Here is a 57,671-nt window from a genome sequence, read left to right as displayed (position 1 = left end):
ACTCAGCTTGGAAATTCCCCATATCTAAATCATTGGTTTGAATATAGGATTCTACTATTGGACGAATAGAATTACTGTATGGTAATTGATGCATCTGAACGTCCAGCGAGGTGTTAAATGTAGATATCAAAGGAAAAATGAAATAGATCAGGTTTGCGAAGAAGAAAAGTTGGAGTGGAGTTAGGTATTCCTTTCGAATTCCAATGACGAAACTTTTTGTCAATTCTCCGGGATTCGTAACCAGAAGCTTGATGGTTTTAAAAAATTTGCCATCTGCCACAAACACAGATGAAATAGCTTCTTCTAAAAAATGAATAAAATTTTTGTCTTTCGCTTCAATCCGCTTTTCTCCACAATTGTAACAAAAAGTACCTTTCAATTCTGTATTGCATCTAGCACATCGTAAAGTACCTTTTTCCATTCTTTAGAGGGTAATTCCTTCACCGGTAATTTCCTGAATTATTTGGTTAATTCAAACTGCCTTAAACTAGCTCAACTCACTACTTTTATCCTTCTGGCCAAAGGAATGCAAAGTAAACTAAAGAAGATTGCTAAATAGCCCACCAAATTGAAATTAGTGAGTTCTCCAGCGGTATTCTCCCCTATAATTACCCCTGCAATAAGCGACGCCAACCCAGTTGCCATTTGTTGGACTGCAGAATTAAAACTCAAAAAACTCCCTCTATTCTCAGGTTTTGCCGTTCCAGTAATCAAGGCTGCGGCAGGCACAAATCGACCATTGGAGGTCACAAAAAATAGTGTGGAAACCATTAGGACAAAAAAGATCGGAGTAACTCCTAGGTGGGTTATGATTGCAATAGGCACCACATTCAAAGCCATGAAAATGGTGAAAATCTTCAGTTTACCATACTTGTCAGAAAGTTTACCCACCCAAGGAGAAGTAAAAATAGTAAAAGCTCCTCCTGCCATATAAATGTAAGTTAACTGCATCTCTGTAAAACCAATATTTGATACCGTATAGGGACTTAGGAATGGGATAATCATAAACTGACCAAACATCATCATCACAGACAAGGAAATTGCCCTCATTTGATTGGAGTCCCCAATTACACGGGATATCACCAACATGGGATTGGGTCTCAAATACCCTTGATCTAAATGATCCCTGATCGATGGAATAAACTTAAAAACCATGACAAGGCTCAACAAAGAAGTACCAGTAAGAATAAAAAATGGAGTATGCCAATTGGAAAGACTTGCCAAAAACAGGCCCAATGGAACGCCCAAAACCGAGGCTACGGAAAATGCTGCCATGACCAATCCCATGGCCCTACCCCTTCTTTGATCAGGAATAACATCTCCTATAATAGCCAAGATCAATGCGGAAGTAAGTCCTCCGAAGAGCCCTGATAAAACTCTTGCAAATAATAATATGGAATAACTTGGAGATAAGGCACAAGCCAATGTGGCCAAGGTAAAGCCCATATACACCCATAATAAGATTTTCTTTCTATCGAATCGATCGAGAAAAAACGCACCAAAAAAACTTGAAATCCCAGCGCTGAATGTATAGGAAGAAACCAAAAGGCCAAATTCTCTAGGACTGATTTCAAATATTCTCATCAACTGAGGACCTAATGGCATCAAGATCATAAAATCAACTATGTGGATAAAGTTGATCAATGCTAAAGTCCAAAGAAGAAACTTTTCATTCTTCATAAAAGGGATGTAAGGAGTAGTTTATAGAGAAATGCTATATATCACGATATATCAAGTAGGTTATAAGTCTCCGGAATAGCCTCAATCAAGTCAGAGGCGATTAGTCCCTTTCTCTTTTTTGCTCCAGCAAGTTCTCCTGCCAACCCATGATGATATACCCCACAAATAGCGGCATTCTCTGGTTCATACCCCTGCCCTAAATAGGAAGTAATCATTCCTGTCAACACATCTCCAGAACCACCAGTTGCCATGTATTTGGTACCGGAAGAATTAAAAATCTGTCGTCCATCTGGCAAGGAAATGACTGTATTAGCTCCTTTAAGGACGAGAATTAACTCGTTGGTAACAGAGAATTCTTTTGCCATTTCCAGTCGCTCCAAATGATTCTTTGCAGGACCTACTAGACGGGAAAACTCGCCTATATGCGGGGTTAAAATTGAATTTTTGGGTACAAGTTCAAGCAATTCCTTACTTCTTGCTAAAATATTCAAGCCATCCGCATCAACCACTACGGGGCTTTTAAATTCTTCCAAAATCTGAGTCAATAAATGAACCCTACCATCTTGCCCCCAACCAGGTCCAATTCCTACCGAATCGTAAAATTCTAAATTTGCGATCAGACCCCAAGAAGCCATGGCCTCAGGAACTGCTGTTTGGATGATATCTCTTTCTGAATCTTCTATATGGCAGGTAACAAGTCCAGTCCCTGTTCTTAATGCACTTTTCGCACATAAAATCAATGCTCCCATTTTTCCAGGACTGCCACCAGCAATTAAAATTTTCCCATAGTCACCTTTGTAGGAAAACCGATGGAAAGATTTGTGAAGTGCAGGAATATCCTTTTCCTCTAAATAATAGAAGTTTGAATCAAAGACTTTAGAGGTCTCCTCCTCAATCCCAATATCCACCAATACCAACTCTCCTACGTACTCAGCATTTTCAGGAAGTAGTAAGGACAATTTTGGAAATGCAAAAGTAACGGTATAGTCTGCTCGTACAGCTAAACCCTGGTGGATGGTTTCAGAAGGAAGACCACTTGGGATATCTACCGAAACAACGGGGCCCGAGAACTCATTTATATAATCAATGATTGGAATACTAGATTCCCTTAAAGTCCCTGTAAGTCCGACACCCAAATAACAATCAATCAGTACTAAATCACCTTCATACTTTAACTCATTGAAATCCAATAGTTGAACAGATTTAGGAAGCAATTCCCAATTGGCTGACGCGTCGAGTGATAGTTTATCTGGGTCAGTAAAACAAGGAACCACAGACACTTGAACACCTTGATTTGTCAAAATCCTAGCGATTGCAAGTCCATCTCCCCCATTATTTCCCGCTCCCACAAAAATCAAGACCCCATACTCTTTGAATTGATCTTGTGCAACATACCAATCCACAAACCCCAAAGCAGCCACTTCCATCAATTCTTGGCTCGACTGCCCGGATATTGAAATATGTTTAGCATCTAACTCTTTTACTTGAGCACCTTGAAGGATCTTTTTCATGGGAACAGAGATTAAGAAGCGTTTAATTGACTTTTCGGAATCGTAACCAATAGTAAGAAGCCTAACCCTACTAGGAAAAAGATTCCTAGAGTCAAGGAACTGTTTCGCATACTTCCAGTAAGCTGTTCGATCACGCCATAGGAAAATGTCCCTAATACAATAGCCATTTTCTCGGTAACATCATAAAAGCTGAAATAAGAGGCGTGGTCTGTGGTTGATTCCGGAATCAATTTGGAAAAGGTAGATCTTGATAAGGATTGGATTCCACCCATTACCAAACCTACTACAAAGGCTAGAGCAAAAAACTCATAAACCGTGTACACGTAATAAGCCGCTCCGCAGATAAAAATCCAAATGATGACCATGATGACCAAACTGGATTTATTTCCATACTTCTTGGATAAAAAGGCAAAGAAATAACTTCCTATAATAGCCACAAACTGAATAATCAAAATGGTTAAGATCAATTGATCTCCAGGAAGCCCTAATTCCTTATCCCCAAAACTTGCAGCCAAATACATAACTGTTTGTACGCCCATCGAATAAAAGAAGAAAGAAGCTAGAAATTTGTTCATTACTCCAATTTTCCTCACTTCAAAAAACACTTTGCGGATCTCTTTATACCCTTTGGATAAAATCTCCCTTGTTACATTCTTCCCAAAAGGGTTCTTAGGCAGCACATTGAAAGTAATCTGAGCAAATCCTGCCCACCATACTCCAGTAATTAAAAAGGACAGCCTGGCAGCGATCCCTCCATCAGGAATCATAAAGGCAGAAGGAAACTGTATCATCAATAAATTGAGAATCAGTAAAATCACGGATCCAATGTATCCCAAGGCAAAACCTTTTGCACTCAAAAAGTCATATTCATTCTCCTCGGAAATTTCAGGTAAGTAGGCATTATAAAACACAATACTCCCTGCATACCCTATACTAGCAAGGACACTACATATAATTCCAAATTCAAGATTACTCCCATCAAAAAAGAAAAGTCCTACACAGGAAATTGCGCCTAAATAAGCAAAAAACTTCATAAAGCTTAATTTCTTTCCTGTGGAATCTGCTATTCCTGATAACAAGGGAGAGATCAAAGCAATGATCAGGAAGGAAAAGGAAATGGAATACGAATACAGAACTGTATTAATCATTTCAAAACCAAAGAAATTCACTTTATCACTTCCATCAATTGCTTTGGTGACATTGTTGTAATAAACCGGAAAGATGGTAGACGTAATAACAAGACTATAAACAGAATTTGCCCAGTCATACATGGCCCAACCGTTTTGGACCTTCTTTTTATTTTGTAGTGTTGCTAGCATGGGGTAAACAAAAAAAGCTATCCCGGTATGGGGATAGCTTTAAATATACTGAATTGTTTCTATTTAGTCTTTTACAACTTTACCAACAGAAGCGTAAAGAACTCTTCTTGCATCCGCTTCTCTCAATTCAGTTTGAACGTCAGAGATTGGACCCATTTTAACATCCTTATCCACTTTCATTGAAATTGTAATCCCTCCACGGTCCGCTTCAGGCAATGCATCTCTTTCTTGGTTTACCCACTGAACAATTTCGTCAGTTGACATCAAGGCATCGTTAGCTTGAACTCTTGGTTCGGTTCCATACAATGATGTATTCTTTGGCTTACCAATGAAGATGTAAGAAATCAATGTTTTCTTTTGCAATTTCTGAAGCTGAGTAGCTTGAGGAATTTTTTGCTCAACCAATATCTCCTGATCTCTCAACACGGTAGTTACCATGAAGAAGAAAAGAAGCATGAAGATAATATCCGGCAACGCCGAGGTTGGGATATTCTCAGAGACTTTATTTTTCTTTCCGAACTTTCCCATATTAATTGCTTCCTAGTTTATCTGGTTCTGCGATGGAAATCTGCATTGCAATGCCTTCTTTCCCTTTGTCAATAAGCGCTTGTTCTGCGTCATCTTTACCACTAAGAGCTCTGTACTCGTCAGTTGACAAGTTTGCTCTCGTTGCATAGATATCGAAGTAAGCCTTTTTCACCAAATCCAATACTTCAAGATACTTTTCGTAGCTAGTACCTCTGTTTGTTTTGATGGAAACAACAGCTTCACTTGGATAGTCAGAAGATTCAGGATTTCTAGCTGCTTCTGCTTGAAGAGAAGCTGGCAAAGAATTGTAAAGTGCAACTGCTTCTTCATCCGGCGCACCGAAATTCAATACAAATGCTTTAACATCCTTATCAAGACCATCGGCACTTTCTCTGTATTCTCCTTCTACAAGAAGATCATCGTTCGCGTTGACAAGAATGGTGTAGATGTTACGCTCATTCTTTTGAATGTCTGGTGGCGGAACGTTAGGATCCACTTTTGGAGGGAGTACATTCAAGATACCCTTATCCGATGCAATAGTAGTAGTGACGAGAAAGAAGATCAGGAGCAAGAACGCTATGTCAGCCATAGAACCTGCATTGACCTCCTGAGCCATTCTATTTTTCTTTCTAGCCATATTACTTTATCGCTTTGTTTAATTCAGTTACTACGATTCCAGCCAATGCCGCAATCGCAAGTACGTACGTAGTTATAAGCATTCCTCCCACTAACTTAGATCCATCTGCGGTTAAGTTGAAAGGTTCTGCTTCAAATTTTGGAAGTACTTCGTCGCTAGAAACAGAGTAAGCGATGAAGAACAACACCAAGATGCCAACGATACCCACTACTGTCTTCAACAAACTCTTAGGATCATTCAAAGAGTTGATTAAAGGCATTACAATAGAAGCGAAAGCTCCAATCGCAATTAGTAAGTAACTACCGTATAATAAAATGTCATAAGTATCCATAATGTAGCTTTCTTCGGGGTTAACTTAAATAATTGAAACTCAAATTTTGACGGCTTACTTACCAGTCAATTTGTGCTTCACCAAGATGTCCACCAAAGTGATAGAAGCATCTTCCATATCGTTAACCAAAGAGTCAATTTTAGCGACACAGTAGTTGTAGAACAACTGAAGGATAATCGCTACGATCAAACCCGCTACTGTAGTCAAAAGGGCAATTTTAATACCACCTGCCACAAGAGATGGAGAGATATCACCAGCTGCTTCGATAGAGTCGAATGCACCGATCATACCAATTACAGTACCCATGAAACCCAACATTGGAGCAAGAGAGATGAAAAGAGAGATCCAAACTAGACCTTTTTCCAATCTACCCATTTCAACAGATCCATAAGCAATGATGGACTTCTCAACCATTTCGATACCCTCAGAGTATCTCATAAGTCCTTGAGTAAAGATTGAAGCTACAGGGCCTTTGGTGTTTCTAGTAACATCCTTAGCCGCTTCAACTCCACCTGAAGACAAAGCATCTTCAACCTTTGCCAACAATTTTTTGGTGTTGGTCGTAGAAAGGTTCAAAGTGATGATTCTTTCGATGGCTACAGCAAGACCTAAGATCAAACAGATCAATACTGGAGTCATGTACAAAGGATCACCTTCGATAAACTTGTCTTTAACTACTTGGTGGAAGCTTTGCTCCTCAACGACGATCTCGTCATCAATGATTGTTGGTGATGCAGCAGGTTCTTCTGCTACAGGAGCCATTTCTTCTTGAGCTGCAGAATCAGCTGCTGCTTCTTGTGCGTTTGCGAAAACAGGAACAAACATGATACCTGCAAGCATGAACAAAGCGATTAACTTTCTCATAATTTGATTTTTAAATAGACTTTTGATAAAGGTTAAATGGTTTCTACACTAAAATCGAGTTTTAAAGTTATCATTTTTTAATTTCAAAAAACAATGGACTCTTTTAGATTTTTTGGAAAAATCCTGCTTTTAAAGCGGAATTGGGGCAATTATTACACGAGCGGAAAATATTCCTTTGAACTGTCATAGGCTTCTAATTCGCCATTTAAAGGTCAGAATAGTCCATTTTCAAGTGTTAATTCATTCCAAAACAATCTCTTAAGCCCTTTGCGTCAGTCAGATAGACAAAGAAAAATTTCTTTGAATATTTTTCCCTTACCGACATAACTTAACCGATTTCGCAACTAAGTTACAAAAAATGCAATTCTATCCTTCCCATAATCAGACTTTCCTAAATCTTTTAACGTTAAATATTTTTAAAATACGCTAAGGATTGAAACTTTTCATTGCCATCTCTCTAACAATCCCTTTGAAAAATTAGGCCAATGGCCTTTTCAAAGCATTTAACTATTGAATTAGAAAGATTTGAGATTCCCAGAATAAAAGACTTTAATTCATGGTTATAGAAAGACCAATTTCATTATTATTATTAGATAAGAATGGCTTTAATAATACGTTCGTTTGATTGTTTATTATTTACAACACGCCGCAGCATCTAATGATTATCCTCATAGTCGATTTCGAATCCGGCTATTTCTAACTTCGAGGTTCCATCCCTTCTTTAATTATCTAGTTCAATTTTTCCTGGAAATAAAAAAAGCCAAACTATTGCTAGCTTGGCTTTGCAGATCCAAAGGGATTGCTCATACCCTCTGCCTCACCGCACGGCCTCTCGCGAATCTCCTTGCAGTCGATTTCGAACCCAAATCATTTATAATCGAGGGTTCTCATCCCTTCATTCAATTCGATTTGGTATAAAAAACAAAAGTCAGCCCTATTTCTAGAACTGACTTGTTATGCAGAGAGGAAGGGATTCGAACCCTCGATACCCTTTAGGGGTATACACGCTTTCCAGGCGTGCTCCTTCAACCACTCGGACACCTCTCTAGTTGAATTTGACCTGCTGTTGCAAATCGGAGTGCAAAGAAAAAAATTATTCCTCCGCTTTCCAAATCAAACTCTAAAATATCCTGAATTTCTCTAGGTAGTCATCTCTCCTGCGAGTGGAACCATCAATTGTTTCTTCACTTCATCAGCGGAAGAATACTGTCCTAACAAGAACATTAATTTTGTTACCGCCGCCTCTGTGGTAATATCTGCCCCGCTAATAACTCCAACATTCAACAACTCTTTACTCGTCTCATACCTTCCCTGAATTACTCTACCACCATTGCACTGAGAAACATTTAAAAGGATCAATCCTTTTTTAACAGCCCTAGACAAGGAATTCATAAACCAGGTTTCACTCGGAGAATTTCCAGACCCATAGGTTTCTAAAACCACTCCTCTTAAACCAGGGATATCAAAACAAGCATCCATGATTTGGGAGGTGATCCCCGGGAATAGTTTTAAAATCATGACTCTGTTGTCGAGCAAGTTTTTATATACCAACTCCTTATTGGGTTCATAAGGTCTAATAGAAGCCGTATTATAATCAATCACAATCCCAGCCTCCGCCAAGGAAGGATAATTCTCTGATTCAAATGCGTCAAAGTGGACAGACTGTACCTTTTTGGAACGGTTCCCTCTCAATAATACATGGTTAAAAAATACGCAAACCTCAGGTACTATAGGATTCCCATTGATTTTCGCGGTCGCAATTTCCAATGAAGTCATCAAATTCTCCCGGGCATCTGAACGCATCGCCGAAATTGGCAATTGTGCACCAGTAAAAATCACAGGTTTATTGAGCCCTTGAAGCATATAACTCATCATGGATGCAGAATAGGCCATCGTATCAGTCCCATGTAGCACGACAAACCCATCGTAACTATCATAATTCTCATAGATAATATAGGCCATATCGGTCCAATGCTTCATAGAAACATTAGAAGAGTCAATAGGCTCAGGAAATGAAATCACCGTGATCGCAATATTCATATTGGAAAGAATAGGAATCTTTTCCAGAATCTTTCCAAAGTTAAATGGCACTAAAGACCCTGAATCATCGTAAGCCATACCCAAAGTTCCACCAGTATATATAATCAACACTGATGATGTCTTACTGGTACGAAGGCCTGTATTTAGTCTTACTATTTTATAATTCATAGCTCAAACTCCCTGAATAGGTTGAATGCATTCTCTTTGGTTTTCTTAGCTACCTCTTCTTTAGAAATTGCCAAATAGTCTCCAATTTTCTCTGCTATTATAGGTAAATAAACTGGAGAATTCCTTTTACCTCGATAAGGAACTGGCGCTAGGTAAGGAGAATCAGTCTCTAAAACCAAATTCCCTAATTCTAACTGCGGAATTACTTGATCCAAACCTCCGTTTTTAAAAGTGGAAACTCCACCTATTCCCAAGAGAAATCCCAACTCAATAATTTCCTGTGCTTGTTGCAACGTACCCGTAAAACAATGGAAAACGCCAGTCAAGCTCCCATCTTGCTCTTGTCTAATGAGTTCGATTGTTTCATCCATGGATTCTCTACAATGGATCACTACAGGAAGTTTCTTTTTCTTCGCCCAATCTACCTGTATTTTCAACGCTTCTTTTTGTTGCTCGAAAAATGATTTATCCCAGTACAAGTCCAATCCTATTTCCCCTACCGCAGCAAATGGGCGCTTTTCCAACCATTCTTCCATCACATAAAGTTGTGTCTGAAAATCCTCCTTCACATCACAAGGGTGAAGCCCCATCATCGGAATACAAAGATCAGGGTATTTCTCTTCGCAGGCCAACATGGCATCAATGGTTTCAACATCAACATTGGGCATATATACACGCTCAATTCCGGCTTTACGGATTTGATCCATCACCTCGTCTCGGTCAGAATCGAATTTGGAAGAGTAAATATGTGCGTGGGTTTCAATCAGGTTCATAAGTAATTTCTAGACTTCCAAGTGATTTTGGAAGGCCAAAAATAATAAAGAATAGTAAGGGAGGAGGCAAGCAGGTAATAAAAATCATAGATTGCCAGTACAAACCAAGAAAGTTTTCTGCCCGCTTTATTAGAAACCACCATTATAAAGATGGATTGTAAAAGGATTTTCAATCCCCAAATTCCAAATCCAAAACTTACATTACTTGCTAAGATCCAAGCAATAGCTGGGAAAAAGAGCAGGTGAAAACCTAAGGACACCTTCCATTTCCATGGCAAAGAAACAACCCCTTTGAGCCATCGCTTTCGTTGTTTTAACAAATCCGACCAGCTTCTTTCCGCTTTGGTCTTTAAAAGCATACCCGGACTGACTTGTTGATGTACCTGAAAGCCCAGACGGTTTATAGATCTGGAAATCTCCAAATCTTCGGTCCAAGAAAATTTTGTGTTTTCATAACCTCCAGACTCCAAATAAGCCTTCCGTGAAATCACCATATTGTTTCCCAACCCAGTGGTATGAGCTCCCATATCCGAGACGATTTTGGTGATCCCTAAAATATTCCACCAATCTATTTTTTGAAATTCTGCGAAAAGAGTGTGAGATTCTAATTCAGTTACGCCATTCAATAGCCCTAAATCTTCCGAAAAACTGTTTACCCCTTCTTTAACCCAGTTTTTACCTACCACACAATCTGCATCCGTAAAAAATAAAAAATCTCCTTTTGCCTCTTTAGCCATAATGGCTAAGGCATTTGCCTTTCCATTGATGGGAAACTTCCCCAGTTGCTGTCCCTTAATGGAAAAAACCTTACAATTAGTGGTTCTTTCCTTCCATTCTTCCAATATCCCCAGCGTACCATCTTCACTTTGGTCGTCCGCCATTAAAAATTCAAGTTGCTCGGAAGGATAGTCCAACTCCTGTAGAGAAGCCAGTAAGTTAGGAAGGTCTTTTTCCTCATTTCTAGAAGTCACCAAAACCGATACTTTAGGAAAATAATTGTGATTCGATTTGGAAAAATCAACCCAGAAAAATAATGCCCGAAAGATGAGCACTAAGTACTGGGCAAGCAGAATGCTTACTGCAAAAAACGCCAAATAGAAAATTATAGTGTTGCCGTAGTCCAACCTTTGTCTAGAAGTTTATCTAAGTAAGTTGGTAAAATTTTGGGTAAAACTGAATTGGTCTTTTGCTGATCATGAAATAGCACGATTGATCCAGGCCCTGTATTTTCAATAGACTTTCTCAGGACCACTTTGGCATCGAGTCTTAGATCATAATCTCCACTCAACATATTCCACATCACAATGGAATGCGTTTTCGAAATTTCCTTGGCTTCCGCTGAAGTCATCAGTCCATAAGGAGGGCGAAATAATTTTGTCTGAACGCCCAGTTGATCCTCTATTATTTGATTACAAGCCAGAAAGTCTTGGACGTATTTTTCCCTTTTGGTTTTCCAGCCATTCAGATGATGAAAGGTATGGTTAGCTAATTGGTGTCCTTGAGAAAGCACTTCTTTGGCTAAGGAACTGTGCTTCCGAACATTATCACCAACCATGAAAAAAGTAGCTTTCATGGCTCGTTTAGAAAGCTCCTGAAGGACAAAGTCAGTCACTCCTGGTACAGGACCATCATCAAATGTCAAAAAGACTTGGTTTCCTTCCGAATTCTTTGACCAAATTCTTTGTGGAAATAATCGCTGAATAACCAATGGAACCGTATGAAATACCATGATTAACGGAACCTAAGACTCAATAATGTCAAATCATCTCTCAAAGGCACATCTTTTGAAAAATCATTCATTTCCTTAAAGAACTCTCTGTGAAAATCATCTGGATCTACACACAAATGCTGTAAAACAAAATCTTCCAACCTATCTTCACCATATTCCTCCCCCTCTTCATTGGTAGCTTCAGTTACTCCATCTGTATATAGGTGAATTGTAAAGTCCTTCAGATTCTCTTTTTCATCAATCTCCAAGAAAGGAAGTTCTTCAAAAGCCCCTAGTATGGTGGTTCCAGCATTTAGCAATTCGATCTTCCCTGGAATATTCCCGCATAAGAGAGGGGCATTATGCCCAGCATTTACGTACTGAAACTTATTGGTTTTGAAATTATAATACCCCAGAAAAAAAGTAATGAAGCGCTCGCCTTTTGTATTTTCAAAAAGCGTAAAATTCAACTGGTTCACGATCATTTTCAGATCTGCGTCACTCCTTAATAACGTGCGAAGGGTTGCTTGAAAATTTGACATTAGAAGAGCCGCTGCAAAGCCTTTTCCTGAAACATCCGCAATACAGAAGAATACCTCATCTTTGGATCGCTGAATCAGATCATAGTAATCTCCCCCTACCATACTATGTGGGAAATAAGTCACCTTGGCTTTCAGCTTATCTGTAACAGGTAATTCTGCAGGAAACAACATTTGCTGAACCTGACTTGCAATGGCAATTTCCCTGTTCAAAACCTCCTGTTGCAATTGTTTTCTTGCAAAACGTTTATTTTCTAGGGCTACCACCAAAATATTGGTCAAGGCTTGCGTAAAATCCAGGTCTAAATCCTGAGATAGGTCTTTCCTTTTGAGGAATAAAATCGCAAGCATTTTATCCTTGTGGTAAACCGGCAAATACGTCTCCAAATCCTGAAACGAATACCCATCGGGAAGTTCTATCCTGAGTTGATCCGAATCTTTTTCAGAGATAATATCATCTAAAGGAATTAGTTGAGGTACCTTTGATTTGACTCCATGTGCAATGATTTTTTCAAATGCTCCTTCTTTAGCCACATACAAAACCATTGCTTTAATGTTTAAATGCACCAAGCAAGTAAACTTGAAGATATTTGCTAAAACCGCCTCAGACTGATTTTCATTGATCGCCTGGGTGATTTCGAGCAATGCTTTAAGCTCTAATTCTTTACGTTGATATTTTATTGTCTCTGTAGTCAATGCTAAATCGTATTATGGGCCATGAGACCTTTTTTGGTGGCAAGGAAAAATAATTTCTCTCCTTCTTCCAAAACATTCACAGTATAAAAACACTCTTCATCGGGAGCAGTCAAACATTTGATCAAACCTTGCTTGTATAAAGAGTCCAAGGCTGTCAATATTTCTTTAGTCCCTAATTCAAGTGTCTCTTTTAAGTAATCAAATGACTGCACGAAATACAGTTCATCCATTACATCAAATTCTTCCTCACTCATAACTTATTAAATAGCTAAATTAATCAGATCTTTTGGTTACCCGACCCTTCCAAATGTATTTCCCTCGAATCACTCCCAACACAACCAAAATAACATAAAAAGGATGGATGAAGGAAGTCCCAATCAAAGCGGTTAATTTGAAAGGTTTTCCCAAACTTCTTAAAATTCTTTCAAAGGCTACGATTTCCGCTAGGATTTTGAACAGCCAAATTGAGCAAAAACCCAAAAAACTGATCTTCCCCAAAAAAAGCATCACCAGACTTGAAAGCCAAATCACTTGAAACAGGGCTGGAACAGCTGCCGCCAAGGAATGAAATAGAGAAGAGTGACTTTTCCATTTTCCTGCCCATCTAATTTTTTGATGGATCAACGCACTCCAATTGGACTCTGGGACTGTCTGAATAAGACTTTCCTCAACAGGCAGGTACTTTACTGCATTTTCCCCAAATAAACTCTTGATCTTTTTTAGCAAGAACTCATCATCTCCAGATGGATTATGCTCATTCCCCACAAAGCCTTGTACTTGATGAAAGGCTGATTTCCTAAAAGCCATATTTGCAGCACTGCATGTCAAGGCTTTTCCTATTGCAAAGCTATAATTGGTCACCAGCAAATTGCTCACCCACTCCATCAATTGAAAACCAGAAAAAAAACCTGATTGGCTCTGGGGTAAAATCGGCCCAGTTACTAATTGAATCTGTGGGTTTTCAAAGGTAGCTAAGATTACCTCAGGCCATGTTTCCTCCCATATACAATCAGCATCAGTGGTAAGGATAATCTCTCCGCTAGCTAGCGATATGGCATGATTAATTGCTGCTTTTTTACCAATTCCCGAGCTTTGGATTACCCTCACTCGCTCAGAATTCAAAAATTGCTGCTCAAGTTTCAATAATGTTCCATCCTCGCTATGATCGTCTACCAAAATCACCTCTTTTAATGAAGGTAAACTCCTGTTAATCGACGATATCAAGGAAGGTAGATTCCCTGCCTCATTCCTTAGAGCAACCACCAAAGTCGCAGGTAATAGCTGGTTAGGACATTTCACTTCACCTCTTCCCTTTGGCCAGGTCAAACTCATTCTCCAGAGCAGAAAGAGATAGAAGAGATTACAAATCAGGTAAAAACTTAGCATCTTTTGGGCTAACTTGCGAGGGTGAGTAAAGAAGTGAAAAATACGGCTAAGGAAAAAATCATTTTAGGCATAGATCCAGGGACTACGGTCATGGGTTATGGATTAATAAAAACAGAAGGCAAGAAATATGAACTGCTTCAATATGGAGTCATTCATTTGAAGAAATATGATTCTCACGAATTAAAGCTCAAGAAAATTTTTGAAAGAATCACTGGGATCATTGAAGAGTATTTACCGGATAGTGTTGCACTGGAAGCCCCATTTTATGGAGTTAATGTACAATCTATGTTGAAATTGGGCAGAGCTCAAGGAGTAGCAATGGCCGCAGCTTTGGCAAGAGAAATTCCAATCACGGAGTATTCTCCCAAAAAAGTAAAGCAATCTGTAACCGGAAATGGAAATGCCTCCAAAGAACAAGTAGCAGCCATGCTCCAGACACTTTTCAAATTAACAGAAATCCCGAAAATGCTTGATGCAACCGATGCATTGGCAGTGGCTTTATGCCATCATTTCCACGAAGGAAGAACGCAAACCAGGGGAAGAAGTCAAGGTTGGAAATCCTTTATAGAAGAAAATCCAAATCGAGTGAAAAAATAAAACCCGGCCTAAACCGGGTTTCAAAACTTATTATTAAAGGTCAATTCCTAAAGACAATTTGAGTAGTCTGTTTTTGACGTTGGTATCAAAATAATTTAAACTAGTCAATCCAAAATCATAGCTGGCCTGTACATTAAATCCTAAAGGCAGATTGACTCCTACACCTACTACGCCACCAACATCATAGCCTCTGATCACATCCGTACTTGTAGAGGTATTACCTCCTAAGGAATATTTTCGGGAAGCTAAGATAGAAGCCTGAGGCCCTGCAAACACATTGACAATTGGGAGAAAATCAAACCGTACCAAGACCGGAACATCGATGTAATTTAATTTTTCATTGATCTCATCTCCTGATGAACTTTCTACACCTTCATATCCTCTTTGAGAATATTGGATACCCGGTTCCACTGCAAATATCCCCAAGTCAAATTTATAATACCCTCCGGCATGAAAACCTAGCTTGGCATCATAGTTTGTATTTGAGAAGTTAGCGGAACTTAACCCCGCTCTTAATCCAAATTGAGCCTGTGCTGCACCAATAAACCCTAGGGTCAATATCAAAAACAAGATTTTTTTCATTTGATCAATTAAATAATGATTGGAAATTTTTCTATTTACTAAAGGTCACTTTCTACAAAAATTTGACCAAGGATGTTGAGATCAAAAATTTATAGACTTCTTACTTCAATTAATTAAAAGAAATCAAAGCCCAAAGAAAGCTTCAATCCTTTATTTCTTCTATTTGGATAATATTCTCCTAGATCATTTCTCGCAATATCAAAGCTGGCTTGAACATTCAATCCATAAGGTAAATGAATTCCTATACCGCCCACTCCACCAAACTCAGTCTTTGGGAATGCATCCATATTCGTATCCACGACTCCTTCCAGCTCATATTTTCTGGACATCAACCAAGACATTTGTGGCCCTACGAATAAATGAATATCCGGAAAAAAGTTGATCCTGATCAACAAAGGAGCATCTACATAGTTGAATCGCTCGTAGATAATTTTCCCTGTATTTCTATCATTTCCTCGAAAGCCTTTTTGGGAAAATTGAACACCGGGCTCAATTGCAAAAAAACCTAATTCAAGGCGGTAATATACCCCTCCATGTGCCCCCAACCTAGCATTGACATTTGAGTTGGTAATATTACTGGAGCTTAACCCTGCTCTAATCCCTGCTTGTCCATGTACTAAACTTATTAGACCAAAAGATAAAAGGAGTAGAAAAAGAACCCTCATAAGTCGTTGATTAACTATATTTTTGAACAAAATTTTTGATGGAGAAGAGAGTATTTTCAAATGTTTTCCAAAGAAAAATCGCTCATCTAATCTAGATTTTTTAATTTACTTCCTAAAACTAGCAGAAGCTTTTCATTATAAAATCAATCAATTAGACTTTTTCTACCGAATACATGGAAAAGATTCTTGGCATTTTTGACAAATTCCCATTTTTGAGCGACAGCGCAAAGACCGGTTTTTTGAGCAATCTCGAAGAGGTAGAGTTCAACAAGGGAGATTTGCTGGCCAAAGAAGGCGAAGTGAGCCAATATTTGTATTACTTTTCTGAAGGAGCTGCCAGAAGTTATTATAGTAGAAACAATAGAGACATTACTGTTTCTTTCACCTTGGATGGCGAATTTGTTACTGCCATGCATTCCTTTATCACCAGGAAGCCATCCTATGAAAACATCGAGACCTTAGAAAAAAGTAAGGCTTATCGAATTTCACATAATACACTTGAGAACATGTTTGTGAATTATCCTGAAACAGAGCGTGCCTATCGCTTGATTTTAGAGGAATATTACATCGTACTTGAGGAGCAACAAATATTCTCCAAATTCAAGACTGCAAGAGAGCGATATTTAGAACTCATGGAGTATAGACCCAAGGTTATTCAGAAAGCTTCTGTAGGTCATATTGCTTCCTATTTGGATATGAGCATTGAAACCTTGAGTAGAATCAGAAGTAAAATCTAATTAATTGATTTTTGTCAATAGTATTTTTTGCATAGCATGGCAATCTTTGAAGAAGTATCTTTATTTCAACCCAAATGCCATGAAACATTTTATTCAACTTCCACTTTTCGTTCTTTTTTTGATCCTGGCAGCTTGTAGTAGCCGATCTAATGAACAGACCTTTGACTCTTCCAAATTACCAAGAGCCACGGAAGCACAAGTGGAAAAATTGGTGGAAGATTTCATTATGGTAGAAGATGGAGGGACTATTACTATTGAACCTCTTTTCTACGATCTGAAAACCCAGCTGATCTTAGACAATAAAAAGAACATCAAGATCATTGGAGCAGGAATGGATCAATCCGTTCTTTCATTCAGAAATTTAAAAACCGGAGGGGAAGGAGTCAAAATTGTAGGAGAGAATATCCTGATAGAAAACTTCAGCGTCGAGGATGCTCCGGGAGACGGGATTAAATCCCAGCACACCGATGGGATTACTTTCCGGAAATTGAACGTTACTTGGACGAATGGAGATAAATCCAAAAATGGAACATATGCCATATATCCGGTACAATGTAAAAATGTGGTAATCGATGGATGCATTGCCTCTCATTCAAAAGATGCAGGTATTTATGTAGGACAATCTGAAAATATCATTGTCAAGAATTCACTTGCCTTTGGTAACGTAGCAGGTATAGAAATAGAAAATTGTGACAATGCAGAGGTATTTGACAATGTAGCCAGAGACAATGCCGGTGGCATATTGGTTTTCAATCTTCCGGGACTTCCTAAATCTGACGGAAGGGGAACCAAAATCTACAACAATGAAGTCATTGACAATAACCATGAAAACTTTGCTACTCCACTAGGAGATGGTCCGAATGGAAATACTGTTACCATGATCCCACCGGGGTCGGGTATCATCTTATTGGCAGCCAAAGAAGTAGAGATTTTCAACAATAAAATCCATAGGAATAAAACCACTGGTTTGGCTATTGCCAGCTATCAGATTACTGGTTTCCCAGCAGAAGCTCCAAATTGGTCTCCTTATTCCCATGACATTTATGTGCATGACAATAGCTATGAACGCACGCTTAAAATCCCTGATTTAACACGAGAACTAGGACAATTGATTTCGGTGTATAATGCCCATGGCAAAGCAAAGACCCAGGATATCGTTTACGATGGAATCTGGGACACAGAAATCAGCGATAAAATAGAAACCAATCCCATGCGAATTTGCCTGCAGGAAAAGGGAATGGATAAACTCCATTTTACCATGTTTTATCTGATGGATGGAGAGGACAACATCGAATCTTTCAAAGATTACAACCCATTTCAAGGATGTAATGTGAATGTATCTACTGACGTATCCAACTTGGCTTCTCTTTAATCATGCTAAAAATTACTTCAAGAATCCTCGGATTGGCAGGTATTTGCCTGTTTATCTCTTGCAAAGAGTCTACCCAAGAACCTGAACAACCTCCAAAAGAACCTCTCCAAGAAGAGCTGGCAGATGGGGAATATCCGTATCGAAGGTTATCTACCTATGGTTTTTTTGAAGGAGAAATGAAAAATCTCCAAGCATCCTCTTCTATTTTACCCTATGAACCAGCATCCTCCCTTTTCACGGATTATGCCCTTAAAAGCAGGTTTATTTCAATACCTACCTCCGAAAAAGTGAAGATTCATGAAGGGAACTTTCAGTTTCCTACCGGTACGATCCTGATCAAAAACTTTTACTACCCTGCTGATTTCAATAAGCCAGAAGAGAATTTAAAAATCATTGAAACAAGACTATTGATTCATTCAGAAAAGGGCTGGGAAGCATTTCCTTATATCTGGAATGAGGAACAGACGGATGCAGTCCTAAAAGTTGTAGGAGGAGAACTAGAGGTTAAATTCATTCAAAAGAATGGAGAAGAGCAAGTGATCAATTATTTAATTCCGAATAAAAACCAGTGCAAGACCTGTCATAATAGTTCGGAGGAATTAGCACCAATTGGCGTAAAAATCAAACACCTGAATCATGAGGTAAGTATAGGTCAAAAAATTCAAAACCAATTGACCTATTGGAAGGAGAAGGGAGTCCTTGAAGGATTTGATGGGCCTGATGAGCATCCTTCCTTGGTGAATTACGCAGATGAGACACAAGCTTTATCGGATCGAGCCATGGCCTACTTAGACATCAATTGCTCCCATTGTCATCAATCTGAAGGCCCTGCCAGCACATCTGGGCTTTTTTTACAATTTGATCAAAAAGACCCCATGAAACTTGGGGTAATGAAAACCCCGGTAGCAGCAGGAAATGGAGCAGGGGCTTTTGATTATGACATAGTCCCAGGAAAGGCTGAGGAATCAATCATTACCTACCGAATGAATTCCACGGAAGTGGGAATTGCCATGCCTGAATTGGGCAGGACTACCATCCATCAAGAAGGGGTCGCATTGATCCGGGAATGGATTAATTCTATGGACAAATAGAAAAAGAGGCCATTTCAAAGTACATCAAATGTCAAACTGAGCGGAGTCAAAATATGCTTTAATTCAAGAAATAAAGCTATCAACTCCGCTCAATGTGACAAAATTATTGATAAGACAGCCTTTAGAATGTATACCCTAGAGAAATCTTAAACCCACGATTAAACACATCCGCATCACTGTTTTTAAAGATCGGAGTCATTCCATAATCATAGGATCCCTGCACATTAAAGCCTTTAGGAAGATTATAACCTACACCAAAGACCAGTCCCAAATCAGTTTCTTTGGCGTTATCCCCTTCAAAGGAAATAGTAGAGCCAAAGAAGTCACCTTCATATTTTGAGCTGGCAAGAAATGAAATCTGTGGACCGGCAAAAATATTGAATCCTTCAGATGGATAAAGTCTGAACAATACTGGCACATCCACATAATTAAAGATGGCACGGCTATCTACTGCATCATTATTTTGAGTTCCTTTTACGGAATAATAGATTCCTGGCTCAATAGCAAAACGATCGGTGGCAAACATCATGGTATAAATACCAGCATGAAATCCTACTCGGTTGGTATAGTCATTTTCTTCTACATCAGAACCTCCAAAATTGAATAAATTGGCACCTCCTCTTATACCAAAACCACCTAAATATTTTGTTTGGGCTTGTGTGGCTGAAATCCCAATAAATCCAAGGGCGATTACTAACAATAACTTTTTCATGTGTTTTAATAGTTGGTCTCCCATCTATTATCCCATTGTTATGCCAAAGTAGAAGATCAGAAAAAATGCTACTAGCTGATGACTTTTTTATCTACATAATCGGAGTTCAACAAACCTAGCGCCCCCATGTACTTCAATTCAAAATTCAAGGTGTCTCCTACTTTATATTCTGCAGGGTTTTCTCCCAAATTGATAATGATCATATCCGAACTTGCTCCCAATATTTCAAAGCTCTGATCTTTCGGGATCAGGTATTTTGGATCTACATCCAATAGTCCGATATCCAAAATAGCTCGGAATGAGCTTTTCCCATAGAGTTCAGTATCGATCTCCGCCACCTCTCCTTGAGGGTTAGCTGCCAGATTCCCAACTGGTAACATGGGTTTTTCCTGCATTTCAATAATTTCTGCATGCAGTTCAAACACATCTGCTTTCATCCCCTCAATCAGCTTTTCTTCAAATAGGTCCAGACCAAAATAAAGGGTTTCACCCACTCTAAAATGATTAATTCCCAAAGGCAATTGATGGTTTAAAATCAAGGGAATAGTCACGGAAGTTCCTGCCGAAACCCAAGGTATTTTTTTGTTGAATTTTAATTCGATGATTTGCTTGTAAAGCGAAAGCTGAATCAATTTATCGGTAGAAGGCATGACCCCGTTTAGGCAATTTAAATTGGTGCCTAATCCGATTACTTCAATATTGGGCAATTGAAAAATCTGGGAATAAAATTCCACTAATTGTTCCCCCATTACTCCTTCACGAAGATCTCCGGTCTCAACCATGATGATAATTTTATGCTTCTTTTTTTGAAGCACTGCCTCCTCGCTGATCCAGTGAATTGTATCTAACTCACTGTTCAGACTCACATCGGCAAATTCCACCATTTTTCCCACATTTCGCTTAGAAACAGGTTTGATGTATACGGTTTGAACATCAGGATTAATAGTTTTAACCATGGCTAAATTACTAATCCTACTATCGTGAATTTCACGTACACCCAGATTGATTAACTCCTCAAGAAAAGTTCTGTTTCCACAAAGAAGCTTGGAAACCACTCCCCAGGAAATAGATTTCTCGTCAAAAAGTTTTTTGAGAAACTCAAAATTTGTTTTGAGTTTGGTCTTATTTAAAGTCAGATAAGCCATTTATTTTGTTAATCTCATCTCGAGATATTTGTTGGTAAAGCCAAGTCTTTCATACAGCTTTTTAGCTGGATTATCAGGTTCTACGTGGAGAGCAATAGCTCCATTGGCCATTTTAATAGCCATTTCCATCAACTTTCCTCCGATGCCTTTCCCTCTTTGGGACTCATCTACGGCTATATAAACTAATATATTCTCAGGAATATATCCAGACATTCCGGTTTTGTTCATTACCAGAGCCCCTACAATTTTCCCTTTTTCTCTAGCCATCACAACAAATCCCCCTGCATGGAGCCCTTGGTCCAAAGCATAGTCAAGACATTTCATGATGTCATCTTTAGGATCTCCGTATTTGCCAAGGTGATGGAAAAGGAAATCTGCAATTTCATTTTTTTGCAGGAAAGTAGCGGAATCAATCGCTGAAAGTGTTTCTAGCTTGATCATATAGATTTTAACTTTGAACTATTTAATTTTTGAAAATAAGTTACTGACAAAAATGCCAGTAAAGAGATTAGGAGCCCAAATAAATTGGCATCCAAATCGAAAGGTAGAGCTACTTCTGCAATCGTCAGGCCAGCCGTGACCGCCCCCCCGGCAATCATAGAAACTACTGCAGCAGTCCCATTGTTTTGATTAAAAAACAATCCTCCAATGACCGGGATTAATAGTCCCGATACCATAAATGCATAACTATATAACATCAGGCTAAGCACTTCTGTCATTTGCCATGCAATTAGAATAGCTACTCCACCAATGATTAGCGTAAGGATTTGACTTAAGCGAATTTCTTGCTTGTGTGTCTTTCCTTTCATAAATCTACCCAATAAATCTGTGGTAAGATTACCCGATGCGGCCATCAAACAGGAATCCGCAGTAGAAAGCACCGCTGAGAAATAAGCGGACATCATCAGTCCCAATATCCCTGCCGGCAAGATCTGGCTTAGTAAGACTGGTAATCCCATTTCAGGGTCCATCCCCAGACCAAAGCCTTCCAATACTCCCTGCTCTACCGCCACTCTGGAAAGTAGACCTAATGAAACTCCAAGGAAAGCCATGATCGGCCATTCAAATAGACCTGCAATAAACCAGGCCTTTTTTGCTGATTGAACGTCCCTCGCTGCAAAGATCCGTTGATAGAGCGTCATACCTACAAACCAAATTGGGACAATAGTAATTCCCCAATTGGCTAAATCTTGCCAACTTAGGTTTGAAAAGGAAAAGAAAGATGCTGGAAGTGTGCTTGAAATTCCTTCCCAACCACCGACAAAATGGTAAGCCATGGGTACGCCGATAAACATCAACCCTAGCATCAAGATGATCCATTGAATGGTGTCTGTGTAGATCACCGCTTTCAATCCACCCATCACGGTATAGATCACCGCAATACCACCCATAATAAGTAAGGCATAATGCAAGTCTAATGCTTCAAATGTCCCTGAAGCCAATTTCGCTCCTGCCAACAACTGTGAAGAAGTAAATCCCAGGTAGCCCAAAAAACAAATGACTGCTGCGACTCTTGCTGCATTGGAATTATAGAGATGCCCAATAATTTGTGGGAAAGTGAAAAAATTTGAAAATGCAGGATCAGACTTGACTCTTGGTATCAATAAAACGGCTGCTAACCAAGCTCCCAATAATCCGGTAAAAAGCATCCAGGATCCTGAAATCCCCATGGCAAAACCCAATCCGCCCAAACCTATTGAAAATCCTCCTCCTACATCAGTAGCTACGACGGAAAGTCCAATATGCCAACTACCTATATTCCTCCCTCCTACGTAATAATCCTCCTGATCTGTGTTTTTCTTCATGTAAAAAAATCCCACACCTAGCATTGCCAGCATGTAGGCCAAAAAGATCCCCAGATCTATCCAACTCATACCCTATTTTGATTTGTAATAAATTCATTCTAAATTATAACTTTTCAAAGTTAGGCTTTTATGCTCAATTAATCGAATTTTAAGCTTTTTAATATCGATTTTTTATTATTAGTATAATAATTTCTTGAAATAGTTAAATTTTTTATGATTTTAAGAAATCAGGCTTTTCAATCCAAAAAAACTGCTTGAAGCCATTAACTTTACATTGTTCAGCTAACTTATTAAGGTCAATAAGCACATGAAATTCGATTCAGGTTTTATTACATTTTACCCTATTTATAAAATAAAAAAATGTAATCTTTTGAATCAGCACTATTCTATTTTGTTGAGAGAATAAAGTCCTTGGTTTTTGTAAAATTGGGAGTGGCTATTAATTAGGAAGTTTTGCTATAAATCACCGGCATTTGTCCTTTCCATTTATTCCAAAGTTCCTGATCCTCCATCAATTTTGCCATGAAATGCCCTACGTTAATTCGACTTACAGTTCCAGCGTCAAAAATCGCACTTCGTATAGGTGAAGGGTAAACTTCATACTCGGTGACATGCTCTTCATTTACTAAACCATCTGGACGAACAGCTACCCACTCCATGAAATTAGAGTTTTGACCAACCTGGGTCCGTAAATAATCTGCAGCTTTTTCATTGTCTACATGAGGAGGCAATACTAATCGAAGAAGTGCAATGGCTAATCTTTCACGTTTGGATATGGGCTCGTCTAAATCTCTGTCACGGTTTCCAGAAGTATTCATCAAAACAAATTTCACTGGCTTACCAGCATCATTCTTTTTTATAGCATGACTGAGGAGCTCGACTGTATCCGTAACTAGTCTTCGTGGTTTCCCATAAAGTCCTTTCAAATTCACAGAATGGCCTAAACAAGAAGCGACCGCCTGGCAACCCTGAATGTATTCCGCCATTTCATTAACGGTAAAATCTGATACACTCCCTTGGATGATCGATAGCTGTTCATTCTTTTTCCAATGTTCAGGTAATTTATCAGGGGAACGGACAATCACCCTAACTTTTTGTTGATCCTTTAACAACTGCTCCACTACATGTTTACCGGTGGCTCCACTTGCACCAACTACCAATATTGTCATGCTCTTTAAATCTTAAAAAAATCCCAAAAAATGAATGTTTAATTTTTCATAGAATACTTTAATATCACATTTTTTTGCTTAAGTCATTCCCTTTTTTCTTTCTATAAAGAATAAGGTCAAGATTGCTAGAATAAAAATTAGGGTGCCAAAAAAAGCAATATATTCATTTATAGAGCCAATAAACGCAGTCAAGGTTATCATTTGATTGGTCTCATCAATTAATTGACTTAGGTAGCCATTTAAAAAGAAAAGCCCGCAAACCAAAAGCCATGGCCATCCTGATTTCCATTGAATAAAGAATAAAATCAAGCCGAAAACTACGCTAATATAAGTTGCGATAATTCCTGAAGTTTCAAATCGGTAGAATGTTTCCGGACCTTCAATTTTATACCCCGGAATAAAGCTTATTAATGTAAAAAAAAGAGCTATCCCAAAGAATAAGAGAGATGTACTCATTAAAAAGTGCCCGTGCAACAATCGTTTCTTTCGGAAAAGTAACCCTAACAAAATAAGTATGGCCACCTCGAAAGCTGGAAAGATATTTTGAATGACAAGCATATCAGCTTCACCCCGGGCAGCAGATTTTGAGGCAGAGTGAACAGATAATAACATTAAAGTTGCAATTAGAATGGGTCCTATTACAAAAATTGATTTACCTAATCTTCTATGTAAAGAATTATTTTGGGACGTAATAAAAATCAACTGTACCAAAAGTAATCCTAGCCAACAAAAAGTAGTCAAAACGTGTAAGTTTTGATAAAAAGTCGGGCTTGATTCAGGTCCGAAATAAATATTCCAAAATCCTGCAATACTTACCAAAATAGTGATGAACAAAAAGGCCTTATTGATTTTATTTTTTAAAGAGACCTTCATTTTACTTTAAGGAATTTCATTTATTGGATAATAAGGGTTTTAGTCTAAAATCAGTAGCAGAATTTACGTGCCGATTTTCATTGAGAAGATACTTAAATTAAATGAAAAGAGGGTTACGGATACCCGTAAACCGCCATATAACCAAAAAAAGGCTATCGAGTATGTTAAAGCTCCTTCCATTTGGACAAGGAGTCCATGCAGGGGAAAATCATGTTAACACTGATTATTACGATTACCTGATTTTAGTAAGAAACAGTGAAGGGCTAAGGTTTTAGCTTTAAAAAGATTGAGTACAACAGCTTGGGTAAACTGTGTTGGAATATAGCTCATACATTTTAAACTTTTATTTTATTGACTTCCATATATCAACTCAGTAATATTTCTCATCCAGGGAGAAAAAACGATGCTTACCATTATTGCAAATGACAACAAGGTGAAACCAATGCCAATGATCGTTGCTTTATGAATCTTTCGAATGCTTACTAGGTCATAGGAGATTGGCACAATAATCCATGTCAAAAATACAGCAAATACACCTATTTCTTGAGGCCACTCAAAAATGGAGGTAACTCGGGAAAATGCAGGACCGATTAGATTCATCAATGCAATTAAAAGGAGTCTTTTGTGAGTTTCAGGTTTATTTCTTTTTATAGCCCAAATACTGGCAAAAAACAAAATGGCAAAAGCCAATACGTCCCTTGATTCTCCAATTAATCTTTGGGCATCTCCCCATGCGTAGGTTATATACACAGCAATCAAGGTATTAAAGATCACAAGTATGGTAGCGAGATTTAGGTTTTTTCGATGCTTTTCTATTTTACCTTGTAGCGCAAGTCTGGATTGATGTACAAATAATATTAACCAAGCCATTGAGCCCATGATATGCATTACCACAAAAGGTTTGAAATACCGCTCAATGCGATGTGGCTCTACCATAGCTGCAACTCCAAAAGCCAGAACGACAAAAACTATTTCACTAATTCCTGTATAGTATATGAACTTAGATTTCTGACTCATTTCATAAATATGTTCAGTTCTTAATTGTTCTGGTAAAAGCTACTCTCTAGGTAGTGTGCGTATGCCCACATGTTGCAATTAGTACTAAACTAGCTGATTTAAACCTTAGGTACAACTTTCTCAATCCCCCCATTGTTCTGATGACAAAGGCAGACACTACGGAAATTTCAGAAGGAAACGGCCATCTTCAGTTGGGGCAAAGGAACGGAAGATTGCACTTGAGATGACTAGAAGTAAGTTGGCATATATCACGTTGATACACTTAATATTGAAGTGTTAATGATAAGTTCTCGAACCTAATTTCCTGGTTGGACTTTGCATCATCAAATTCAAGAATTAGATCGACCTCATTAGATTTCAAGAAATTAATAGTTCCCCCAGAAAGCTTTTGAATCGATTCAGTTAACTCGTTGACTATGGGAGTTCGAAAAGTAGTCTTTGTAAGTTTCTTTAGCTTTTTTGGATGGACCAATGGTTCATTAATTTCTATTTTATATCCTTTGTAAGGTAGTCTGAAAATCCAAGGTAATTGAGGTTCTGTGATGTAGTCAATTGCCTTACCATCCAGAAAATATACTGGTTGATAGGTCGATGAGTTGGTGAAAATTAATTCGGAATCCTCATCATTAATCAAGCAAAGTCCAAAAGGAAGGTACTCGTTATTCTTAAAATTTGATCGTTCCCAAAGCTTGGTTGGTTTAGTTCGCTCTTTCTGAATTTCGACTTGATTTTGGACCCAAAGAATCTCTAAAAAGAAATTCTCAAAATAGAATTTTCTATTTGTCGTTCCCTGACCTGGATGAATTCTACTACTTCCTTCAGATAGTCCAAACTTGACCAGTTCATCTGCCTCAACACCTGAGTTGCTCGAAAAGATAAAAATGTGATCGATTTTCACCTACTTGGATTTTTTGTAATTGAGCATAACGTAGAGTATATGCGGATTACGACCGCATAGGGAGCATTACCGCTTATAAATTGTTGTGCTTTCGTTAATTTTGGATATTATTTTTTCTTAATTCCTGTTCTATTTCAGCTACCATTTTTTTGCTATTTGCAATTATTTCTGTGATGTAATTTCGCTGTACTCCATTAACAGCGTCTATTACATGACTATAGAATCTAGCCAAGGATAAATAAGAAGGTGAATTATGATTGCTGATCCAGGCAGTATCAATCCTTGTAATATCGGATGATGGATCTCTATAGTGCCTCTTTAGAAAATCAAAAGAGTCTAAATTGGAGGCTTTATAATAATGCCGTGAATCCTCATTAATCTCTCTAAAATTTTGTTGATACACCTCTATTAAATCATAATGATCACTCAACTCATTTAGCAAATTCTTATTCGTAATAATGTAAATACCACTGGTATTAATCATTTCATCATAGGTCTTTCTACTTACTGTAAAACTTCGCCAACGGAATTGAATAAGAGAATCTACGGTTAAAATGTCATTTACTGATTTTGCTTCAAGAAATAATTTCCACCCTTTTTCTTGATTGGATTGATAAACAGCTAAAATGGAATCTCTCAATATTAAATTCTGAATATCCAAATTGATATCATCTTTCAACTTTTGAAGAAAGGACAATTCCTTTTCACGTTCTTTTCTATCTCCGTTAAAATCATTTAGCTGAATGGCAATTAGAATACCGATTACGACAAGTATGATCTCACCGATAGCATAAATCAGATACTTGCTGAATTTATTTTCAGTAAGTAATTTTTGCCTAATTCTTCTAAAGAATTTTATCATTGATTAGCGCTTGATTCTAATGATTTGCAACGTTTTGGCTATGATTTTGGCGTGGAATCGTTCACAGAATTATTTCTCTGAGAACTCAGTTTAGGTTTATGGCTTAGGTTTCTTTTTAGCACTAGCCTCATACTGAAATGTAGCTGTTTTTGACAGCTATTTTTAAAATTACCAACATCTCTTAGTCAAGAAGTAATAATCTCAGCAAAACTTCAATATAATCTTGATAAATTAAATGACCACCGTTACTTGCTATTACTAAAGCACCATGCGATTGCAAAAAATGAATTTCATGGTCCGATAGTGCTCCAACCCTATTATCTGTTTTCCCATATAAGAATATAACGTTAGATAAATCGGTTTGTCCCAGTTCTTTGGTCAGTTTTCTATCTACGCCTGCTGCTTGAAATAAATTGATGTTTTTGTCTAATACTGTTGTTGGTGGATTTCCTAGATAAATAGTTTTACCGTCACTCTTGAAAAGCGTACGCTCTCCTTTTAATCGTGGTTTCCACATCTCGTCATTCATGTCTAAACGTGATGTGGTGATGACATATCCATCAGCGATGTTACCGTAAGTAGCAATCAGCCTAGATATTAGGAAACCACCTCCAGAACCGCCTATTAAAAATACTTTCTTGTTTTGGGATTTAAAAAATTGAACAACTTCATATAGATTTTTTTGGGATTGCCTTTCAAAGTTCTTAAGATCTTCAAAAGTAAGCTCTTTGTTTTCGAAAGGATTAGGGTTAAGCATCTGACCTTGTTTGACATTCACCCATAAATAGTTGCCAACTATATCCTTTAACTTGGCAAACCTCCAAGTATCTAGAGTAAAACTTGGCCCTCCTTGAGAGAAAATGATAACGGTATCACTTTGAATATTACCAACCGAATATCCAAGATTTTTGATGCTATCTGGTATTTTAGGATAGTTTATTTTACTATCAACCTTATTAACCACAAGTGCTTTGTAATCTCCATTCTCGTCAACAAATGCTTCAGGGACAAGCTCTCCAGATTTTACTTGATTAATAACGGCATCAAAAGTGGTAGGTGTGCCATCAGCATAAAAAACCAAGTCTATTTTTTTTGAGGGAGGATTTTTTAAAAGCTCTGCATGAGTAATGGGTTTTAATTGTTCAGGGATGAAGTCGAAATTCTGTCCATGTAAAACATTAAAAAAAATAAAATTTAGGGTTAGAAATAAGAAAAAGCACTTCATGATATCTGAGGTTAATTTTTGCCAAAACCTAACTATCGTTTTGTGCGCCCATAGCTGACAGAAAGCACTAATCTAGCGTAATTGCACCAGAAGCACAACGGTATCTACAAGGCATTACATTCTACCAGTAAAAATCCAGAACCACAATATTATCCAAAAGCGACAATGTTAGAAGGTGCAAAGTAGCAATCAAGACCCAATAAAGCTTGCAAAAGGCAATTTAGCACATAACTGATAGGGATTGTTCTATGGCGTTTAGTTGGCTAATGCTTCAACTAGTGTTTGCCACCAGTGAGTGTATGGAATAAACAGCAAAAGCAGGTTAGGAATTGAAAAAATAACTAAAGCTGTCAAAAATGAGCGATTGTCTGAAAATTTCTTAATACTGATGTCATATACAATCAGGCCTACAAAAACTATTGCCATGACGGCAACACTTGCAAAAACTGAGTTGATGAAATCAAAGCTCAGCCAAATTGCAAAGATTCGTCCTAAACCAGCTCCAACAAGGACAACAGCAGTTGAAATCATGAATCTCATATGAATGGGAACTTTTCTCTTATTGATGATAGCCAAGATGTAAAAAATGGCAAATGGTAGAACGTCAGTCAAAGGAAGAAATAACATACTGAGGCTTTGACTATGAACTGGTCCATATTCTGAAACTGAGTTTACAAATGATCGCTGGTATGCAAGCATCATCGAGATCACAATTATTGGCATCAGAAAGTATGAAAGCTTACCAACTAGACTGTGCCATTTACATTTTCTGTTATTGATAAGAATTGGCTGAATAATAAGTATGATTATCCATAGGATCATTACCAATCCATGTACATGATGTAGAATCACGAACCCTTCGAAATGCGGAAAGAAAACAAAATAGGTATTATAGAAGCCTACAAAGACTATGATGGTGACTGCCAGAAAAAAAAAGGCGATATTTTTATAAGCTTTTTCCATGTTCACAAAGTTATTTTGCCTTGATGGCTTGCATTATATCAAACAAGTGTCTTGGCTAAAAGTAGTTGCGCGGCTTAGTACGTAATTTTACAAGTTCACATCAAGTTGGGAATTCCGAAGGAATATCCAAAATAGGCCAGAGCAAGCAATTACTTAAAGGCCTTGTTGGCTGTAGTTATTTGACTGTTTTAAAAATTCTTCTATTCGTATTTTTTGTTTCAAATGGTGTCTCATGTGCATTTCAGAGTATTGAATCCACTCATAACAGTTCAAAAACCCGAGCCCAGGATGCTCTGATTTCCCCAACTTAGAGGTATTCATAATTATTATCCAGATATCGTTCGTTTTCTTTTTCAATTGTTCCAATTCAGATTTTAGTTTTGAAACTGTGATAGGTTGTTTTACATTTTCCGAAATAAACGGATCACCTTGGAATCGTTTGTTCTCAAAGGAGCCCCTCTTAAACAGGATTTTGGCAGCATTCGAGGTCGTTTTACAAATATTTTCTTCGTTCCCAAGAGTCACTTCAATTTGATCATTGTACCAATTTGTTTCTTCAATCAGATGATTGTAGAGCTGTCCAAGTGACCAACTTCTCTCATCAGGTTTAATTTTAAGTTGCCAAATATTAAATCTAGATAGTTCGTCTATCCAAATATCAATTGTCTCATTGAATTTTGTTATTTCCATAATCCTATGGGTAAATTACCGCCAACGATTGTGTATACGAAACTCGTTTGGCAACTATTTCATTTAGCTGAACGGGCTTTGAGCTCTGTTTTTTTCAAACCAACATCCATTCAATCTTTCAAAATAGAAAATAATCAACGCTAAAAAGACCCCTATCCCTGCTTTCAATCGAATTCCAGTAAAAAAATTTTCGAAAAAATCTGTAAAGACTAGCCCAACCTCACCAAAAAAAACAAGACTTGGGCACATCTCTTAAAAATGGAAGACATGCGCAACTTCTACATCTTCTAGTACAAACTCCCTCAAACCAAAAAAGCCGACTTGCGCCGGCTTTTCTCAATAGATAAATTTTTAATTAAACATTATCACTGCTGATGACTGCAGAGAAATACTCTCTGTTCATTCTCGCAATGTTTGTCAAACTGATTTCTTTTGGACATTCTGCTGCACAAGCACCTGTGTTGGTACATGCTCCAAAACCTTCCGCATCCATTTGAGCGATCATTTTTTCTGCTCTAGACTTTTTCTCTACTTGACCCTGTGGCAACAAAGCCAATTGAGAAATTTTGGCAGAAGTAAATAGCATCGCGGAAGCATTCTTACAAGCTGCTACACAAGCGCCACATCCAATACAAGTCGCTGCGTCAAATGCTTCATCTGCAATAACCTTTGGAATAGGAATCTCATTCGCGTCAGGAACACCACCTGTATTGACGGATACGTATCCTCCAGCTTGGATAATTCTATCAAATGCTGATCTGTCTACTACCAAATCCTTTACCACAGGAAATGCTTTCGCTCTCCATGGTTCAATGGTAATGGTATCTCCATCCGAGAAAGATCTCATATGCAGCTGACAAGTAGTAGTCTGCTGAGGTCCATGAGGCTTTCCATTGATGTACAAGGAACACATCCCGCAAATACCTTCACGGCAATCGTGGTCAAAGTGTACCGGGTCTTCTCCTTTTTCGGAAAGTTCCTCATTCAGTACATCCAACATTTCTAAAAAGGACATATCCTTGGAAATTCCATCCAATGGATAATTGACAAAACTTCCTTGATCAGAAGCGTTCTTTTGTCTCCATACTTTCAATGTCAATTTCATATAGCTATGAATTTTAGTCTAGCGATTATTTGTAAGATCTCTGGGTCAACTTCACGTTCTCAAATTCAAGAGGCTCTTTGTTAAGCTCCTCTTCTTCCTCGTCTCCCATGTATTTCCAAGCGGCTACGTACGCAAAGTTTTCATCGTCACGCAAAGCCTCTCCTTCCGGAGTTTGGTATTCTTCTCTGAAGTGTCCTCCACAAGATTCATTTCTATTCAATGCATCATCCACCATCAATTCTCCTAATTCCAAGAAGTCAGCTACTCGATGCGCTTTTTCTAAAGACTGGTTCAATTCTTCATTGGCTCCCAATACTTTCACGTCCTTCCAGAATTCAGCTCTCAATTGCTTGATTTCAGCTTTTGCTTTGGTCAATCCTTCAGCAGTTCTGGCCATTCCACATTCGTTCCACATGATTTTTCCCAGCTTCTTATGGAAATAATCTACGGTCTTACTTCCATTAATGGAAAGTAATTTCTGGATTTTGGCTTTCACCTCTGCCTCCGCTTTGGCAAACTCAGGATGGCTGGTATCTACTTTCTTAGCTAAATTTTGTGCTAGATAGTCTCCTAATGTATATGGGATCACAAAATAACCATCTGCCAATCCTTGCATCAAGGCGGAAGCTCCTAGTCTGTTAGCTCCGTGATCCGAGAAGTTTGCTTCTCCTAAAGCATATAACCCTGGCACAGTAGTCATCAAATTATAATCTACCCAAAGTCCACCCATGGTATAGTGAACAGCAGGATAAATCATCATCGGAGTTTGATAAGGGTTTTCACCAGTGATCTGCTGATACATGTCAAACAAGTTGCCGTATCTAGCTCGGATGGCATCTTCTCCATCTCTAATAATGGCATCTCTGAAGTCCAAGAATACCGCTTCACCGGTTTCATTGACACCTCTTCCTTCATCACACACATATTTCGCATTTCTGGAAGCCACGTCACGAGGAACGAGGTTACCGAAACTCGGGTATTTTCTTTCTAAGTAATAATCTCTGTCCTCATCTTTGATTTCAGATGGTTTGATCTGGCCTTTTCTCAATTTTTCAGCCATTTCTACCGTTTTTGGTACCCAAACTCTTCCGTCATTTCTTAGTGACTCAGACATCAAAGTCAATTTAGATTGATGATCTCCAGAAACAGGAATGCAAGTTGGGTGAATCTGAGTATAGCAAGGGTTCGCAAAATACGCTCCTTTCTTATGTGCTCTCCAAGCGGCAGTCACATTGGACCCCATGGCATTGGTAGAAAGGAAAAATACGTTACCATATCCACCAGTACAAAGCAATACAGCATGGGCAGCATGTGTTTCGATCGCTCCAGTGATTAAGTTTCTGGTCACAATTCCTCTAGCTTCCCCATCAATGGTCACCAAATCCATCATTTCTGTTCTTGGATACAGTTTTACTTTACCATTGGCTACCTGACGGCTCAAGGCTGAATAGGCACCCAACAACAACTGCTGTCCAGTTTGGCCACGAGCATAGAAGGTTCTAGAAACCTGTGCACCACCAAAAGATCGGTTGGCAAGCAATCCACCGTATTCACGTGCAAAAGGAACTCCTTGAGCCACGCATTGGTCAATAATATTGACAGAAACTTCAGCTAGTCTATATACATTGGACTCTCTTGCTCTATAGTCACCACCTTTGATGGTGTCATAAAACAATCTAAAAACTGAGTCACCATCATTCTGGTAATTCTTTGCAGCGTTGATCCCTCCTTGCGCAGCAATGGAGTGAGCTCTTCTAGGACTATCTTGAAAACAAAAAGCCTTCACATTGTATCCAAGTTCCGCCAAAGAGGCGGCTGCGGATGCACCAGCTAATCCGGTACCAACTACAATTACTTCGTATTTTCTTTTGTTTGCAGGGTTTACCAGTTTACTGGTAAATTTATGTTTGGTCCACTTTTCAGCTAAAGGGCCTGCAGGTGATTTTGAATCTAGTATCATACGGGTCTTTGGATTAGCTCTGTGTAAAATAGATGTACAGCGGCATACTTGCGAATAGCGCAGGTACCACAATGCAATAAAGTTTGCCTAAACCTTCGATGGCCGGCGTGTATTTTTTATGGTTCAAGCCCAATGTTTGGAAAGCACTGGCGAATCCATGGGAAAGGTGAACACCCAAAAAGATCATTGCGATTACATAAAGCGCAACCATCCATTCAATCTGGAATGCAGCCTTCACAATGGTATATAAATCCTTGTATTCTTCCCCACCATAGGTGACAGTTGGGATTGAACCCCAATGCATCTGAGCCCAAAAGCTCTGCATATGCACCACGATAAATAAAAGGATGATAGTTCCTAATACTCCCATGTTTCTGGAAGCAGCGCTTGAATTGGTAGACGCCTTAGAAACAGCATAACCTACAGGTCTTGCCGCCTTATTCTTGCTAGAAAGCATAATTGAATAAATGACATGCCCTATGATAGAGATGTAAGTCAGATAAGACAACAACTTTACCGCAGGATTGGTAGTCATAAACTTGGCGTAAATATTAAATGCTTCGCCTCCGTCACCTTTGAATAAAAGTAAGTTTCCGGAAACGTGTCCTGTCAAAAACAGGATGAGGAAAAGTCCGGTCAATGCCATGATCAATTTCCTGCCTAGTGTGCTACTTAAGGTTTTGGTAACCCAGCTCATACAGTTAGTGCGATTAGATTAGAACGAATTCTTATAATTATTGGAGCCAAATTTACATTTGGATGACTTAGTAAACAATCCAAGTAAATAAGGATTGCTTATTTTAATCGTTTCTAAATAACTAAATTCATTTATACTATTTTAGTGTTTCGTTTGGTAGTGCAACACTTTGTTAAATTTTATTGTTTGATTTTAACTGAATTTTCTACTTTCTTCCGTTTATTTCGTATAGGTAGAAAATTATAGTTTTGAATTACCAACAAACCGCGTTTACAAGAAAAACGTATCTCAAATTGACCCGATCAAATTGACCAACATGAAACTGAAACTTTCCTTAGGATTTTTTTTACTATTCTTTCTATTCGGTCTGTCCAATGCTTGGGCAACGCACATCAGAGCAGGTGAAATCATCGCTGAAAGAATTTCCGTCCAAACTCTTACCTACAGGATTATTGTTGTAGGGTATACAGATACCCGTTCCAGTGTCGTTTTTGGTCCTGGAAATATCAATTTTGGAGATGGGCGTGACGAACAACTCAATACCGAAAGTGATTTTTCTTTGGTAGAAAGTCTAGGAGATCAAATTGAAAAAAACACGTTCGTAATCACTCATACCTACCAAGGTCCTGGTGTCTATAATATCCGTTTTCAGGAATTTAATAGAAATGACCGTACCCTGAATATGGATAATTCCGTGGACACTCCTTTTTATGTAGAAACTCAAATTACAATTGACCCATTTATCGGAGTCAATAATTCACCGGTTTTGACCATACCTCCTGTAGATAATGGAGCCATCAATTCCAGATACATCCATAATCCTGGTGCGTATGATCCAGATGGAGACAGTTTGGCCTATGAAATGGATATTCCAAAGCAGGCATTTCAACGCCCTGTAAATAACTATAGAAGTCCTGCATCTTCAGAATTTAGCTTTAATCAGCAGGACGGAAGCACTCCCGCTTTCTTAACATTAGATCCGATTTTTGGAGATCTAATTTGGGATGCCCCTGGTACAGCAGGGCAGTTTAATGTGGCTTTTAAAATCAAGGAATTTCGGAAACTGGATGGAGAATGGGTGCAGATTGGCTATGTGATCCGCGATATGCAGATCATTATCGAGAATTCGGATAACCGAAGACCTGAATTAATATTACCTCCAGATATCTGTGTGGAAGCAGGAACTTTGATTGAAGAGATTATTCAAGGTTCCGATCCGGATGGGGACCCAATCAGAATTGATGTTTATGGAGAACCTATAGAAATTACAACCTCACCGGCTACCTACTCTCCAGATGATGGCGATTACCAGCCTAGCCCAGGAATCGTAAATTTCAATTGGCAGACAGTCTGCAACCATGTTAGAGCAAGGGAATATGATGTACGTGTCCGTATTTCTGATCAGCCAGCTTCAGGCCCTAGCTTGGTAGACATTCAGACTTGGAGAATTAAAGTGATTGGTCCACCGCCGGTTTTTGACGACATCGAACAACAGGCAGGCAGGACTGCTGAACTTACTTGGGACCCTTATACTTGCTCGAATTCAGCCAGTGAAATGCAGGTTTGGAGAAGAATTAACTCTGACCCATACGAGCCAGACAGCTGTGAAACAGGCATCCGTCCAGGTTATGAATTGGTAGGAATTACTGATATGTCTACCTTCAGCTTCACGGATCTTAATGGTTCTGAAGGCTTAGATCCGGGCAATACCTATTGTTATAGATTGGTAGCAGCATTCCCATCACCTAGATCTGGAGAAAGTGTAGTTTCTGAAGAAATCTGTATTACGGTGGATGTGGATGTACCGATCATCACCAATGTCAGTGTAGAAAACACCGATCCTTCTGATGGAGAAATCTTTGTAAAATGGACACCGCCATATGACATAGACCGAACTATCTATCCAGGACCATTTACCTATGAATTGCTCCGAAATACTGGATTTGACGGCGACCAAGATCAAATTTCTCTTGGAATCACTTCGGACACCTTGTTTACAGATACAGGGTTGAATACCGAAAATTTGGTCTATAACTACGAGGTGATCCTGTTGGACCGTGATACCAAAATTGACACCTCTTCTAAAGCATCTTCTGTTTGGTTGCAACCGACCATTATTAATGAAGCGATTGAACTGAATTGGGAATTCCAAGTTCCGTGGAATAATTCAGTGCAACAATTTACCCATGAAGTGTATAGGAATAGAACAGACGCTGCTTCTGAAGACGTGGACACCTTTGTGAAAATAGCAGAAGTGGATGTCACTCAGGATGGCTTTACCTACTTAGACGATGGAAGCTTTAATGGTGTTCCATTGGAAAGAGAGATTGAGTATTGCTATTATGTCATTACCAAAGGCTCTTACAATGTAGATGGTTTGGTTTACCCATTAGAAAACAAGTCACAAATCGTTTGTGCCAAACCTGATGACAACAGATTGCCATGTCCTCCAGTATTGACTTTTGAGGGACCTCTCTGTGAGGAGTACTTGGCAGAGCAACCATGTAACACGTCCACTTTCTACCACGATTTAAGTTGGGAGCCTGACTTCAGTGGAGAATGTGACGATGAGTTGAGTGGATATAGATTGTATTACACTTCTGATGGGGAAGACAGTGAGTTTACCCTGATTAAAGAAATTTCAGCATTGGAATTACAAACTCGAATCAGCCAGCTGACTACCTACAGAGGTTGTTATTACATCACCGCAGTGGACCGATCTGGTAATGAAAGTGAACCAAGTAATATTGTATGTGTAGAAAATTGTCCTTCTTATAATCTTCCAAATGCATTTACTCCAAATGGAGATGGTCTGAATGAAACCTTTATGGCATTTGATAATCCATTCTCTGAGTGTCCACGATTCGTGATTGGAGTGGAAATATTCATTGTCAATAGATGGGGTGCTGAAGTATTCTCTTACAACAGCCTTGAATCCAATGAAAATGACATTTTCATCAGATGGGATGGAAGAGATAAGAATGGAAATGAACTTCCAGCAGGTACTTACTATTATTCTGGTACGGTTACTTATGATGTACTAGACCCTAGCCAACAAACTGAAAGTTTAAAAGGAACAATACAACTACTACGATGAGTCAAAAGCAATCCATCATATTCTTTGATGGGGTATGCAACTTGTGTAATACTTCCATTGATTTTGTAATCCAAAGAGACAAAAAGGATCACTTCTTAGTGGGAGCGTTGCAAGATGAAACCAGTAAAAGGATTCTTGAGCGATTCGAGGTGGATAAAAACTACCTAGATTCTATTGTCCTTCTTGAATCAGATCAAATTTATTATAAAAGTACTGCTGCCCTAAAAATCGCAAAAAATCTTTCAGGGCTTTGGCCTCTTTTGCACCCTTTGGTCATACTACCGGAAAGTTTTAGAGATTTCATTTATGACTGGATAGGTAACAACAGATACAAATGGTTTGGCAAAAAATCTACCTGTAGACTTCCTACCAAAGAGGAACGACAAAAATTCTTAACAGAAGAAAATCTTCCTGACTATCTCTCTGCCAAAGTCTAAACCATCTGCTGGTCGAAAAGCCTTATATTTGCCCCAACAACAAAATCCAATTGAATGAAAGCATTTGTTTTTCCGGGCCAAGGCGCCCAATTTCCCGGAATGGGAAAAGCCCTTTACGAGGAAAATTCACAAGCAAAAGCATTGTTTGAGCAAGCCAATGACATTTTAGGCTTTAGAATAACAGACATCATGTTTGACGGAACAGCTGAAGAGCTCAAGCAAACAAAAGTCACCCAACCTGCTATTTTTCTTCACTCAGTAGTACTGGCTAAAACCACTCCTGATTTTGCTCCGCACATGGTAGCTGGACATTCCCTAGGAGAGTTTTCTGCCTTGGTTGCAAATGGGACCTTAGCATTTGAAGATGGCTTGAAATTGGTGTATCAAAGAGCATTGGCGATGCAGGAAGCCTGTGAGATCAATCCATCTACCATGGCTGCGATTTTGGGCTTGGCTGACGAAAAAGTAGAAGAAATCTGTGCAGGAATTACGGATGAAATCGTGGTACCTGCCAACTATAACTGTCCTGGTCAATTGGTGATTTCTGGTTCCAACAAAGGGATTGAAATCGCTTGTGAGAAAATGAAAGAGGCGGGAGCAAAACGAGCATTACCACTACCGGTTGGTGGAGCTTTCCATTCTCCATTGATGGAGCCAGCTAGTGAAAAATTGAAAAAGGCAATTGAAGCAACTCAATTCAATACTCCTATCTGCCCTGTATACCAAAATGTAAGTACTAAAGCAGTCAGTGATGTTGCAGAAATCAAAGCAAATCTAATTGCTCAACTTACTGCACCTGTTAAATGGACTCAATCTGTACAAAATATGGTGAAAGATGGCGCAACCGAATTTGTGGAATGTGGCCCAGGAAAAGTACTCCAAGGATTGGTCAAGAAAATACATGCAGAAGCTGAGGTTTCTGGGGTTTAATCTGAAAATTCTTAGTTAAATCAAAAGGTCTACGCTTTACGGCTTAGACCTTTTTTTATGGATTTAAGCAGTAACTCTACTCTATTTATTCTGTATGTAATTTTTCTTGGCGAGTTTTAAATCCCTCCAAAGTGAGTAAGCAAAAATTCCTACTCCAGATGCCCAAACAACTAGAACAACGTACATGAAAAGCTTGTCTTTTTTTAAGAATTCAAGCAAGTTGAAATGGGGAATATCCAAAATATAGGCAAATCTAAAGTATACAAGTATTAATAGAAAGGCAGATGAAATCCATACGATAATTGGCTTGGAGAATTGTTTTTTAATCCAATCATAATATTTCCCAAAATCCAGAAAAGCCAGATAAAAGATAAAATTCGACGAAAAGGAAATATTCAAAATCAGTAGATTAAATAGATGAAAGGTGCAGGCAGCTAACAACCAGAATTTCCAGAATTTCCTTCCAGCCAAAAGTAATACAAATGCGGATAGCTCGAAAAGCACTCCTCCCCAGTCAAAGGCATCAAGCCACGCATACGGCAAAGCATTTAACGAACCTGAAAAAAATAGATCTGAATGCTTGACATAAATAGAGGAATAATACCAACGAAGGAATCCATTTCTTGAGGGATCAAAATCTATCCAATTCACGGCTTTGATCGATCCAGCAGTAAACATCCCGAAACAAAGCAAAACAGCCAAAAGCGCCATGCATCTTTGTACATTAATTTTCGGAACGGGCTTATCAGGGATGAGAGCGAATCCAGAGCCCCAGCCAGCGAAAGACATACCACTCAAAAAAATCAACAGAAATATGGTATGATCAATTTTCCCCATAGAAAATTGAAAATTAAATCCTGTAAAGAGTAAAAGTACCAAGGCTCTTGTTGCCCACTTTGTCCGAACACCAAGGATTAACAGTATAATAGAAATACCGATCAGAATATCAATCCAAAAAAAGAACCAGGCTGGAGGAAAGCCATTTAACAAATTGGGCAAACTCAACAATGGCGGATAAAAAAAGACATTTGGAACCTCTCCTATCCAAGAAAAATAAGGCAAGGAAATAACCAAAAGATAGACGCCTACAATCGGTCTCAACAACCATAAAGACACTTGGGACACCTCAGTAGATATCCTTACCCTATCCCAAAAAGCCTTATTTAAGGTCTCCGCCAAGATTAATAATCTTTTCATCGGTGATTATCTTTTCAAATTTCTCATCATTTGGGTAGGACAGGATCTCAACATCCACCATTTTAATCCTATATGGCTCAAAGCCCTGAGCTCTTAACTTACCTGCAAACCATTCTGTAGAATTTCTTCTATCTTTTTCCGAGAGTTCCTTTTCTTGATTTCTCAGTAAAAATTTCAAAATCGGAGACAGTTTTGACTTAATCCCTTTCTCTTTTGAAGTTGACTTCGATTTAGGTTGAGCTCCCTCATCTTCAAACAGATCAATATTGTGTTTTAATATATTTCTGAGGTAATGTTGGGGAACAGGTTTTATAAGTTCAAACTCATCTATTTTCTCCCATCCGATTCCCTCTCGGTAGCCATGTAGTTCTGTAAATTGGTAATTAGTGATAGCTGAATCTAATGGAACAGAAACCATCCCCTCCCCCCCAGGAAAAAGTAATGCTGGATAAGGCTCCAATCTATAGCTTAACGTCCTGAGAATGAAAGGAATCATTAAAACAAAAATCAGGACTATTGTAAATCTAACAGAAAACATCGTTAAATATATCATTTAATATGGACGCAAATAAACCTAAAAAAACAATCCCCAAAAATCTTTCAAGATGCCTCCGGATCATTTGTCTTTAGTTAGAGAAATCTACAGTGATTCAATTCTCCACTTTCCGAAATGCGCCTTTATACATAAAGAACTCTAAACCTTTCTAACCTCACTTTGGTCTTGACATTCCTTCAAAAGTTCCAAAGTACTTTTCCCTAGAACCGGATGGACAAATTCCGGTAGAATTTCAGCCAGCGGCACCAATACGAACTTCCTTTGGAACATATAAGGATGAGGTATTTTAAGTTCCGGAGTGTCTATGATCCGGTCGTTCCAAAATAACACATCAATATCCATGGTGCGGTCGCCCCAATGTTCGTCTCTCCTTCTTCCTAAATCAATTTCAATTTTCTGAATGAATCCTAAAAAAGTCATGGGATCAAACGAGGATTTGACTTGAATCACCTGATTTAGAAACGGCCCTTCGGCGATTCCTCCCCATGCTTCCGTTTCATAAACAGAAGAATTCAACAAAAGTGTATTCCTGTCCGTTATAGATTTAACTGCTGCATTTAACAATAACTCCCGATCCCCTCTATTTCCTCCTAAAATTAAAGTAACCTTTGACTTCATGTCATTCGTATGATTCTACTTATTATCATTCGCCAAAATAGGTTATTTTCGCATCTTAACTTAATCTAAATATGAGATTCTTAGGTAATGTACTCGCAGTAATTGTGGGTCTAATTATATTCAGTGTTTTAAGCATTCTTGTTTCTTTCGGGATTATCGGCATGATTGCCGCCTCGGGAAACGAGGAGGTGACAGTGAAAGAAAACACTATTCTTCATCTTAATCTCAACGGCAGAACCATTGTAGAGCGTACTAGTGAGGACGATTTAGATATTCCGATTTTTGGATCTGTATTTGGCCAACCAAATACGGCGGGCCTGGTCAACCTTAAAAAGGCAATTGAAGAAGCAAAGACCAATCCAAGCATCAAAGGGATTTACCTAAACACTGGATTCGTGCTCGCTGGACAAGCCAACCTTTTAGAACTTCGAGAAGCATTTGAAGATTTTAAAACTTCTGGAAAATTTATTTTGGCCTATGACGAAGTGTACACCGAAGGAGGTTATTACCTAGCATCCGTAGCGGATGAAATTTACCTAAACCCTATGGGAGGAATTGATTTTAATGGCTATTCCTCTGATGTGTTGTTTTTTACGGGCTTATTTGAAAAAGTAGGAATTAAGCCTGAAGTATTTAGAGTAGGTGAATTCAAGAGTGCTGTAGAACCTTTCATTTTAAAGAAAATGTCTGATGAAAACAGGCTTCAGACTCAAGCATTTTTGTCCGACATCAATGCGAATGCATTAAAAGGCATTGCAGATTCCAGAGGCATCAATTTGGATTCTTTAACCAAAACAAACAACCTCATGCTCGTTCGTGAGCCTGAAGATGCCGTTACTTATAACTTGATCACTGATTTGGCATATGAAGATGAAATCCATGCCAAATTGAGAGAGAAATTGGGTTTATCTGAGGATGATAATATTTCTACCATCAACGCCACCAAATTAAACACCACTGTCAAATCTAAAAACATTACTTCCAGAAATAGAATTGCGGTGATCTTGGCTGAAGGCGAGATCGTCAGTGGAGATGCAGAAGGAGTGATCAGTTCAGATAAATTTGCCAAGGAAATCCGAAAGGCAAGGAAAGATGACAATATCAAAGCCATCGTATTGAGAGTAAACTCGCCTGGAGGATCTGTTCTGGCTTCAGAGGTTATCTGGAGAGAGATGGTAGAGGCAAAAAGAGTGAAACCAGTCTACGTTTCTATGGGTGAGGTAGCTGCCTCAGGAGGCTATTACATTTCGGCTCCTGCCGATACTATTGTCGCTCAACCTAACACCATCACTGGTTCGATTGGAATTTTTGGTTTATGGTTCAATACCAAAGAACTCCTAAATGACAAACTTGGAATCACGACCGATGTAGTCGAAACTGGTGAGCTTTCTGACTTTATGAACCCTACTCGTGATCTAACTGAAGTTGAGCGGAAGATTGTTCAGACAAGTGTAGAGAAAGGATATGAGACTTTTATTTCAAAAGTTGCTGAAGGCAGAGGAATGAACCCGGAAGACGTTAAGGCGGTCGCTTCTGGAAGAGTTTGGACAGGAAACCAAGCCATTGAAAGAGGGTTGGTGGATGTCTTAGGAGGCTTAGATGATACCATCGAATTAGCTGCACAGCGGATCAATGCAGGTGATGATTACCGAGTGGTCTATTATCCTCAAAAGAAACCTTGGTTTGAGCAATTGATGAGTGATTTTGGAGAAAACGTGAAGCTAAAAATGCTAAAGTCTGAGTTGGGTGAAAACTTTACCTTGTATCAGCAAGCTCAAAAACTGAAAAATTATCAAGGGATTCAGGTACGGATGCCTTTGGAATACATCATTAAATAAAGAAAGCGGCTTTTTCAAGCCGCTTTTTTCATCTCTTCTGAAGTAAAATTTTCCAGGCTTCTTCCATCTCCCCTAGCCACAATTTTTCCTGAGCCAACAGGTGAATATGGTCAAGCCATGATTCTTCATCATTGACAAACCTAAGCCGAATTTCCTGGATTTCAGGACGAGAAGAATAGGCCTCCACCTCCTCCTGGGTTGGCAATTGTTCTACATTCCCTAATCTACCTAAGTTATTTCCTGTGAGTATAGAACTGTTCTTTATTTCATCAGGGATTTGATCTATTCCAATTCCCTTGGTTCTCAAAGGTTTTGGAATCTGAAATAAGGAATCTCCACTTGCTCTGGAATACCAATTCCCTCCTAACCTCGCCACAGCATCTAATTTATGGGGATCAATTCTTCCTAACTCGTCCAAGATATCCTCTGAAATATGAGTAACCATCACTTCGCAGATTACCAGGTTCCCTGATCCTCCTACTTCTCCCAAAGGCTTTACCTCATTGACTTTACATTCGAAGGCAATCGGCGCCTCTTTTACCCGGGGTGGCTTTACCTTGGCAGATGGCATTTCTGTCAAACCTGCCTTCACAAATTCATTGACTCCCTTTTCATACTCTGTACTGGCTAGTGACATTTGCTCCACCAAATTGAAACCGACTACATGAATGACCACTTCTGGGACCTCTTTTACATTCTCCAAGGTATGTTTGGTGGTATTATCCCTTACCCTTCTTGAAGGGGAAAAAATCAATATGGGAGGATTAGTGCTAAAAAGGTTAAAGAAACTAAAGGGACTTAAGTTTACATTTCCTTTTAAATCTACGGTACTTACAAAAGCAATCGGCCTGGGAGCTATACTTCCTTGGAGGAGGGCATGAAATTCCACAGGTGCGAGGTCATTGGGATAGATGGTTTTCATATTCTTAAATTAGAACGCAATTTTAAATCTAAAATATTTTTCTAAAGATTAAGTTCACCTTTCATGAAATCAACCCTGTTTAAATTTACATTATTTGCCTTAGTACTGGTCAACTGTTCCTTTTTGATTCAAACTTCAATCCAGGCACAAACTCATAACTTTGCCACTTTTAATATCCGATATGCCAACCAAAATGACATTGGTAACCTTTGGGCAGACCGATTACCTCCTATCAAAAGTCTGATCCAATTCCATCAAATCGAACTTGTTGGAATTCAAGAAGGGCTTCATCATCAGGTAACAGATTTGGCCAATAGTCTAGCCTTTTCATACATTGGAGTTGGCAGGGATGATGGAACTGAAAAGGGTGAATTTACAGCCATTTTGTATAACCCAGAAAAATTCAAACTGTTAGAAAATGGCACATTTTGGTTGTCTCCTACTCCAGAAAAACCAAGCAAAGGTTGGGATGCGGCACTCAACAGAATTTGTACCTGGGGGAAATTTGAAGATGGAAACGGAAAGGAATTCTACATTTTCAACATCCATTATGACCATATAGGGCAGCAGGCTAGAGAAGAAAGTAGTAAACTGGTAATTTCCACGGTGGAAAAAATGAATACCGAAAATCTTCCAGTGATCTTAATGGGAGATTTTAATGTAACTCCTGAAAATGCTGCCTATTCTACCATCACCAATCAAGAAGGCTGGAAAGATGCACGATTAATTTCAAAGATTCCTTCCCATGGACCAGCTGGAACATTCACTGGATTTGATTGGGAGAAAATGCCAGATGGAATTATCGATCATATTTTTGTAAAAGGTGACCTAACGGTTCTTAGACATGGCATTTTATCAGATAATTATGGAAAAAAGTACCCTTCAGACCATTTCCCGGTATTAGTAGAAGTAGAGTTTTAACGATTAAAAACTTCTCTATTAAAAAAGGGCTGTCTACTTGTGTAAACAGCCCTATATCTTTCTAGCAGTATTTATTAAGGTTCTAATGCCGCTACCCCAGGAAGAATTTTTCCTTCCATATGCTCCAGTAATGCACCACCACCTGTTGACACAAAAGATACCTCTTCTCCATAACCGAACTTATTGACGGCAGCAGCAGAGTCACCTCCACCAATCAGAGAATAGGCACCTGCTTTAGTTGCTTCTACCACTGCTTCAGCAATTGCTTTGGTACCTTTATCAAATGAGTCCATTTCGAACACGCCCATAGGACCATTCCATAAAATAGTTTTGGAACCCATGATCACCTCTGCAAATAACTCTCTGGTTTTTGGTCCAATGTCCAAGCCCATCCATCCGTCAGGAATTTCTCCACTTACTGCTAAACCCTGCTCCGCATCATTAGCAAATGCCTTGGAAATCACCGTATCCACAGGTAGGTAAAGATTCACGCCTTTTGCTTTGGCTTTATCCATCAATTCAAGAACAAAATCCATTTTATCAGGCTCCTGTAAGGAATCACCAATAGATCCACCTTGCGCTTTCGCAAATGTATAAGACATACCTCCACCGATGATCAGGTTATTTACTTTTTCCAAAAGCTGCTCAATGATCAAAATCTTATCAGCAATTTTGGCTCCTCCCATGATGGCAGTATAAGGTCTTTCAGGATTACCGAGTACTTTATCCGCATTCTTCAATTCAGAAAGCATCAAGTATCCACAAACCTTATCCGTAAAAAACTGCGCAATAATAGAAGTAGATGCATGCGCTCTATGGGCTGTTCCAAATGCATCATTTACATAAATATCTCCTAGTCTAGCCAATTTTTTGGCAAATTCAGGATCTCCTTTTTCTTCCTCTTTATAGAATCTCAAGTTCTCCAAAAGTAAAACCTCGCCTGGCTTCAAAGACTCAGAAAGTAATTCTGCTTCCTGACCGATACAATCTGCTGCAAATTTCACAGGTCTACCCAGAGCTTTTTCTAAGGTGAGAACAATGTGTTTCAAAGAAAATTTATCCTCAGGTCCAGACTTTGGTCTTCCTAAGTGGGACATTAGAATTGCAGATCCTCCATCGTTCAAAATCTTTTCGATCGTGGGTAGAGCTGCTTGAATTCTGGTATCATCAGACACATGAAAATGATCATCCAATGGCACATTAAAATCAACTCGAACGAGTGCTTTTTTCCCTTCAAAGCTAAGGTTATCTACATTTTTGATTCTAGGATTCATAAGTAGGTATGTATAGGTATCTTGATTTTATAAAATCTATTGTCTTCAAAAAGAAAGTGAATTTATTAAAGATTAGATCAAATACCTCCTTTCTGGGCATTTGAATTTGATTTGATAAAGAAAAAGTAATAATCAACCCTTTGCAGCGGCCCTTTTTAGACGATCATTGATGGCATTTCCAAGTCCTTGAGCAGGCATTTCCTCAGCCAAGATCAGTTCCACATCCAGCTCATCTAACTTTCTCATACTGGCAAACAAGCCCTGAGCAGCTTCTTTTAAATCTCCCTTCTCACTCAATTGAATCTGATGCTCTGGCTTTACTTGCTCAATTTCCCGGGACAAACTTAGCACTGCAAATTCGACATTTTGGGCTTTATAATGAGGTACCAAGGAATCTAAGTCACCCAAAATAAACGGCTTTCTTGGGGCATAATGGCTTTCTAAAAGTCCAGGAGCTTGAGGATTCGAACTACTGTGACTTTTGATAGATACAGAACCTACTACTTCTTCTATTTCGGCCACATCCAATCCTCCCAATCGGTACACGATTACATGATCTCCTTCCATCCCTACAATGGTACTTTCTAAGCCCACTTCACAACTTCCACCATCCAATATATATGGAATCTTTGCTCCCAATTGAGCTTCCACATGCTTGGCAGTGGTAGGTGAAATATATCCAAAAGGATTAGCGCTAGGTGCAGCTAAAGGAAAATCCAATGCCGCCAACAATTTCTGGGTCAGGGGATGTTGGGGAACTCTCACGGCCACTCTTTCCATACCGGAAGTAACCAGATCAGGAATCAGTGATTTTCTTGGAAGCAATAAGGTCAAAGGACCTGGCCAGAAAGTCTGAGCTAATTGATACAGGGGTTTAGGAATAGACTCCACAAAATCTCCTACTCTTTCCAAAGAAGATGTGTGGATGATCAAAGGGTCGAAACTTGGGCGGTTTTTCGTTTCAAAAATCAAAGCCACCGCAGAAGCATTTAAGGCATTCCCTGCAAGGCCATACACTGTTTCAGTAGGTATTGCTACCAATTCACCTTTTTCGAGGAAGCTTTTTGCTTGCGCTATGTCCTGACCAATGATCGCCATTTTACTCGCAAAAATCGTCAATCCAAGTTTTAGCCTCTGAATAACCAAGGCTTAAAGCCATTTTCAAATCAGCACAACCTTCTTCCTTTTCACCTGTGGCACTCATGCGTGTGACGCCCAAAAGGTAAAATGCTGCCCCATTTCTTGGATCTAGGTTGACCGCATTGGTCAAAGATTCCATGGCACCTGCTGGATCATTATTTCCGATTTGAGCTTTTGCTCTGTTGAAATACACCAAAGGTTGGTTTGGATTCACTTGCAATGCTGCGTCAAAATCCAGCAACGCATCTTCATATTGCTCCAAACCTAATAAGGCAAGTCCGCGGTTATAATAAATATCTGTTTGGGATTGGTCTAAGCCATTTGCCATGTTATAATCGGCCAATGACTCTTTGAATTTACCAAGTTCGAAACTGGCATTAGCACGGTTGAACCAAGGTTTATATAATGAACTGTCTGCTTCAATGGAAGCTGTAAATACTGGGATAGACTCTTCGTATTTGCCTTGCTGAAAAAGAGCCACCCCTTTTGCGTTCAAGGCCGAGGCATTTTCAGGATTTTGCGCTAGGGTACGATCAAAATATACAATCGCTTCTGCCCAAGCTTGCTGGTCCATTTTTTCAATGCCAGCTTGAAACAATTCTTCTTCACTAGGACTGCAGCTGGCTATTCCAAATGCCAAAAGGCAAACACTTAAAATTCTTTTCACAGGTAATTTTTTCGGCAAAGATAGGAAATCTCTAGGTGGAAAGCTGTCTAGCCTTCAAGTTTACTTCTGTAGATGGATGGGATAGGTACTGGTTTCATCGTATTCATCTCCACCGATACGAGGGTGCAGTTACTCTTGGAAAACACCACCTCTTGATCATCCGAAGTCACTCCGATAATATATTGCACTAAATCAAAGGAAGTATTACCTATTTTGACACATTTCACATAGGCTCTGATTTGATCACTCAAATGAATGGGACGATAGTAATCTATCCCCACATGCGCCACGACAGTTCCTACCTCCATGACATTCCAACCACAGGAATCCATCAAAAAAGCAGCTCTGGAATGTTCAAAATAATTGAAATAAATTCCATTATTCACATGCTGATATCCATCGATATCAGAGAAACGAATTTGTATAGGAATGGAGAAATGAAATTCACCGATAATATCCGAAACTTCTACTTTAGGCATTAAAGTACAATCTCAGATTTACTGGTTTTTTCCAACATTCTAAGGATTGAAGGATTATACCCAATCATATCGACAACAGAATCAAAGGTAATCCAAGCAAGGGAGATACTTTCGTCACTGATCTGTAAAGGTTCATTGATATCTGCCTCCAAAATATACCTCACGTCATAGTGGAAATGTTCGGGTACATGTGGACGCTCCGGAATAATATGTTTATCCAAATCAAAAATCGTAGAATCTACCAGTTCCAATGACTTTAATCCACTTTCCTCTTTGGCCTCTTTCAAGGCGACCTCTATTAAATTTTCATCACCGTCTGCATGACCTCCCAATTGGAGCCATCTTCCAAGTTTTCTATGCAGAGTCAGCAAGGTATGTGTTCTTCTTCTATTGACCACCCAAGCAGAAGCAGTGAAATGCCCCTCCAACCTTTCTCTCTTATAGGCCAAAGGATCCTCTGTCAACTCAATAAATGAATTGATGAATGCTGATTCCTCTTCATAAGGAGTTCTATACTTTTCCAGCTGACTTTTTAATAACGTTCTATCCATTGTAGTCTACCTCAAATAGTAAATCCAGAAATTGATCAAAAGGTTTTGGGTCTTTGTAAAGTCGATCTGAATAAATGGTCACCAAAAGCTTAATGAAACTTGGTGTATTATCGATACTTATTTTTTCTAGGGTAATGTTACCAAATAACTGAGAGATTAACTCTCCATCATCTGATGATTTTAACGGTGGCTTGAAATAAAACTTCTCCGTGATTTTCACTTGGTCGTTTATTTCTTCAAACTTCCGGTCTAAACTCACTTGCCGGTAACCCAAAGCTAAAACACGTTGGCTAAAAGCCAAGAAAAGCAGTGAAAAAGATTTTGTATCAAAAGGCAAATCATAACTTATCGCAATTCCATTTGCATAAGGTGACTCTAATATGTGGACTTGGGGATTCTTATTAATCTGAGCCTTTTTGAAATGGTAATTCTTATTGATTAATTCCATAAACTCCCTTCCATCCTCACGCTGCGACCATTCTAAAGCTTCCCGAAGCTCATTTTCTTTAATGATGAAATTTTCTTTATGGTTAACCGGCATTTCTTCAGAAGACTGAAAAACCTTTTTTAACAAATCGTCGAAGAAATTACCCATAGTTTGAAATTACGTATTTACCTGAGGAAGTGGAAGAGATCTTTCCTGAATCCTCTAATTTTCGAATGATCGAAAACAATTCTGGGGAAGCGGGAAGCTGAAGTTTTGCCAATAACTGACTTTCATTTAACCCTCCGAACTCTATAATAGTTTCAATGACTCTTCTTTCCAGTTTCTCTTCATTGGAGGCCAGATCTTTAGATTTTCGGTTTTTAATACACCAATCACAGATTCCACATTCTCGATCTGTACGCTCTCCAAAGTACTCCTGAATAAACTGACTTCTACAAAAAGAATCCTGGTGAGCATAGGCAATGATTTGTTGGGCATGGTTCAAGGTCAATGCTCTTCTATCCTCAATGCGCTTAAAGTTTAAAGGTAATTTCCCAGCATCGTATCTTGGAGTCAAAAAAGTCAATTGAGGTTTGTCTTTTCTTTGATCATAATCCATCACCTCCAGTTCTGCCAATTTCCTTAAGCGAGTGATGACATCAATTTCCCGTATTTCAAGCGTTTTTGCCAGTTTTGCCTCTTGAATAGATAGGTATTCTGAAAAGAGATTCCCCCCATAGGTTCTAAGCAGGACCTTTACCACGGGGTCCAAATTCGCATAGGCAATTTGAACTTCATAAAGTCTGGCCGGATCCACCAGGAAATGTATTCTGGAAGGGGCATAAAAACTTTCGTTCAAGGAAATAAAGCCTTCTTCCTCCAATACCTTGAGCGCATAAAAGGTCTCTAAAACACCCAAATCATAATTATGGGCAAATTCATGGTAAACGAAATCAAAACTGCTGAACATATTACTCCCTACCGCAAGCTTGTAATAATTTGCCAGGCATTGGTAGACTCGTTTGATAAAATCTATGGGAGGATAGACTAAAGCCGCTCTATCCATTAGGGCTTCAAAATCCTGTTCATTGCTTACCAATACTGCAAAAGATTTTTCTCCATCCCTGCCAGCTCTCCCAGCTTCCTGGTAATAATTCTCAATATTTTCAGGAAGATCAGTATGGATTACCATTCGAACATTGGGTTTATCAATCCCCATCCCAAAGGCATTAGTACTAACTATCACCCGAGTCTTGTCTGCCATCCAAGAAGCCTGTACAGCATTACGATCCGCCATGGGCATACCTGCATGATAGGGAGATGCGGGAATTCCCAGTTTCAATAAGGAATTAGATATCTGATGTGTGGCCTGCCTGTTTCTCACATACCAAATCGCCGACCCTGCTACCCTTTGGAGGACCTCCACACCTTTTTCAAATTTATTTTCAACAAGGCGAACGCTAAAACTTAGATTTTCACGGGCAAAACTTTGATGAAATTCCTGCTCGTTTTTCATCAACAGTTTATCCTTGATATCCTCACATACTTTTGGCGTTGCCGATGCCGTCAAAGCTAATATGGGAACCTCAGGATGATGTTTTCTTATTTCTCCAATTTCCAGGTACTGGGGTCTGAAATCATAGCCCCATTGAGAAATACAATGCGCCTCATCTACTGCAATAAGATTTACTGGCATTTGCTTGAATCGCTCAATAAATAAATCCACTTTAAGGCGTTCTGGAGAAACATATAAAAATTTAAAATCTCCATAAATGCAGTTATCTAAGGTATTGTCAATCTCTCGGTAACTCATACCGGAAAATATCGCTGCTGCTTTGACACCTTTTGCTTTCAAGGCATCTACCTGATCTTTCATCAAAGCAATCAGAGGACTGATCACCAAGCAAATACCTTCATTTACCAAGCCAGGTATTTGATAACACAGGGATTTTCCTCCCCCTGTAGGCAGCAAAGCCAACGTATCATGCTGGGACAAAACTGAATTGATAACGTCCTTCTGAACGGGTCGAAAATCTTCGAATCCAAAGACCTTATGAAGTATTTCCTTGCTACGTTTTTCCAATTACCAGTCTGGGTTGTTCTTATTCAAAAAGGATGATATCCCTTTGATGCAATCCTCATGGGACCTTGCTTTTGCATTGACTTCGGAGGCGTTTAACAAGGCTTTCTCCCGTTTATCCCGATTGATAGATCGAAGTAAGGTCTTGGTTGCAGCCATGGAAAAGCCCGAATTTTGATCAATGAGTTTGTTGGCAAAATCCATCACTCCTTTTTGCAAAAATTCATCATGGCAAACTTCTGTAATTAATCCCAATTCAGCTGCCTTTGCAGCGGAAATAAGTTCACCGGAAAGTAAAAGTTCTTGAGTTTTGGCCATGCCAATCTGTTCAGCAAGAAATACCGAAACCAAAGCAGGAACAAAGCCTATTCTTACCTCTGTATAACCAAAAAGTGCATTGGGAACTGAAAAAGCAAAATCACAAACGGTCACCAATCCGCAGCCACCAGCCAATGCATGCCCTTGGATATTGGCAATCACAATTTTTGGCATGGTATAAATCAAGGTCAGTAATTCCTTTAAATGATTGCTATCTTCCAAGTTTTTCACATATGAATAACTTTGCAGATCCTGAAGGTAGGCTAGATCAGCTCCAGCGCAGAATGCTTTCCCCACTGCTTCCAGAATAATTACTTTGACATCTTCACGCTGATCCATCTCCACAAAAGCCTGATGCAAGCCAGAAATCAATTCAGGACTTAAAGCATTTCGCTTTTCGGGTCTATTTAGTTTTATAAAACCGATCCGATTCTCGACTCGGGTTAATACAGCGTGGGTCATGTAGCTACTTGATTTAGGAATAATCAATTTACCTTCATAAATAGTCTTTCCCAAAAATAAGGTCTAGAAAAGAACCCGAAATGCAGCTCCCTCGAAGGAAATCTGACTGGATGAAGGCAATTCTACCCATTTATCATTCTCCCACTTTTGAATGGCTAAAGAAAGAGGGGCTTTTAAAAAGAGCATTTTTTCTTGAGGATCCATTTTAAATTTATCTGAAGCAAAACCAGAACACCTCCCACTCCTTAGAAAAGAATCAGGAATAACATCCCAGCAATAAAACATGGGAGATGTCTCAAAAATGGATAATCCCAAGACAGTGCTTTTAATTTATTTAATTATTTAGTTTATTTTTTTCAAAAAAAAAGAGCCCTAATCTAGAGCTCTTCAGTTTATCTGCATGGCTTTTAAAAACGATAACCTAGGTTAAACCCTGCATTAAATTCAATTCCTGTAAATCTATCTATTACATCATCACTAAAATTTCTCCCGATGCTAGCATAAGGGCCAAAAGCAAAATGCTCAGAAACTTCCCACTTGTAACCTGCTCCTGCACCTAAAATAAAGGCTGTCATATCAGTCGTTTCTATACCTCCTGACTCGGAAGGTTCCTCAAAGTCCCCAAATCTGATTTTTGCCAGGGGAAAGAGGTAAAAACGACCACTTCCATTACTATTCAGATAAAAATTCATAGCCGCTTGCACGGAATTCGTCTTATATTTCTTCCCTTTCTTTTCATTATTAAATCCAAATCGGTCATTGAAGAACCCTTTGAACTCAAGGGAATGGTCTTCACTCAAATAACGTTCGTACGCAACTTCAAAAGACCCAAACATGATTAAGGTGAGGAAGTTAACTTTTATTTCATTGTTGAAATCTCCATAATAATTACTCCCCGAGCTACTAGAAACGACTTCCTGTGCAGCTAAAGATCCAATCACTCCGAAGATCAATGCAATGGTTACAATGGATTTTCTCATATTATTTTTTTTAAATAGAATGACAATTCTTACGCCAACTGCATTTGATAGTGAAGAATATTACATTCCTCAAAAACATCTCCTACCTTCTCAAACTTAAATTTGGTATATAAAGGTACAGCATCCAATTGTGCATTTAAATATTTCATCTTGCCTTTTGACTTAGGATCTGACTGAATATCAAGCAAAACCGCTTTTACCATACTTTGACCAACTCCTTTTCCCCTGGCTTCTTTCAAAACTGCAAAGCGCTCCAATTTGACTCCCTTTTCAGTAAACCTCCATCGGGCAGCACCAACCGGTTCGTCATCTAGCGTAGCCAAAAAGTGGGTAGAATTTTCCTCAAATTCATCGTATTCTGCCTCTGCTGGAACTTTTTGTTCGACCACGAAAACCTGTTTCCGTATAGCGTAGACCTTCTTCAACCGATCTTGGTCCTCAGCTGCTACTTTTTCTACTTCCAGTTTCATTTTTGATTCGGTCTTTTTCAGCTTGATCTTTTTCGTAAGCCTCTATGATAGATTTGACTAGTTTATGTCGGATCACATCTTTTCCACTCAAATTCACCACACCGATTCCTTTCACATTTTTCAGGATCTTCAAAGCTTCAGAAAGACCAGATTTCTGACGAACAGGTAAATCAACCTGGGTTTGGTCCCCTGTGATAATCACCTTGGAGTTAGGTCCCATTCGAGTAAGGAACATTTTTATTTGTTCGTTGGTCGTGTTCTGAGCCTCATCCAATAATACAAAAGCATCATGAAGGGTTCTACCTCTCATATATGCCAATGGTGCTATTTCTATGACCCTTGTTTCTTGGTAAAACTTCAGTTTTTCGGAAGGAACCATATCAGAAAGGGCATCATAGATCGGCCTCAAATAGGGATCTAATTTCTCCTGAAGATCTCCAGGAAGAAATCCAAGATTTTCTCCAGCCTCCACAGCTGGACGGGTAATGATGATTCGTTTCACCTCACGGTTCTTGAGCGCTCTTACTGCCAGCGCCACTGCAATATATGTCTTCCCTGTACCTGCTGGACCTAATGCAAAAACCAAATCATTATTCATTGCAGACTCGACCAATTTTCTCTGATTAGGAGATTTGGGCTTGATGACCAATCCCTTATTCCCAAAAACGATTACTTGATCTCTACTTGCTTCTTCGAAAGGCACCCCTTCCACATCCAAATAATCCTTGACATTTTCTGGTGTAAGATGACCAAAGCGCTCCAAATGTTCCAACAATAAGTTGAGCACATCATTTATTCGCAAAATCTCTGGTGCTCCACCCTTGATTCGGATTTCATTTCCCCTGGAAATAATCTTACTCTGAGGGAAAGCAAGCGCTATTTGCTTGATATTTTCATTGGCCTGACCTAAAAATTCGGCCAAAGGCACGTTTTCTAAAGTGATTACTTTTTCTACCAATCTGTTTTCTTTGATTAGATTATCCTTAGACGAACAAATAAATTTCTATTTTTGTCCGCAGCTCCTCTAACAAAAGTACACAATTTTAATTGACATGCTCCTATGGCTTTGGTGACATTCCTCTCAGATTTTGGGGACAAAGATTATTACGTTCCTGCAGTAAAAGCCAAAATGCTTGCAGTGAACCCACAATTGAACATTATAGATATTTCACATTCTATAGACACGTTTGACCTCGCCCACGCGGCATTTGTCTTACGTTCTACTTTTCGTGATTTCCCAAAGGGTACCGTACATCTGGTGGCCATCAATACCACTGGATCCTATACACATGGTTATATAGGGATCAAACTGGAAGAACATATTTTCTTAGGTCCCAACAATGGGATTTTGAGTTTATTGGCAGATCATGACCCAGGAATCATGGTTCAATTTGCAGACATTCACTTGAAGGACACTTCCTTTCCTGCCAAAGATATTTTAGCTCCTATTGCAGCCAAAGTAGCCAGTGGTGCCGCGATCCATGATTTTGGAGGACCATTGACTAATTTCCGGAAACTGATGGGACGCCAAGCCAAAGCTACCCGGGAGCAAATTCTTGGGCATGTGGTACGCGTAGATCGATATGGTAATTTGATCACTAACATCCAGAAAGAGGTGTTTGACAAACTAAACCCTGGAAAATTCACCATTGCATTCGGCAGAGAAGAAGTTACCCGATTGGATAAAGGATATGATCAAGTGGAACCAGGAGATTGCTTCGCTTTTTTCAACAGCTTGAATTTATTAGAAATCGGTATAAACCATGGGCATGGGGCAGATTTATTGGGTTTGAAATATGACAGTGTGGTCTTCGTGAATTTCAACCCATAAAGCCATGTTGATCCGGATTGTACGTATGACATTTCATGAAGAAAAAGTGGCTGCTTTTTTAGAGAATTTTGAGATTCATAAGAAATCCATCCGGAATTTTCCTGGTTGCCATCATTTAGAGCTTTGGCAGGATGAAAATAAAAAAAATATTTTCATGACGTATAGCCATTGGGAAAGCGAAGAGCACCTGAATCAATATCGTGATTCTGAGCTATTTAATAACGTATGGACTTTCACTAAGACCTTGTTTTCAGAAAAACCTCAAGCCTTTAGTTCAAAAAAATTACAGAAAGTGGAAAAATGAGTTTGTAGAAAAAAAATTCTTTACTCATATTTGCATCCCGTTACGAAAGCAACGGACCGAGATTCTGAGAATTCAGAATTTACCAAAAGCCCAGGTGGCGGAATTGGTAGACGCGTTGGTCTCAAACACCAATGCCTTCGGGCGTGCCGGTTCGACTCCGGCCCTGGGTACACAAAACCCCTTCAGAAGCAATTTTGAAGGGGTTTTCTTTTTAATTTTAAGGCTGAATGCTTTTTACGTCTATGCCATTAAAAGCATTTCACGAAATTATATTTATGTAGGCCTTACCAATAACCCTAAAAGGAGGTTTTTGGAGCATAATTTTGGAGCATAATAAAGGATATAACAAAACCACGAAACCCTATGCTCCTTTTGTCAGAATCTACCTTGAAGGATTTAATACAAGGACACTAGCTAGAAATAAAGAAAAATATCTTAAAAGTGGATCAGGAAAGGAATTCCTTAAATCGCTTCATTGATTTAAGTTCGACCCTGCCTGCCGGCAGGCAGGTCCGGCCCTGGGTACAAAAGCTCGCTAAAAAGCGGGCTTTTTCTTTTTAGATCCAAGAATAAACCTCAAAAACAAAGGCCCGCATTCCTGCGAGCCTTTTATACTTCAAAATTCTCATTTCAGAATTTAATTCCCTCTCAATATTTCCATTGGAGGCTGATTGATGATTTTCCTTCCATTCAACCATCCCAAGACAATCGTCAGGGCAGTAATTCCCAAATAAAGGATCAATGCTGAACCCCAAGCTCCACGGAATTGGATATTGAATACAAATTCACTCAGTAACCAGGTGGCTCCAAAAGACAAGATAATCCCTGACATTGAGGCCAAACTTCCCAAAAAGAAATATTCCAAGGTGTTGATTTTACTCACTATACCCGAATTGGCACCTAAGGTTCTCAACAAAATACTTTCACGCATACGCTGATACTTAGAAATAATCAAGGAACTGATCAACACCAAAATCCCTGTAGCAATACTAAAGAAGGCCATAAACTGAATCACAAAGCTGATCTTACCCAAAATTTCCTCCAAAGTTGCCACGATCGTCCCTAGGTTAATAATGGAAATATTAGGGAATTGCCTTACGATATCCGCCTGTACCGAACCTGCCTCTCGATCATTCTTGGTTTTGGTAATCAGCACATGAAACTTAGGTGCTTGTTCTAATACTCCATTAGGAAATAGAACCAAAAAATTGGTAGAAACCTGATTAAACTTCACATCTCGGAAACTCCCAATATAGGTTTTGATTGGACGTCCCTGTACATTAAACTCAATCTCATCTCCTATTTTTAATCGATTCCCCTCCGCAAATCCTTTTTCAAAACTGACAAAAATACTATCCCCACGAGCACCAACAGGAATTAAATCTCCCGAAGTCAAAGTCTCTGAGGAGATCAAAGTATCCCGATAGGTCACCCTGAATTCCCGATTATAAATCCAACGAGAATAATCTTCCTCTTCTGGCAGTTCTTCATTTGCCTGTTTATCAATCCCATTGATCGCATTCAGTTGCATGGTCACGATGGGGACTTCTTGCATGATAGGTAAATCGTAAGATTCTATTTTATCCTTTACCGCCTGCAATTGGGCCGTTTGGATATCAAAAATCAGCATATTGGGCTGGTCTTCTTTATCAGCGAAACGCGCTTCTTCCAACAATTGATTTTGAAGGAAAAAGAGGGTAGAAATCATCGCCGTACCCAATCCAATGGTGGCAATTAAAGAAACCGTTTGGTTGTTTGGACGGTACAAGTTGGCTAAAGACTGCCTTAAAGGATAGGAAAAAGAGATAGGTAGAAATTTCCTGACTG

The 57,671-nt window shown here is 38.9% G+C and carries 61 protein-coding genes and 2 tRNA genes (2 of these 63 cut by a window edge); 13 read left to right on the top strand and 50 right to left on the bottom strand.

The features are described 5' to 3' along the window. The 16 genes from BUR11_RS17340 to BUR11_RS17265 form a co-directional block, all read right to left on the bottom strand. On the bottom strand, nt 1-421 hold the start of the coding sequence (locus BUR11_RS17340) for a DUF3667 domain-containing protein (protein WP_074226287.1). The gene continues 422 nt to the left of window position 1, outside the view; 421 of the gene's 843 nt are visible here — the first part of the coding sequence; the start codon lies at nt 419-421; the stop codon falls past the left edge of the window. A 71-nt stretch (nt 422-492) separates the two neighbouring features. Next, complete coding sequence (locus BUR11_RS17335) at nt 493-1,680, bottom strand: MFS transporter (RefSeq protein ID WP_074226286.1); 1,188 nt, start codon at nt 1,678-1,680, stop codon at nt 493-495. A 41-nt stretch (nt 1,681-1,721) separates the two neighbouring features. Further along, nucleotides 1,722-3,191, bottom strand: coding sequence for a bifunctional ADP-dependent NAD(P)H-hydrate dehydratase/NAD(P)H-hydrate epimerase (locus tag BUR11_RS17330; protein WP_074226285.1), 1,470 nt, complete (start codon nt 3,189-3,191; stop codon nt 1,722-1,724). Between the two features lie 11 nt (nt 3,192-3,202). After that, nucleotides 3,203-4,510 (bottom strand): MFS transporter, encoded by a 1,308-nt coding sequence (locus tag BUR11_RS17325; protein WP_074226284.1) that lies wholly within the window; start codon nt 4,508-4,510, stop codon nt 3,203-3,205. A 63-nt stretch (nt 4,511-4,573) separates the two neighbouring features. Further along, nucleotides 4,574-5,038: an ExbD/TolR family protein gene (locus BUR11_RS17320; protein ID WP_074226283.1), complete on the bottom strand. Its 465-nt coding sequence runs from the start codon at nt 5,036-5,038 to the stop codon at nt 4,574-4,576. A gap of 1 nt (nt 5,039) precedes the next feature. After that, a complete protein-coding gene (locus BUR11_RS17315; protein WP_074226282.1) occupies nt 5,040-5,675 on the bottom strand; it encodes an ExbD/TolR family protein in 636 nt (211 codons plus the stop codon). A 1-nt stretch (nt 5,676) separates the two neighbouring features. Next, a complete protein-coding gene (locus BUR11_RS17310; RefSeq protein ID WP_074226281.1) occupies nt 5,677-6,006 on the bottom strand; it encodes a hypothetical protein in 330 nt (109 codons plus the stop codon). Between the two features lie 54 nt (nt 6,007-6,060). Further along, nucleotides 6,061-6,870: a MotA/TolQ/ExbB proton channel family protein gene (locus tag BUR11_RS17305; protein WP_074226280.1), complete on the bottom strand. Its 810-nt coding sequence runs from the start codon at nt 6,868-6,870 to the stop codon at nt 6,061-6,063. Between the two features lie 959 nt (nt 6,871-7,829). Beyond that, nucleotides 7,830-7,917 (bottom strand) — tRNA-Ser (locus tag BUR11_RS17300). Nucleotides 7,918-8,010: 93 nt separating this feature from the next. Next, complete coding sequence (locus tag BUR11_RS17295; RefSeq protein WP_074226279.1) at nt 8,011-9,078, bottom strand: asparaginase; 1,068 nt, start codon at nt 9,076-9,078, stop codon at nt 8,011-8,013. Then, the gene (locus BUR11_RS17290; RefSeq protein WP_074226278.1) at nt 9,075-9,851 is read right to left on the bottom strand and encodes a TatD family hydrolase; all 777 of its coding nucleotides are present in this window, start codon (nt 9,849-9,851) and stop codon (nt 9,075-9,077) included. Before BUR11_RS17290 ends, BUR11_RS17295 begins: the two co-directional genes overlap by 4 nt. Then, nucleotides 9,848-10,903 carry a glycosyltransferase gene (locus tag BUR11_RS17285; protein WP_262481257.1) on the bottom strand — a complete coding sequence of 352 codons (1,056 nt, stop codon included), beginning with the start codon at nt 10,901-10,903 and terminating at the stop codon, nt 9,848-9,850. The genes BUR11_RS17290 and BUR11_RS17285 overlap by 4 nt, the downstream gene beginning before the upstream one ends. A 50-nt stretch (nt 10,904-10,953) precedes the next feature. Continuing rightward, nucleotides 10,954-11,580 (bottom strand): polysaccharide deacetylase family protein, encoded by a 627-nt coding sequence (locus BUR11_RS17280; protein WP_074226277.1) that lies wholly within the window; start codon nt 11,578-11,580, stop codon nt 10,954-10,956. Between the two features lie 2 nt (nt 11,581-11,582). Next, nucleotides 11,583-12,794: a PP2C family protein-serine/threonine phosphatase gene (locus BUR11_RS17275; protein WP_074226276.1), complete on the bottom strand. Its 1,212-nt coding sequence runs from the start codon at nt 12,792-12,794 to the stop codon at nt 11,583-11,585. 2 nt (nt 12,795-12,796) lie between these two features. Beyond that, nucleotides 12,797-13,048: a hypothetical protein gene (locus tag BUR11_RS17270; protein WP_074226275.1), complete on the bottom strand. Its 252-nt coding sequence runs from the start codon at nt 13,046-13,048 to the stop codon at nt 12,797-12,799. Between the two features lie 19 nt (nt 13,049-13,067). Continuing rightward, nucleotides 13,068-14,126, bottom strand: coding sequence for a glycosyltransferase (locus tag BUR11_RS17265; protein ID WP_074226274.1), 1,059 nt, complete (start codon nt 14,124-14,126; stop codon nt 13,068-13,070). A gap of 75 nt (nt 14,127-14,201) precedes the next feature. Here BUR11_RS17265 and ruvC point away from each other — a divergent pair, with 75 nt between their 5' ends. After that, a complete protein-coding gene (gene ruvC / locus BUR11_RS17260) occupies nt 14,202-14,777 on the top strand; it encodes a crossover junction endodeoxyribonuclease RuvC (protein ID WP_074226273.1) in 576 nt (191 codons plus the stop codon). Between the two features lie 33 nt (nt 14,778-14,810). Here ruvC and BUR11_RS17255 read toward each other — a convergent pair whose 3' ends face one another. Together BUR11_RS17255 and BUR11_RS17250 are read right to left on the bottom strand one after the other, a co-directional pair. After that, complete coding sequence (locus BUR11_RS17255; protein WP_074226272.1) at nt 14,811-15,359, bottom strand: porin family protein; 549 nt, start codon at nt 15,357-15,359, stop codon at nt 14,811-14,813. A gap of 113 nt (nt 15,360-15,472) precedes the next feature. Continuing rightward, nucleotides 15,473-16,024, bottom strand: a complete 552-nt coding sequence (locus BUR11_RS17250; RefSeq protein ID WP_074226271.1) for an outer membrane beta-barrel protein — start codon at nt 16,022-16,024, stop codon at nt 15,473-15,475. A 173-nt stretch (nt 16,025-16,197) separates the two neighbouring features. Between BUR11_RS17250 and BUR11_RS17245 the strand changes: the two genes are divergently transcribed. From BUR11_RS17245 to BUR11_RS17235, 3 genes are all read left to right on the top strand, one after another. Next, a complete protein-coding gene (locus tag BUR11_RS17245) occupies nt 16,198-16,761 on the top strand; it encodes a Crp/Fnr family transcriptional regulator (protein WP_074226270.1) in 564 nt (187 codons plus the stop codon). Between the two features lie 79 nt (nt 16,762-16,840). Continuing rightward, nucleotides 16,841-18,133 (top strand): parallel beta-helix domain-containing protein, encoded by a 1,293-nt coding sequence (locus BUR11_RS17240; RefSeq protein ID WP_074226269.1) that lies wholly within the window; start codon nt 16,841-16,843, stop codon nt 18,131-18,133. Nucleotides 18,134-18,135: 2 nt separating this feature from the next. Next, a complete protein-coding gene (locus BUR11_RS17235) occupies nt 18,136-19,224 on the top strand; it encodes an SO2930 family diheme c-type cytochrome (protein ID WP_074226268.1) in 1,089 nt (362 codons plus the stop codon). Between the two features lie 121 nt (nt 19,225-19,345). On the opposite strand, the gene BUR11_RS17230 is transcribed toward BUR11_RS17235, so the two are convergent. The 15 genes from BUR11_RS17230 to BUR11_RS17155 all read right to left on the bottom strand — a co-directional run bounded on the left by BUR11_RS17230 (nt 19,346) and on the right by BUR11_RS17155 (nt 34,345). Next, nucleotides 19,346-19,936 (bottom strand): porin family protein, encoded by a 591-nt coding sequence (locus BUR11_RS17230; protein WP_074226594.1) that lies wholly within the window; start codon nt 19,934-19,936, stop codon nt 19,346-19,348. A 71-nt stretch (nt 19,937-20,007) separates the two neighbouring features. Then, a complete protein-coding gene (locus BUR11_RS17225; protein ID WP_074226267.1) occupies nt 20,008-21,081 on the bottom strand; it encodes an alanine racemase in 1,074 nt (357 codons plus the stop codon). Then, nucleotides 21,082-21,522, bottom strand: a complete 441-nt coding sequence (locus BUR11_RS17220; RefSeq protein ID WP_074226266.1) for a GNAT family N-acetyltransferase — start codon at nt 21,520-21,522, stop codon at nt 21,082-21,084. After that, on the bottom strand, nt 21,519-22,955 hold the full coding sequence (locus BUR11_RS17215) for a sodium:solute symporter family protein (protein WP_074226265.1): 1,437 nt from the start codon (nt 22,953-22,955) through the stop codon (nt 21,519-21,521). The genes BUR11_RS17220 and BUR11_RS17215 overlap by 4 nt, the downstream gene beginning before the upstream one ends. Before the next feature lie 374 nt (nt 22,956-23,329). Next, nucleotides 23,330-24,055: an NAD(P)-dependent oxidoreductase gene (locus BUR11_RS17210; RefSeq protein WP_074226264.1), complete on the bottom strand. Its 726-nt coding sequence runs from the start codon at nt 24,053-24,055 to the stop codon at nt 23,330-23,332. 78 nt (nt 24,056-24,133) lie between these two features. Continuing rightward, the gene (locus tag BUR11_RS17205; protein ID WP_143186063.1) at nt 24,134-24,667 is read right to left on the bottom strand and encodes a hypothetical protein; all 534 of its coding nucleotides are present in this window, start codon (nt 24,665-24,667) and stop codon (nt 24,134-24,136) included. Between the two features lie 609 nt (nt 24,668-25,276). Continuing rightward, complete coding sequence (locus BUR11_RS17200; protein ID WP_074226262.1) at nt 25,277-25,945, bottom strand: hypothetical protein; 669 nt, start codon at nt 25,943-25,945, stop codon at nt 25,277-25,279. Between the two features lie 262 nt (nt 25,946-26,207). Then, nucleotides 26,208-26,843: a hypothetical protein gene (locus BUR11_RS17195; RefSeq protein ID WP_074226261.1), complete on the bottom strand. Its 636-nt coding sequence runs from the start codon at nt 26,841-26,843 to the stop codon at nt 26,208-26,210. A 94-nt stretch (nt 26,844-26,937) separates the two neighbouring features. Then, entirely contained in the window at nt 26,938-27,705 is a 768-nt protein-coding gene (locus BUR11_RS17190) for a DUF6090 family protein (RefSeq protein ID WP_074226260.1), read from the bottom strand. Nucleotides 27,706-27,886: 181 nt separating this feature from the next. After that, complete coding sequence (locus tag BUR11_RS17185) at nt 27,887-28,930, bottom strand: hypothetical protein (protein ID WP_074226259.1); 1,044 nt, start codon at nt 28,928-28,930, stop codon at nt 27,887-27,889. Nucleotides 28,931-29,185: 255 nt separating this feature from the next. Further along, the gene (locus BUR11_RS17180) at nt 29,186-29,893 is read right to left on the bottom strand and encodes a hypothetical protein (protein ID WP_074226258.1); all 708 of its coding nucleotides are present in this window, start codon (nt 29,891-29,893) and stop codon (nt 29,186-29,188) included. 153 nt (nt 29,894-30,046) lie between these two features. Next, the gene (locus BUR11_RS21210; protein ID WP_074226257.1) at nt 30,047-30,583 is read right to left on the bottom strand and encodes a hypothetical protein; all 537 of its coding nucleotides are present in this window, start codon (nt 30,581-30,583) and stop codon (nt 30,047-30,049) included. A gap of 355 nt (nt 30,584-30,938) precedes the next feature. Then, nucleotides 30,939-31,688, bottom strand: a complete 750-nt coding sequence (locus BUR11_RS17165; protein ID WP_074226255.1) for a succinate dehydrogenase/fumarate reductase iron-sulfur subunit — start codon at nt 31,686-31,688, stop codon at nt 30,939-30,941. A 25-nt stretch (nt 31,689-31,713) separates the two neighbouring features. Next, nucleotides 31,714-33,648 carry a fumarate reductase/succinate dehydrogenase flavoprotein subunit gene (locus BUR11_RS17160; RefSeq protein ID WP_074226254.1) on the bottom strand — a complete coding sequence of 645 codons (1,935 nt, stop codon included), beginning with the start codon at nt 33,646-33,648 and terminating at the stop codon, nt 31,714-31,716. A gap of 13 nt (nt 33,649-33,661) precedes the next feature. Next, nucleotides 33,662-34,345: a succinate dehydrogenase cytochrome b subunit gene (locus BUR11_RS17155; RefSeq protein ID WP_074226253.1), complete on the bottom strand. Its 684-nt coding sequence runs from the start codon at nt 34,343-34,345 to the stop codon at nt 33,662-33,664. Nucleotides 34,346-34,661: 316 nt separating this feature from the next. Between BUR11_RS17155 and BUR11_RS17150 the strand changes: the two genes are divergently transcribed. From BUR11_RS17150 to fabD, 3 genes are read left to right on the top strand one after another with little or no spacing between them, the layout of a single operon-like run. Next, nucleotides 34,662-37,442, top strand: coding sequence for a T9SS type B sorting domain-containing protein (locus tag BUR11_RS17150; RefSeq protein ID WP_074226252.1), 2,781 nt, complete (start codon nt 34,662-34,664; stop codon nt 37,440-37,442). Beyond that, nucleotides 37,439-37,879: a thiol-disulfide oxidoreductase DCC family protein gene (locus BUR11_RS17145; protein WP_074226251.1), complete on the top strand. Its 441-nt coding sequence runs from the start codon at nt 37,439-37,441 to the stop codon at nt 37,877-37,879. The genes BUR11_RS17150 and BUR11_RS17145 overlap by 4 nt, the downstream gene beginning before the upstream one ends. A gap of 54 nt (nt 37,880-37,933) precedes the next feature. Further along, on the top strand, nt 37,934-38,809 hold the full coding sequence (fabD, locus tag BUR11_RS17140; RefSeq protein WP_074226250.1) for an ACP S-malonyltransferase: 876 nt from the start codon (nt 37,934-37,936) through the stop codon (nt 38,807-38,809). Nucleotides 38,810-38,890: 81 nt separating this feature from the next. On the opposite strand, the gene BUR11_RS17135 is transcribed toward fabD, so the two are convergent. The 3 genes from BUR11_RS17135 to folK all read right to left on the bottom strand — a co-directional run bounded on the left by BUR11_RS17135 (nt 38,891) and on the right by folK (nt 41,180). After that, entirely contained in the window at nt 38,891-40,006 is a 1,116-nt protein-coding gene (locus tag BUR11_RS17135) for a hypothetical protein (protein WP_074226249.1), read from the bottom strand. Next, nucleotides 39,969-40,502, bottom strand: coding sequence for a hypothetical protein (locus tag BUR11_RS17130; RefSeq protein WP_143186059.1), 534 nt, complete (start codon nt 40,500-40,502; stop codon nt 39,969-39,971). Before BUR11_RS17130 ends, BUR11_RS17135 begins: the two co-directional genes overlap by 38 nt. A gap of 198 nt (nt 40,503-40,700) precedes the next feature. Continuing rightward, the gene (gene folK, locus BUR11_RS17125) at nt 40,701-41,180 is read right to left on the bottom strand and encodes a 2-amino-4-hydroxy-6-hydroxymethyldihydropteridine diphosphokinase (protein WP_074226247.1); all 480 of its coding nucleotides are present in this window, start codon (nt 41,178-41,180) and stop codon (nt 40,701-40,703) included. A gap of 71 nt (nt 41,181-41,251) precedes the next feature. On the opposite strand from folK, the gene sppA reads away from it, so the two are divergent. Continuing rightward, a complete protein-coding gene (gene sppA / locus BUR11_RS17120) occupies nt 41,252-43,018 on the top strand; it encodes a signal peptide peptidase SppA (protein ID WP_074226246.1) in 1,767 nt (588 codons plus the stop codon). 28 nt (nt 43,019-43,046) lie between these two features. Here the strand turns inward: sppA and BUR11_RS17115 are convergent, their stop codons facing one another. Continuing rightward, a complete protein-coding gene (locus tag BUR11_RS17115; protein ID WP_074226245.1) occupies nt 43,047-43,940 on the bottom strand; it encodes a flavin reductase family protein in 894 nt (297 codons plus the stop codon). Nucleotides 43,941-44,003: 63 nt separating this feature from the next. On the opposite strand from BUR11_RS17115, the gene BUR11_RS17110 reads away from it, so the two are divergent. After that, a complete protein-coding gene (locus tag BUR11_RS17110; protein WP_074226244.1) occupies nt 44,004-44,861 on the top strand; it encodes an endonuclease/exonuclease/phosphatase family protein in 858 nt (285 codons plus the stop codon). Nucleotides 44,862-44,935: 74 nt separating this feature from the next. Here the strand turns inward: BUR11_RS17110 and BUR11_RS17105 are convergent, their stop codons facing one another. From BUR11_RS17105 to BUR11_RS17050, 12 genes are all read right to left on the bottom strand, one after another. Further along, the gene (locus tag BUR11_RS17105; RefSeq protein ID WP_074226243.1) at nt 44,936-46,135 is read right to left on the bottom strand and encodes a phosphoglycerate kinase; all 1,200 of its coding nucleotides are present in this window, start codon (nt 46,133-46,135) and stop codon (nt 44,936-44,938) included. Nucleotides 46,136-46,267: 132 nt separating this feature from the next. Continuing rightward, a complete protein-coding gene (locus BUR11_RS17100) occupies nt 46,268-47,233 on the bottom strand; it encodes an L-threonylcarbamoyladenylate synthase (protein ID WP_074226242.1) in 966 nt (321 codons plus the stop codon). A gap of 1 nt (nt 47,234) precedes the next feature. Continuing rightward, the gene (locus tag BUR11_RS17095) at nt 47,235-47,942 is read right to left on the bottom strand and encodes a tetratricopeptide repeat protein (protein WP_234982189.1); all 708 of its coding nucleotides are present in this window, start codon (nt 47,940-47,942) and stop codon (nt 47,235-47,237) included. 47 nt (nt 47,943-47,989) lie between these two features. After that, a complete protein-coding gene (locus tag BUR11_RS17090) occupies nt 47,990-48,421 on the bottom strand; it encodes an acyl-CoA thioesterase (protein WP_074226241.1) in 432 nt (143 codons plus the stop codon). Then, entirely contained in the window at nt 48,421-48,972 is a 552-nt protein-coding gene (locus tag BUR11_RS17085) for an NUDIX hydrolase (RefSeq protein WP_074226240.1), read from the bottom strand. Before BUR11_RS17085 ends, BUR11_RS17090 begins: the two co-directional genes overlap by 1 nt. Continuing rightward, on the bottom strand, nt 48,965-49,567 hold the full coding sequence (locus BUR11_RS17080; protein ID WP_074226239.1) for a hypothetical protein: 603 nt from the start codon (nt 49,565-49,567) through the stop codon (nt 48,965-48,967). The genes BUR11_RS17085 and BUR11_RS17080 overlap by 8 nt, the downstream gene beginning before the upstream one ends. After that, nucleotides 49,560-51,482 carry a RecQ family ATP-dependent DNA helicase gene (locus tag BUR11_RS17075; RefSeq protein WP_074226238.1) on the bottom strand — a complete coding sequence of 641 codons (1,923 nt, stop codon included), beginning with the start codon at nt 51,480-51,482 and terminating at the stop codon, nt 49,560-49,562. Before BUR11_RS17075 ends, BUR11_RS17080 begins: the two co-directional genes overlap by 8 nt. Next, nucleotides 51,483-52,259 (bottom strand): enoyl-CoA hydratase/isomerase family protein, encoded by a 777-nt coding sequence (locus tag BUR11_RS17070; protein ID WP_074226592.1) that lies wholly within the window; start codon nt 52,257-52,259, stop codon nt 51,483-51,485. Nucleotides 52,260-52,322: 63 nt separating this feature from the next. Continuing rightward, complete coding sequence (locus tag BUR11_RS21205; RefSeq protein ID WP_159439241.1) at nt 52,323-52,463, bottom strand: hypothetical protein; 141 nt, start codon at nt 52,461-52,463, stop codon at nt 52,323-52,325. A gap of 203 nt (nt 52,464-52,666) precedes the next feature. Further along, nucleotides 52,667-53,239 (bottom strand): DUF3575 domain-containing protein, encoded by a 573-nt coding sequence (locus BUR11_RS17060; RefSeq protein WP_074226236.1) that lies wholly within the window; start codon nt 53,237-53,239, stop codon nt 52,667-52,669. 29 nt (nt 53,240-53,268) lie between these two features. Further along, nucleotides 53,269-53,709: a GNAT family N-acetyltransferase gene (locus tag BUR11_RS17055; RefSeq protein ID WP_074226235.1), complete on the bottom strand. Its 441-nt coding sequence runs from the start codon at nt 53,707-53,709 to the stop codon at nt 53,269-53,271. Next, nucleotides 53,678-54,667: a PhoH family protein gene (locus BUR11_RS17050; RefSeq protein WP_074226234.1), complete on the bottom strand. Its 990-nt coding sequence runs from the start codon at nt 54,665-54,667 to the stop codon at nt 53,678-53,680. Before BUR11_RS17050 ends, BUR11_RS17055 begins: the two co-directional genes overlap by 32 nt. A gap of 102 nt (nt 54,668-54,769) precedes the next feature. Between BUR11_RS17050 and BUR11_RS17045 the strand changes: the two genes are divergently transcribed. The 4 genes from BUR11_RS17045 to BUR11_RS21425 all read left to right on the top strand — a co-directional run bounded on the left by BUR11_RS17045 (nt 54,770) and on the right by BUR11_RS21425 (nt 56,178). Further along, the gene (locus BUR11_RS17045; RefSeq protein ID WP_074226233.1) at nt 54,770-55,540 is read left to right on the top strand and encodes an SAM hydrolase/SAM-dependent halogenase family protein; all 771 of its coding nucleotides are present in this window, start codon (nt 54,770-54,772) and stop codon (nt 55,538-55,540) included. Between the two features lie 4 nt (nt 55,541-55,544). Next, a complete protein-coding gene (locus BUR11_RS17040; protein ID WP_074226232.1) occupies nt 55,545-55,844 on the top strand; it encodes a putative quinol monooxygenase in 300 nt (99 codons plus the stop codon). Between the two features lie 88 nt (nt 55,845-55,932). Continuing rightward, nucleotides 55,933-56,014 (top strand) — tRNA-Leu (locus BUR11_RS17035). Further along, the gene (locus BUR11_RS21425) at nt 56,008-56,178 is read left to right on the top strand and encodes a GIY-YIG nuclease family protein (protein WP_317045296.1); all 171 of its coding nucleotides are present in this window, start codon (nt 56,008-56,010) and stop codon (nt 56,176-56,178) included. The genes BUR11_RS17035 and BUR11_RS21425 overlap by 7 nt, the downstream gene beginning before the upstream one ends. A 303-nt stretch (nt 56,179-56,481) precedes the next feature. Here the strand turns inward: BUR11_RS21425 and BUR11_RS17025 are convergent, their stop codons facing one another. After that, nucleotides 56,482-57,671, bottom strand: the 3' portion of a protein-coding gene (locus tag BUR11_RS17025) for an ABC transporter permease (RefSeq protein WP_074226231.1). Its footprint extends 1,333 nt past the window's final position; 1,190 of the gene's 2,523 nt are visible here — the last part of the coding sequence; its start codon lies off the right edge, out of view; the stop codon is at nt 56,482-56,484.

The organism is Algoriphagus halophilus, from assembly GCF_900129785.1.
GTDB classification, from domain to species: domain Bacteria; phylum Bacteroidota; class Bacteroidia; order Cytophagales; family Cyclobacteriaceae; genus Algoriphagus; species Algoriphagus halophilus.
Note: the sequence above shows the minus strand (reverse complement) of the source record. Positions and strands in the feature narration are given on the sequence as shown.

Coding starts and splice junctions, on each gene's coding strand:
- BUR11_RS17220 (WP_074226266.1), bottom strand. CDS start 21,522: ATGATCAAGCTAGAAACACTTTCAGCGATTGATTCCGCTACTTTCCTG.
- BUR11_RS17280 (WP_074226277.1), bottom strand. CDS start 11,580: ATGGTATTTCATACGGTTCCATTGGTTATTCAGCGATTATTTCCACAA.
- BUR11_RS17215 (WP_074226265.1), bottom strand. CDS start 22,955: ATGAGTTGGATAGATCTGGGGATCTTTTTGGCCTACATGCTGGCAATG.
- BUR11_RS17210 (WP_074226264.1), bottom strand. CDS start 24,055: ATGACAATATTGGTAGTTGGTGCAAGTGGAGCCACCGGTAAACATGTA.
- BUR11_RS17150 (WP_074226252.1), top strand. CDS start 34,662: ATGAAACTGAAACTTTCCTTAGGATTTTTTTTACTATTCTTTCTATTC.
- BUR11_RS17230 (WP_074226594.1), bottom strand. CDS start 19,936: ATGAAAAAGTTATTGTTAGTAATCGCCCTTGGATTTATTGGGATTTCA.
- BUR11_RS17320 (WP_074226283.1), bottom strand. CDS start 5,038: ATGGGAAAGTTCGGAAAGAAAAATAAAGTCTCTGAGAATATCCCAACC.
- BUR11_RS17295 (WP_074226279.1), bottom strand. CDS start 9,078: ATGAATTATAAAATAGTAAGACTAAATACAGGCCTTCGTACCAGTAAG.
- BUR11_RS17130 (WP_143186059.1), bottom strand. CDS start 40,502: ATGATTCCTTTCATTCTCAGGACGTTAAGCTATAGATTGGAGCCTTAT.
- BUR11_RS17255 (WP_074226272.1), bottom strand. CDS start 15,359: ATGAAAAAAATCTTGTTTTTGATATTGACCCTAGGGTTTATTGGTGCA.
- BUR11_RS17235 (WP_074226268.1), top strand. CDS start 18,136: ATGCTAAAAATTACTTCAAGAATCCTCGGATTGGCAGGTATTTGCCTG.
- BUR11_RS17070 (WP_074226592.1), bottom strand. CDS start 52,259: ATGACCCACGCTGTATTAACCCGAGTCGAGAATCGGATCGGTTTTATA.
- BUR11_RS21205 (WP_159439241.1), bottom strand. CDS start 52,463: ATGGATCCTCAAGAAAAAATGCTCTTTTTAAAAGCCCCTCTTTCTTTA.
- BUR11_RS17240 (WP_074226269.1), top strand. CDS start 16,841: ATGAAACATTTTATTCAACTTCCACTTTTCGTTCTTTTTTTGATCCTG.
- BUR11_RS17110 (WP_074226244.1), top strand. CDS start 44,004: ATGAAATCAACCCTGTTTAAATTTACATTATTTGCCTTAGTACTGGTC.
- BUR11_RS17180 (WP_074226258.1), bottom strand. CDS start 29,893: ATGGAAAAAGCTTATAAAAATATCGCCTTTTTTTTTCTGGCAGTCACC.
- sppA (WP_074226246.1), top strand. CDS start 41,252: ATGAGATTCTTAGGTAATGTACTCGCAGTAATTGTGGGTCTAATTATA.
- BUR11_RS17325 (WP_074226284.1), bottom strand. CDS start 4,510: ATGCTAGCAACACTACAAAATAAAAAGAAGGTCCAAAACGGTTGGGCC.
- BUR11_RS17335 (WP_074226286.1), bottom strand. CDS start 1,680: ATGAAGAATGAAAAGTTTCTTCTTTGGACTTTAGCATTGATCAACTTT.
- BUR11_RS17100 (WP_074226242.1), bottom strand. CDS start 47,233: ATGGCGATCATTGGTCAGGACATAGCGCAAGCAAAAAGCTTCCTCGAA.
- BUR11_RS17225 (WP_074226267.1), bottom strand. CDS start 21,081: ATGGCTTATCTGACTTTAAATAAGACCAAACTCAAAACAAATTTTGAG.
- BUR11_RS17190 (WP_074226260.1), bottom strand. CDS start 27,705: ATGATAAAATTCTTTAGAAGAATTAGGCAAAAATTACTTACTGAAAAT.
- BUR11_RS17305 (WP_074226280.1), bottom strand. CDS start 6,870: ATGAGAAAGTTAATCGCTTTGTTCATGCTTGCAGGTATCATGTTTGTT.
- BUR11_RS17135 (WP_074226249.1), bottom strand. CDS start 40,006: ATGAAAAGATTATTAATCTTGGCGGAGACCTTAAATAAGGCTTTTTGG.
- BUR11_RS17080 (WP_074226239.1), bottom strand. CDS start 49,567: ATGGGTAATTTCTTCGACGATTTGTTAAAAAAGGTTTTTCAGTCTTCT.
- BUR11_RS17245 (WP_074226270.1), top strand. CDS start 16,198: ATGGAAAAGATTCTTGGCATTTTTGACAAATTCCCATTTTTGAGCGAC.
- BUR11_RS17330 (WP_074226285.1), bottom strand. CDS start 3,191: ATGAAAAAGATCCTTCAAGGTGCTCAAGTAAAAGAGTTAGATGCTAAA.
- BUR11_RS17250 (WP_074226271.1), bottom strand. CDS start 16,024: ATGAGGGTTCTTTTTCTACTCCTTTTATCTTTTGGTCTAATAAGTTTA.
- BUR11_RS17090 (WP_074226241.1), bottom strand. CDS start 48,421: ATGCCTAAAGTAGAAGTTTCGGATATTATCGGTGAATTTCATTTCTCC.
- BUR11_RS17145 (WP_074226251.1), top strand. CDS start 37,439: ATGAGTCAAAAGCAATCCATCATATTCTTTGATGGGGTATGCAACTTG.
- BUR11_RS17290 (WP_074226278.1), bottom strand. CDS start 9,851: ATGAACCTGATTGAAACCCACGCACATATTTACTCTTCCAAATTCGAT.
- BUR11_RS17265 (WP_074226274.1), bottom strand. CDS start 14,126: ATGAGTTTGACCTGGCCAAAGGGAAGAGGTGAAGTGAAATGTCCTAAC.
- BUR11_RS17040 (WP_074226232.1), top strand. CDS start 55,545: ATGTTGATCCGGATTGTACGTATGACATTTCATGAAGAAAAAGTGGCT.
- BUR11_RS17200 (WP_074226262.1), bottom strand. CDS start 25,945: ATGAGTCAGAAATCTAAGTTCATATACTATACAGGAATTAGTGAAATA.
- folK (WP_074226247.1), bottom strand. CDS start 41,180: ATGAAGTCAAAGGTTACTTTAATTTTAGGAGGAAATAGAGGGGATCGG.
- BUR11_RS17115 (WP_074226245.1), bottom strand. CDS start 43,940: ATGAAAACCATCTATCCCAATGACCTCGCACCTGTGGAATTTCATGCC.
- BUR11_RS17185 (WP_074226259.1), bottom strand. CDS start 28,930: ATGAAGTGCTTTTTCTTATTTCTAACCCTAAATTTTATTTTTTTTAAT.
- BUR11_RS17160 (WP_074226254.1), bottom strand. CDS start 33,648: ATGATACTAGATTCAAAATCACCTGCAGGCCCTTTAGCTGAAAAGTGG.
- BUR11_RS17205 (WP_143186063.1), bottom strand. CDS start 24,667: ATGTTATTATCTGTTCACTCTGCCTCAAAATCTGCTGCCCGGGGTGAA.
- BUR11_RS17060 (WP_074226236.1), bottom strand. CDS start 53,239: ATGAGAAAATCCATTGTAACCATTGCATTGATCTTCGGAGTGATTGGA.
- BUR11_RS17085 (WP_074226240.1), bottom strand. CDS start 48,972: ATGGATAGAACGTTATTAAAAAGTCAGCTGGAAAAGTATAGAACTCCT.
- BUR11_RS17105 (WP_074226243.1), bottom strand. CDS start 46,135: ATGAATCCTAGAATCAAAAATGTAGATAACCTTAGCTTTGAAGGGAAA.
- fabD (WP_074226250.1), top strand. CDS start 37,934: ATGAAAGCATTTGTTTTTCCGGGCCAAGGCGCCCAATTTCCCGGAATG.
- BUR11_RS17165 (WP_074226255.1), bottom strand. CDS start 31,688: ATGAAATTGACATTGAAAGTATGGAGACAAAAGAACGCTTCTGATCAA.
- BUR11_RS17270 (WP_074226275.1), bottom strand. CDS start 13,048: ATGAGTGAGGAAGAATTTGATGTAATGGATGAACTGTATTTCGTGCAG.
- BUR11_RS17310 (WP_074226281.1), bottom strand. CDS start 6,006: ATGGATACTTATGACATTTTATTATACGGTAGTTACTTACTAATTGCG.
- BUR11_RS17155 (WP_074226253.1), bottom strand. CDS start 34,345: ATGAGCTGGGTTACCAAAACCTTAAGTAGCACACTAGGCAGGAAATTG.
- BUR11_RS17045 (WP_074226233.1), top strand. CDS start 54,770: ATGGCTTTGGTGACATTCCTCTCAGATTTTGGGGACAAAGATTATTAC.
- BUR11_RS21210 (WP_074226257.1), bottom strand. CDS start 30,583: ATGGAAATAACAAAATTCAATGAGACAATTGATATTTGGATAGACGAA.
- BUR11_RS17315 (WP_074226282.1), bottom strand. CDS start 5,675: ATGGCTAGAAAGAAAAATAGAATGGCTCAGGAGGTCAATGCAGGTTCT.
- BUR11_RS17055 (WP_074226235.1), bottom strand. CDS start 53,709: ATGAAACTGGAAGTAGAAAAAGTAGCAGCTGAGGACCAAGATCGGTTG.